The sequence below is a fragment of the Mesorhizobium qingshengii genome, from assembly GCF_027563465.1.
GTDB classification, from domain to species: Bacteria; Pseudomonadota; Alphaproteobacteria; order Rhizobiales; family Rhizobiaceae; genus Mesorhizobium; species Mesorhizobium qingshengii_A.
The window spans coordinates 56,819-111,915 of record NZ_JAPFQA010000016.1 but is presented as its reverse complement, the minus strand read 5'-3'; the positions used below and the strand labels follow the sequence as shown (position 1 = coordinate 111,915).

At 61.7% G+C, this 55,097-nt stretch carries 60 protein-coding genes (2 of these 60 running past the window's edge); 21 read left to right on the top strand and 39 right to left on the bottom strand.

Annotated features, from left to right (window positions below; genetic code table 11):
• On the top strand, positions 1-273 hold the 3' portion of the coding sequence (locus OOJ09_RS26150) for a hybrid sensor histidine kinase/response regulator (protein ID WP_269907957.1). The gene continues 1,068 nt to the left of window position 1, outside the view; the window shows 273 of its 1,341 coding nt (coding positions 1,069-1,341); its start codon lies off the left edge, out of view; its stop codon occupies positions 271-273.
• A 54-nt stretch (positions 274-327) separates the two neighbouring features.
• Here the strand turns inward: OOJ09_RS26150 and OOJ09_RS26145 are convergent, their stop codons facing one another.
• Entirely contained in the window at positions 328-1,011 is a 684-nt protein-coding gene (locus tag OOJ09_RS26145; RefSeq protein WP_269907956.1) for a response regulator, read from the bottom strand.
• 175 nt (positions 1,012-1,186) lie between these two features.
• Here OOJ09_RS26145 and OOJ09_RS26140 point away from each other — a divergent pair, with 175 nt between their 5' ends.
• The 3 genes from OOJ09_RS26140 (at position 1,187) to OOJ09_RS26130 (ending at position 3,705) form a co-directional block, all read left to right on the top strand.
• Complete coding sequence (locus OOJ09_RS26140; RefSeq protein ID WP_269907955.1) at positions 1,187-1,882, top strand: fumarylacetoacetate hydrolase family protein; 696 nt, start codon at positions 1,187-1,189, stop codon at positions 1,880-1,882.
• Between the two features lie 4 nt (positions 1,883-1,886).
• Complete coding sequence (gene maiA / locus OOJ09_RS26135) at positions 1,887-2,537, top strand: maleylacetoacetate isomerase (protein ID WP_269907954.1); 651 nt, start codon at positions 1,887-1,889, stop codon at positions 2,535-2,537.
• Positions 2,538-2,664: 127 nt separating this feature from the next.
• Positions 2,665-3,705, top strand: a complete 1,041-nt coding sequence (locus OOJ09_RS26130; protein ID WP_269907953.1) for a zinc-dependent alcohol dehydrogenase family protein — start codon at positions 2,665-2,667, stop codon at positions 3,703-3,705.
• 29 nt (positions 3,706-3,734) lie between these two features.
• Here the strand turns inward: OOJ09_RS26130 and OOJ09_RS26125 are convergent, their stop codons facing one another.
• Positions 3,735-4,598, bottom strand: a complete 864-nt coding sequence (locus OOJ09_RS26125; protein WP_269907952.1) for a DMT family transporter — start codon at positions 4,596-4,598, stop codon at positions 3,735-3,737.
• A gap of 106 nt (positions 4,599-4,704) precedes the next feature.
• On the opposite strand from OOJ09_RS26125, the gene OOJ09_RS26120 reads away from it, so the two are divergent.
• Positions 4,705-6,123, top strand: coding sequence for a PLP-dependent aminotransferase family protein (locus OOJ09_RS26120; RefSeq protein ID WP_269907951.1), 1,419 nt, complete (start codon positions 4,705-4,707; stop codon positions 6,121-6,123).
• A gap of 17 nt (positions 6,124-6,140) precedes the next feature.
• Here OOJ09_RS26120 and OOJ09_RS26115 read toward each other — a convergent pair whose 3' ends face one another.
• Complete coding sequence (locus tag OOJ09_RS26115; protein ID WP_269907950.1) at positions 6,141-7,034, bottom strand: LysR family transcriptional regulator; 894 nt, start codon at positions 7,032-7,034, stop codon at positions 6,141-6,143.
• 128 nt (positions 7,035-7,162) lie between these two features.
• On the opposite strand from OOJ09_RS26115, the gene OOJ09_RS26110 reads away from it, so the two are divergent.
• Positions 7,163-8,635, top strand: a complete 1,473-nt coding sequence (locus OOJ09_RS26110) for an MFS transporter (RefSeq protein WP_420107547.1) — start codon at positions 7,163-7,165, stop codon at positions 8,633-8,635.
• A 53-nt stretch (positions 8,636-8,688) separates the two neighbouring features.
• Here OOJ09_RS26110 and OOJ09_RS26105 read toward each other — a convergent pair whose 3' ends face one another.
• The 3 genes from OOJ09_RS26105 to OOJ09_RS26095 all read right to left on the bottom strand — a co-directional run bounded on the left by OOJ09_RS26105 (position 8,689) and on the right by OOJ09_RS26095 (position 11,212).
• Positions 8,689-9,186 (bottom strand): MaoC family dehydratase, encoded by a 498-nt coding sequence (locus tag OOJ09_RS26105; RefSeq protein WP_269907948.1) that lies wholly within the window; start codon positions 9,184-9,186, stop codon positions 8,689-8,691.
• Positions 9,187-9,378: 192 nt separating this feature from the next.
• Positions 9,379-9,807 (bottom strand): phasin family protein, encoded by a 429-nt coding sequence (locus OOJ09_RS26100; protein WP_269907947.1) that lies wholly within the window; start codon positions 9,805-9,807, stop codon positions 9,379-9,381.
• Between the two features lie 109 nt (positions 9,808-9,916).
• Entirely contained in the window at positions 9,917-11,212 is a 1,296-nt protein-coding gene (locus tag OOJ09_RS26095; RefSeq protein WP_269907946.1) for a DUF445 domain-containing protein, read from the bottom strand.
• A 276-nt stretch (positions 11,213-11,488) separates the two neighbouring features.
• Here OOJ09_RS26095 and rirA point away from each other — a divergent pair, with 276 nt between their 5' ends.
• Positions 11,489-11,953, top strand: a complete 465-nt coding sequence (gene rirA, locus OOJ09_RS26090) for an iron-responsive transcriptional regulator RirA (RefSeq protein WP_269907945.1) — start codon at positions 11,489-11,491, stop codon at positions 11,951-11,953.
• A gap of 141 nt (positions 11,954-12,094) precedes the next feature.
• On the opposite strand, the gene OOJ09_RS26085 is transcribed toward rirA, so the two are convergent.
• Genes OOJ09_RS26085 through hemP form a run of 5 tightly spaced genes read right to left on the bottom strand, consistent with a single transcriptional unit; the run spans position 12,095 to position 16,238 of the window.
• Positions 12,095-12,892 (bottom strand): heme ABC transporter ATP-binding protein, encoded by a 798-nt coding sequence (locus tag OOJ09_RS26085; protein WP_269907944.1) that lies wholly within the window; start codon positions 12,890-12,892, stop codon positions 12,095-12,097.
• A gap of 38 nt (positions 12,893-12,930) precedes the next feature.
• Positions 12,931-14,034 carry a FecCD family ABC transporter permease gene (locus OOJ09_RS26080; protein WP_269907943.1) on the bottom strand — a complete coding sequence of 368 codons (1,104 nt, stop codon included), beginning with the start codon at positions 14,032-14,034 and terminating at the stop codon, positions 12,931-12,933.
• Between the two features lie 11 nt (positions 14,035-14,045).
• Positions 14,046-14,936, bottom strand: a complete 891-nt coding sequence (locus OOJ09_RS26075; RefSeq protein ID WP_269907942.1) for a heme/hemin ABC transporter substrate-binding protein — start codon at positions 14,934-14,936, stop codon at positions 14,046-14,048.
• Positions 14,937-14,947: 11 nt separating this feature from the next.
• Positions 14,948-16,009: a hemin-degrading factor gene (locus tag OOJ09_RS26070; RefSeq protein ID WP_269907941.1), complete on the bottom strand. Its 1,062-nt coding sequence runs from the start codon at positions 16,007-16,009 to the stop codon at positions 14,948-14,950.
• Between the two features lie 22 nt (positions 16,010-16,031).
• Positions 16,032-16,238 carry a hemin uptake protein HemP gene (hemP, locus tag OOJ09_RS26065; protein ID WP_023757683.1) on the bottom strand — a complete coding sequence of 69 codons (207 nt, stop codon included), beginning with the start codon at positions 16,236-16,238 and terminating at the stop codon, positions 16,032-16,034.
• Positions 16,239-16,437: 199 nt separating this feature from the next.
• On the opposite strand from hemP, the gene OOJ09_RS26060 reads away from it, so the two are divergent.
• From OOJ09_RS26060 to OOJ09_RS26040, 5 genes are all read left to right on the top strand, one after another.
• Positions 16,438-18,657 (top strand): TonB-dependent hemoglobin/transferrin/lactoferrin family receptor, encoded by a 2,220-nt coding sequence (locus OOJ09_RS26060; RefSeq protein ID WP_269907940.1) that lies wholly within the window; start codon positions 16,438-16,440, stop codon positions 18,655-18,657.
• A 5-nt stretch (positions 18,658-18,662) separates the two neighbouring features.
• Positions 18,663-19,106 (top strand): hypothetical protein, encoded by a 444-nt coding sequence (locus OOJ09_RS26055; RefSeq protein ID WP_269907939.1) that lies wholly within the window; start codon positions 18,663-18,665, stop codon positions 19,104-19,106.
• 241 nt (positions 19,107-19,347) lie between these two features.
• The gene (locus tag OOJ09_RS26050; RefSeq protein WP_269907938.1) at positions 19,348-20,223 is read left to right on the top strand and encodes a TonB family protein; all 876 of its coding nucleotides are present in this window, start codon (positions 19,348-19,350) and stop codon (positions 20,221-20,223) included.
• 69 nt (positions 20,224-20,292) lie between these two features.
• The gene (locus OOJ09_RS26045) at positions 20,293-20,607 is read left to right on the top strand and encodes an antibiotic biosynthesis monooxygenase family protein (RefSeq protein WP_269907937.1); all 315 of its coding nucleotides are present in this window, start codon (positions 20,293-20,295) and stop codon (positions 20,605-20,607) included.
• Position 20,608: 1 nt separating this feature from the next.
• On the top strand, positions 20,609-20,776 hold the full coding sequence (locus OOJ09_RS26040) for a hypothetical protein (RefSeq protein ID WP_420107546.1): 168 nt from the start codon (positions 20,609-20,611) through the stop codon (positions 20,774-20,776).
• A 114-nt stretch (positions 20,777-20,890) separates the two neighbouring features.
• Here OOJ09_RS26040 and OOJ09_RS26035 read toward each other — a convergent pair whose 3' ends face one another.
• Complete coding sequence (locus OOJ09_RS26035; protein ID WP_269907936.1) at positions 20,891-21,589, bottom strand: hypothetical protein; 699 nt, start codon at positions 21,587-21,589, stop codon at positions 20,891-20,893.
• Positions 21,590-21,851: 262 nt separating this feature from the next.
• Between OOJ09_RS26035 and OOJ09_RS26030 the strand changes: the two genes are divergently transcribed.
• Positions 21,852-22,568, top strand: coding sequence for a Crp/Fnr family transcriptional regulator (locus tag OOJ09_RS26030; protein WP_269907935.1), 717 nt, complete (start codon positions 21,852-21,854; stop codon positions 22,566-22,568).
• 9 nt (positions 22,569-22,577) lie between these two features.
• On the opposite strand, the gene OOJ09_RS26025 is transcribed toward OOJ09_RS26030, so the two are convergent.
• Positions 22,578-23,444 (bottom strand): hypothetical protein, encoded by an 867-nt coding sequence (locus OOJ09_RS26025; protein ID WP_269907934.1) that lies wholly within the window; start codon positions 23,442-23,444, stop codon positions 22,578-22,580.
• 238 nt (positions 23,445-23,682) lie between these two features.
• Positions 23,683-27,294 carry a bifunctional proline dehydrogenase/L-glutamate gamma-semialdehyde dehydrogenase PutA gene (gene putA / locus OOJ09_RS26020; RefSeq protein WP_269907933.1) on the bottom strand — a complete coding sequence of 1,204 codons (3,612 nt, stop codon included), beginning with the start codon at positions 27,292-27,294 and terminating at the stop codon, positions 23,683-23,685.
• Between the two features lie 163 nt (positions 27,295-27,457).
• Here putA and OOJ09_RS26015 point away from each other — a divergent pair, with 163 nt between their 5' ends.
• Positions 27,458-27,910, top strand: coding sequence for an Lrp/AsnC family transcriptional regulator (locus tag OOJ09_RS26015; RefSeq protein ID WP_269907932.1), 453 nt, complete (start codon positions 27,458-27,460; stop codon positions 27,908-27,910).
• A 105-nt stretch (positions 27,911-28,015) separates the two neighbouring features.
• Here OOJ09_RS26015 and OOJ09_RS26010 read toward each other — a convergent pair whose 3' ends face one another.
• Positions 28,016-29,215: a cytochrome-c peroxidase gene (locus OOJ09_RS26010; RefSeq protein ID WP_269907931.1), complete on the bottom strand. Its 1,200-nt coding sequence runs from the start codon at positions 29,213-29,215 to the stop codon at positions 28,016-28,018.
• 7 nt (positions 29,216-29,222) lie between these two features.
• On the bottom strand, positions 29,223-29,672 hold the full coding sequence (locus OOJ09_RS26005; protein WP_269907930.1) for a FixH family protein: 450 nt from the start codon (positions 29,670-29,672) through the stop codon (positions 29,223-29,225).
• 151 nt (positions 29,673-29,823) lie between these two features.
• Here OOJ09_RS26005 and OOJ09_RS26000 point away from each other — a divergent pair, with 151 nt between their 5' ends.
• The gene (locus OOJ09_RS26000; protein ID WP_269907929.1) at positions 29,824-30,744 is read left to right on the top strand and encodes a sugar kinase; all 921 of its coding nucleotides are present in this window, start codon (positions 29,824-29,826) and stop codon (positions 30,742-30,744) included.
• Positions 30,745-30,746: 2 nt separating this feature from the next.
• Here the strand turns inward: OOJ09_RS26000 and OOJ09_RS25995 are convergent, their stop codons facing one another.
• The 4 genes from OOJ09_RS25995 to OOJ09_RS25980 form a co-directional block, all read right to left on the bottom strand.
• On the bottom strand, positions 30,747-31,769 hold the full coding sequence (locus OOJ09_RS25995) for an aldose epimerase family protein (protein ID WP_269907928.1): 1,023 nt from the start codon (positions 31,767-31,769) through the stop codon (positions 30,747-30,749).
• Between the two features lie 92 nt (positions 31,770-31,861).
• Positions 31,862-33,319, bottom strand: a complete 1,458-nt coding sequence (locus tag OOJ09_RS25990; RefSeq protein WP_269907927.1) for an NAD-dependent succinate-semialdehyde dehydrogenase — start codon at positions 33,317-33,319, stop codon at positions 31,862-31,864.
• Positions 33,320-33,647: 328 nt separating this feature from the next.
• Positions 33,648-34,598 (bottom strand): AEC family transporter, encoded by a 951-nt coding sequence (locus OOJ09_RS25985; RefSeq protein WP_269907926.1) that lies wholly within the window; start codon positions 34,596-34,598, stop codon positions 33,648-33,650.
• Positions 34,599-34,759: 161 nt separating this feature from the next.
• On the bottom strand, positions 34,760-34,981 hold the full coding sequence (locus OOJ09_RS25980) for a hypothetical protein (RefSeq protein ID WP_269907925.1): 222 nt from the start codon (positions 34,979-34,981) through the stop codon (positions 34,760-34,762).
• A gap of 138 nt (positions 34,982-35,119) precedes the next feature.
• Between OOJ09_RS25980 and OOJ09_RS25975 the strand changes: the two genes are divergently transcribed.
• Genes OOJ09_RS25975 through OOJ09_RS25960 form a run of 4 tightly spaced genes read left to right on the top strand, consistent with a single transcriptional unit; the run spans position 35,120 to position 36,686 of the window.
• Positions 35,120-35,293, top strand: a complete 174-nt coding sequence (locus OOJ09_RS25975; protein ID WP_333474484.1) for an XRE family transcriptional regulator — start codon at positions 35,120-35,122, stop codon at positions 35,291-35,293.
• Entirely contained in the window at positions 35,290-35,616 is a 327-nt protein-coding gene (locus tag OOJ09_RS25970) for a hypothetical protein (RefSeq protein ID WP_269907923.1), read from the top strand. Before OOJ09_RS25975 ends, OOJ09_RS25970 begins: the two co-directional genes overlap by 4 nt.
• The gene (locus OOJ09_RS25965) at positions 35,591-35,998 is read left to right on the top strand and encodes a hypothetical protein (protein ID WP_269907922.1); all 408 of its coding nucleotides are present in this window, start codon (positions 35,591-35,593) and stop codon (positions 35,996-35,998) included. The genes OOJ09_RS25970 and OOJ09_RS25965 overlap by 26 nt, the downstream gene beginning before the upstream one ends.
• A gap of 49 nt (positions 35,999-36,047) precedes the next feature.
• Entirely contained in the window at positions 36,048-36,686 is a 639-nt protein-coding gene (locus tag OOJ09_RS25960; RefSeq protein WP_269907921.1) for a type VI secretion system-associated protein TagO, read from the top strand.
• 899 nt (positions 36,687-37,585) lie between these two features.
• Here OOJ09_RS25960 and OOJ09_RS25955 read toward each other — a convergent pair.
• The 19 genes from OOJ09_RS25955 to OOJ09_RS25870 form a co-directional block, all read right to left on the bottom strand.
• Positions 37,586-38,011 carry a hypothetical protein gene (locus OOJ09_RS25955; protein WP_269907920.1) on the bottom strand — a complete coding sequence of 142 codons (426 nt, stop codon included), beginning with the start codon at positions 38,009-38,011 and terminating at the stop codon, positions 37,586-37,588.
• Positions 38,008-39,585: a hypothetical protein gene (locus OOJ09_RS25950; protein WP_269907919.1), complete on the bottom strand. Its 1,578-nt coding sequence runs from the start codon at positions 39,583-39,585 to the stop codon at positions 38,008-38,010. Before OOJ09_RS25950 ends, OOJ09_RS25955 begins: the two co-directional genes overlap by 4 nt.
• A 10-nt stretch (positions 39,586-39,595) precedes the next feature.
• On the bottom strand, positions 39,596-39,736 hold the full coding sequence (locus OOJ09_RS25945; RefSeq protein ID WP_269907918.1) for a hypothetical protein: 141 nt from the start codon (positions 39,734-39,736) through the stop codon (positions 39,596-39,598).
• The gene (locus tag OOJ09_RS25940) at positions 39,736-42,015 is read right to left on the bottom strand and encodes a hypothetical protein (RefSeq protein WP_269907917.1); all 2,280 of its coding nucleotides are present in this window, start codon (positions 42,013-42,015) and stop codon (positions 39,736-39,738) included. The genes OOJ09_RS25945 and OOJ09_RS25940 overlap by 1 nt, the downstream gene beginning before the upstream one ends.
• Positions 42,002-42,271: a hypothetical protein gene (locus OOJ09_RS25935; RefSeq protein WP_269907916.1), complete on the bottom strand. Its 270-nt coding sequence runs from the start codon at positions 42,269-42,271 to the stop codon at positions 42,002-42,004. Before OOJ09_RS25935 ends, OOJ09_RS25940 begins: the two co-directional genes overlap by 14 nt.
• Positions 42,272-42,419: 148 nt before the next feature.
• On the bottom strand, positions 42,420-43,016 hold the full coding sequence (locus tag OOJ09_RS25930) for a hypothetical protein (protein ID WP_269907915.1): 597 nt from the start codon (positions 43,014-43,016) through the stop codon (positions 42,420-42,422).
• A 23-nt stretch (positions 43,017-43,039) separates the two neighbouring features.
• On the bottom strand, positions 43,040-43,441 hold the full coding sequence (locus OOJ09_RS25925) for a hypothetical protein (RefSeq protein ID WP_269907914.1): 402 nt from the start codon (positions 43,439-43,441) through the stop codon (positions 43,040-43,042).
• 216 nt (positions 43,442-43,657) lie between these two features.
• Positions 43,658-43,999: a P27 family phage terminase small subunit gene (locus OOJ09_RS32005; RefSeq protein WP_333474483.1), complete on the bottom strand. Its 342-nt coding sequence runs from the start codon at positions 43,997-43,999 to the stop codon at positions 43,658-43,660.
• 617 nt (positions 44,000-44,616) lie between these two features.
• A complete protein-coding gene (locus OOJ09_RS25920; RefSeq protein WP_269907913.1) occupies positions 44,617-45,126 on the bottom strand; it encodes an HK97 family phage prohead protease in 510 nt (169 codons plus the stop codon).
• Complete coding sequence (locus tag OOJ09_RS25915) at positions 45,116-45,304, bottom strand: hypothetical protein (protein WP_269906641.1); 189 nt, start codon at positions 45,302-45,304, stop codon at positions 45,116-45,118. Before OOJ09_RS25915 ends, OOJ09_RS25920 begins: the two co-directional genes overlap by 11 nt.
• Positions 45,294-45,893, bottom strand: coding sequence for a hypothetical protein (locus OOJ09_RS25910; protein WP_269907912.1), 600 nt, complete (start codon positions 45,891-45,893; stop codon positions 45,294-45,296). Before OOJ09_RS25910 ends, OOJ09_RS25915 begins: the two co-directional genes overlap by 11 nt.
• 2 nt (positions 45,894-45,895) lie before the next feature.
• The gene (locus tag OOJ09_RS25905) at positions 45,896-46,423 is read right to left on the bottom strand and encodes a hypothetical protein (protein ID WP_269907911.1); all 528 of its coding nucleotides are present in this window, start codon (positions 46,421-46,423) and stop codon (positions 45,896-45,898) included.
• Positions 46,424-46,675: 252 nt separating this feature from the next.
• Complete coding sequence (locus tag OOJ09_RS25900; RefSeq protein ID WP_269907910.1) at positions 46,676-47,425, bottom strand: hypothetical protein; 750 nt, start codon at positions 47,423-47,425, stop codon at positions 46,676-46,678.
• Between the two features lie 221 nt (positions 47,426-47,646).
• Complete coding sequence (locus OOJ09_RS25895) at positions 47,647-47,841, bottom strand: hypothetical protein (protein WP_269907909.1); 195 nt, start codon at positions 47,839-47,841, stop codon at positions 47,647-47,649.
• A 158-nt stretch (positions 47,842-47,999) separates the two neighbouring features.
• Entirely contained in the window at positions 48,000-49,481 is a 1,482-nt protein-coding gene (locus OOJ09_RS25890) for an AAA family ATPase (protein ID WP_269907908.1), read from the bottom strand.
• Entirely contained in the window at positions 49,462-49,710 is a 249-nt protein-coding gene (locus OOJ09_RS25885) for a hypothetical protein (RefSeq protein WP_269907907.1), read from the bottom strand. Before OOJ09_RS25885 ends, OOJ09_RS25890 begins: the two co-directional genes overlap by 20 nt.
• A 107-nt stretch (positions 49,711-49,817) precedes the next feature.
• The gene (locus OOJ09_RS25880) at positions 49,818-50,099 is read right to left on the bottom strand and encodes a hypothetical protein (protein WP_269907906.1); all 282 of its coding nucleotides are present in this window, start codon (positions 50,097-50,099) and stop codon (positions 49,818-49,820) included.
• A complete protein-coding gene (locus OOJ09_RS25875; RefSeq protein WP_269907905.1) occupies positions 50,096-50,299 on the bottom strand; it encodes a helix-turn-helix transcriptional regulator in 204 nt (67 codons plus the stop codon). Before OOJ09_RS25875 ends, OOJ09_RS25880 begins: the two co-directional genes overlap by 4 nt.
• A gap of 216 nt (positions 50,300-50,515) precedes the next feature.
• Entirely contained in the window at positions 50,516-51,652 is a 1,137-nt protein-coding gene (locus OOJ09_RS25870; RefSeq protein WP_269907904.1) for a tyrosine-type recombinase/integrase, read from the bottom strand.
• A gap of 318 nt (positions 51,653-51,970) precedes the next feature.
• On the opposite strand from OOJ09_RS25870, the gene OOJ09_RS25865 reads away from it, so the two are divergent.
• Entirely contained in the window at positions 51,971-54,991 is a 3,021-nt protein-coding gene (locus OOJ09_RS25865; protein ID WP_269907903.1) for a caspase family protein, read from the top strand.
• Between the two features lie 97 nt (positions 54,992-55,088).
• Positions 55,089-55,097: the start of a histidine phosphatase family protein gene (locus OOJ09_RS25860; RefSeq protein ID WP_269907902.1), read on the top strand. It continues 540 nt past the right edge of the window; the window shows 9 of its 549 coding nt (coding positions 1-9); its start codon is at positions 55,089-55,091; its stop codon lies off the right edge, out of view.

Here is a 55,097-nt window from a genome sequence, read left to right as displayed (position 1 = left end):
ACCTCGACCGACGATGCGCTCGACCTGCTTGGCGACACCGACTGGGTGCCAGACATCGTCATTGCCGACCAGCATCTCGACGGCGGCGATCTCGGCACCGCCACCATCGCCGAGGTCCGCGACTATCTCGGCCGCGCCGTGCCGGCGCTGATCGTCACCGCCGACAGCTCCGAAGCCGTCGCCAAGGCAGCGCGTGCGGGTGGCATCGAACTGATGCGCAAGCCGGTGAAGCCGGCGCAACTGCGCGCGCTGCTGGCGCATCTGCTGGCTTAGACCCTCGATCCTTCCCCCGTTGGAGCTGCGCGCAGCGTCGGGTGAGGTGAAAGATCAAAATCCCCCCTGGTCTCGAAACAGCTCCGCATTGTCCAGCTTCGAAACCTCGATGACAGCCTGCGTGCGGCTATAGACATTGAGCTTGCGCAGGATTTCGGAGACATGCGCCTTGACCGTGGTTTCGCCGACCTGCAACTCGTAGGCGATCTGCTTGTTGAGCAGGCCCTGGCGCAGCATCTGCAGCACGCGTAGCTGCTGCGGCGTCAGCGTGGACAGGCGCTGCACCATGTCGGCGCGGTCGGTGCTGTCGGCGTCCGGTGTGCGACCTTCATAGGTTTCCGGCACATAGATCGCGCCTTCCATCACCGAGCGGATGGCGGCGGCCAGGTCGCTCTTGCGCGCCGATTTCGGAATGAAGCCGGCGGCGCCGTAGGACAGCGCCTCGGAAATGATCTTCGGTTCCTCGTAGCCCGAGACGATGACCACGGGCAGGCGCGGATAGCGGGTCCTGAGCTGCAGCAGGCCATCAAATCCGTGCACGTCGGGCATGCTGAGGTCGAGCAGCGCAAGATCGAACGGCTTGGCGCCGGCCAGGAGCTCGAGCGCCTCGGTGATCGAGCGCGCCTCCACCGTGTCGACTTCCGGATAGGCCATCTGCACCGCGCTGTGCAGCGCCTCGCGAAACAGCGGGTGGTCGTCGATGATCAGGAACCGGGCGCGATCGTGGACTGCGGTCATGGGGTTCATTTCAGTTCAGAGGCGATTAGAATAGTCTCGCCAGCATGGCCAGATTATTGCCAAATAGTATATCGCCATCTCTTGGAAAGAGCCGGGGCCGGCGTTTCCGATGACAATCGCCTTGCCCGGCCATCCAAATGGGTCGAATGTTCCGGCAACCAAGCAGAGACCTTACATGACAGAGTTCGTCCTTCCCCCGCCAGCAATCGCATCGGTGGCCATCGCGGGTTCGCCAGAGCGTTTCGCGGTGCGCCGCATCTTCTGCGTCGGCCGCAACTATGCGGCGCATGCCCGCGAGTTCGGCAATGACGAGCGCGATCCGCCCTTCTTCTTCACCAAGCCGGCCGACGCCGTGGTCGATTCCGGCGCGACGATCCCCTACCCGCCCTTGACCGGCAGTTTGCATCACGAGATCGAACTGGTTGCCGCGATCGGCAAGCCGGGCTTCCGCATCGCCCGCGAGCAGGCGCTGGATCATGTCTGGGGCTACGGCGTCGGCATCGACCTCACCCGCCGCGATCTGCAGGACGAAGCCAAGAAAATGGCGCGGCCCTGGGACTGGTCGAAAGCGTTCGACCGTTCCGCCCCTTGCGGCCCGCTGATATCAGCAGCAAAATCTGGACATCCGCAAAAGGGCCGCATCTGGCTCGCCGTCAACGGCCAGGTCAGGCAGGACGCCGACCTCACCGAATTGATCTGGCCGATATCAGATATCGTCTCGATCTGCAGCGAGGCGGTGGAGCTGGAGCCCGGCGACCTGATCTTCACTGGCACGCCGGCCGGCGTCGGTGCGGTTCGTGCCGGCGACACGATGACTGGCGGCGTCGACGGCATCGGCACGATCGAAATCACCATCGGCCAGCCGAAGTGAACGCATGAGCGATATCGTCCTTCACAACTACTATCGCTCCTCCACCTCCTATCGGGTGCGGATCGCGCTGGAGATGAAGGGGCTGGGCTACGACTATGTCCCGCACCATCTGCGCCATGGCGAGCATCTGGAGCCCGCCTATCTCGCGGTCAATCCGCAGGGGCTGGTGCCGGCGCTGATCTGGAGCGACGGCACGCTGCTGACGCAATCGCTGGCGATCATCGAATTCCTCGACGAGATCCGACCCGAACCACCGCTGCTGCCGAAGGATCCGCTTGGCCGGGCCCATGTCAGGATGCTGGCGCAGATGATCGCCTGCGACATCCATCCCGTGAACAATCTGCGCGTGCTGACCTCGCTGCGCACACTGTTCGGTGCCGGCGACCAGGACATCGCCAACTGGTTCCGCCACTGGGTCAACGAGGGCTTTCAGCCGCTTGAAAAGATTCTGACTTCCTCGCCCGAGACCGGAGAATTCTGCCACGGCGACACGCCGGGGTTGGCGGACATCTGCCTGGCCGCGCAAGTCACCAGCAATGCCCGCTTTGGCGTCGACATGAGCCCCTACCCGACGATCGCGCGCATCAACGCCGCTTGCATGGCTTTGCCCGCCTTCCAGAAAGCCGCTCCTCAGAACCAGATTGATGCCGAGTAGGCTTCATTGGTCCACGCAGCATCAGCATCCAGAGCAGCATGCCTGGCGGAATCGATTTCCGCTTGACCGGACAGGGAATCGGCTATCGTTTCTGGCAGCGCGGGCCGTGTGAAGGGTGGAGTGACCGATGAGAGCCGTCGTCTTCGAAAAGTTCGGCGAAGCGCCGACGATCCAGACCGTTCCCGATCCGAAACCGGCTGCCGATGGCGTCGTCATCAAGGTCGAGGCGACCGGCCTGTGCCGCAGCGACTGGCATGGCTGGATGGGCCATGACGCCGATATCACGCTGCCGCACGTGCCGGGCCATGAACTGGCCGGCATCGTGGTTGCCGCAGGCAAGCACGTGACCCGCTGGAAGGCCGGCGAGCGTGTCACCGTGCCGTTCGCCGTCGGCTGCGGCCGCTGCTTCGAATGCACCTCGGGCAACCATCAGGTCTGCGAACACCAGTCCCAGCCCGGCTTCAACGCCTGGGGCTCCTTCGCCGAATATGTCGCCATCGAGCATGCCGACACCAATCTCGTGCGCTTGCCCGACGAAATGGAATTCGCCACCGCCGCCAGCCTTGGCTGCCGCTTCGTCACCTCGTTCCGCGCCATCGTCGACCAGGGCCGGGTGACGCCGGGCGAATGGGTGGCGGTGCATGGCTGCGGCGGCGTCGGCCTGTCGGCGATCATGATTGCCAGCGCCATGGGCGCCAATGTCATCGCCATCGATCTCACCGACGAGAAGCTGGATTTCGCCAAGAAGATCGGTGCTGTGGCGACCATCAACGCGTCCACGACGCCGAATGTGGTCAAGGCGGTCAAGCAGATCACCAATGGCGGCGCGCATATGTCGATGGACGCTCTCGGCCACCCCACCACCTCGTTCAATTCGATTGCGAACCTGCGCCGGCGCGGCCGCCACGTGCAGGTCGGCCTGATGCTGGGCGAGCACGCCCGCCCGCAGGTGCCGATGGACAAGGTGATCGCCTTCGAACTCGAGATCCTCGGCAGCCATGGCATGCAGGCCTATCGCTATCAGGCGATGATGGACATGATCCGCCACGGCAAGCTCAAGCCCGAACTGCTGGTCGGCAAGAAGATGAGCCTCGACGAGGCGCCGGCGGCTCTGATGGCGATGGGCGGCTTCGAGGGCATCGGCATTGGCGTGGTGACGAAGTTCTAGGGGCGCGAGCCGCTCTACCGCGAAGCCACTTACCTCGCGAACTTCTTCGCGCCGAACACGCACAGCACCACGCCGAGCGTGACGACGACCATCAACCAACTGACCTGCTCGTGCAGCAGCGTCGCCGCAAGCGCCAAGCCAAAGAAGGGCTGCAGCAGCTGCAACTGGCCGACCGCGGCGATGCCGCCATGCGCCAGGCCGCGATACCAGAAGACGAAGCCGATCAGCATGCTGAACAGCGAGACGTAAGCCAGCCCGATCCAGGCGTGGGAGCCGACGGCGGCAAAGGACGGCGGCAGGGTCACGAAAGTCAGCACCAGCATGATCGGTAGCGACAGCGTCAGCGCCCAGCAGATCACTTGCCAGCCGCCGAGCTTGCGTGACAGCGCAGCGCCCTCGGCATAACCCAGGCCGCAAACGACGATGGCGGCGAGCATCAGGCCATCACCGACCGGCGAGGCCGTCACTCCCTGCATAAGCGCGAAGCCGGCGACAAGCGCGCTGCCGATGCAGGAAAACAGCCAAAACGCCGGCCGTGGACGCTCACCACCGCGCAGCACGCCGAAGATCGCGGTTGCCAGCGGCAGCAGGCCGACGAAGATGATCGAGTGGGCGGAGGTGACGTGCTTCAGCGCAAGCGCGGTCAGCAAGGGAAAGCCGACCACCACGCCCAGCGCCACGATCACCAGCGACAAGAGATCGCCGCGCTCCGGGCGCTTCTGCCGGAACAAGAGCAGCATTGCCAGGCCAAGCAGCCCGGCAATCGCGGCGCGAGCCGATGTCACGAATGTCGGATCGAAGTCCATCACGGCCACGCGCGTCGCCGGCAGCGAGCCTGAGAAGATCAGCACACCGATAAATCCGTTCAGCCAGCCGCTCGCGGTCTTGTCCATTCCAAGCTCCATTGCTTTCGCCCTCTATCGGGCAGATGCCCGTGGCGCGGCCAGAGACAATGCAGTACAATTCAACGAAACTGTGATGACATAACGAGCAGTACAGATGACTGACCTCGCCTTGGAAACTGACGTTGCGCGAGCCCTGGGCGCCCCCACTTTGGTCGAAAGCGTCATGGCAACCATCCGCCAGCGGATCGCCGCGCGCAGCTTGACGCCTGGAGCCCGACTGCCGTCGATCCGCGCCTTCGCGCAATCCATGCAAGTGTCCAAATCCACCGTGGTCGAGGCCTATGAGCGGCTTGCCGCCGAAGGCACGATCCGCTCCCGGCCGGGATCAGGCTTCTATGCCGCCGGCTCGCTGGCGCCGCTGTCGCTGGCCGAGATCGGTCCCCGGCTCGACCGTGCCGTCGATCCGCTCTGGATCTCGCGACAGTCACTGGACGCGGGCGACGATATGTTGAAACCCGGCTGCGGCTGGCTGCCGGCCTCGTGGATGCCGCAGGCGGGATTGCGCCGCGCACTGCGCACAATGGCGCGTGCCAACGACGCCGCGCTTGCCGACTACGGCACGCCGCTCGGGCTGCCGCCGCTGCGCCAACTGCTGGCACGGCGCATGGCGCAGCATGGCATCGAAGCCTCGCCTGAGCAGATCATGCTGACGGAATCGGGCACACAGGCCATCGACCTCCTGTGCCGGTTCCTGATCGAGCCCGGCGATACCGTGCTGGTCGACGACCCCTGCTATTTCAATTTCCACGCTCTGTTGCGCGCGCACCGGGCCAAGGTCGTCGGCGTTCCCTACACGCCATCGGGGCCGGATATCGACCTGTTCGCACAGGCGCTGGCAGAGCACCGGCCGCGCCTGTACATCACCAATTCCGCCATTCACAATCCGACCGGCGCGATCCTGTCGCCGGTCACCGCGCACCGGCTGCTGAAACTCGCCGACCAATCGGATCTGACTATCGTCGAGGACGATATCTTCGCCGATTTCGAGCATGCCCCCGCCCCCAGGCTGGCGGCGTTCGATGGTCTCAGCCGGGTCGTCCATATCGGCAGCTTCTCCAAGACGCTGTCGGCGTCGGTCCGCTGCGGCTTCATCGCCGCACCCCGCGACTGGATCGAGCGCCTGACCGATCTCAAGATCGCCACGACCTTCGGCGGCGGGCGGCTTGCCGCCGAACTGGTACTGACTCTCTTGAAGGACGGCAGCTATCGCAAGCACATGGATTTGCTGCGCGCGCGGCTCTCGCGCGCCATGGGCGAGACCAGCACCCGCCTGAAGGCGATCGGCATCACGCCCTGGATCGACCAGCCGGCCGGGCTGTTCCTCTGGTGCAGCCTGCCGGACGGTGTGGACGCGGCTGACGTGGCCCGCCGCGCTCTCGCCGACAACATCGTGCTGGCGCCCGGCAACGCGTTCAGCCTGTCCCGGACGGCCAGCCGCTTCCTGCGCTTCAACGTTGCCCAGTGCCAGGACGAGCGGATTTTCAAGGTGCTGGAGGCGGCAATGGCGCGTTGACTTCATACGGTCGTCAGTCAGCGAGAAGCCGCACAGACCTCCCGCACGCAGTCGCGCAGCCAGCGTTGCGCCGGATCGGCATCGAAGCGCGGATGCCAGAGCATGGAGATGGTGACCTCGACCGTGGCGACCGGCAGCGGAAAGCTGTGCATGCCGGCACGCGCGCCTTCGGTGTGCCGCTCGGGCACGCTGGCGATCAGGTCGGATGCGCGCGCCATGGCAAGCGTGGCCGAAAAGCCTGACACCATGCACACGATTGTCCGCTGGAGTCCAAGCCGTTCCAGGGCTTCATCGATCGGCCCTTTCTCGCGGCCACGCCGCGAAACACTGATGTGGCGGCCGGCCGCGTAGCGCTCCGGCGTCACGATGCCCTCGCTCAGGGGATGGCCAGATCGAACGGCGCCGATGAAGCGGTCGCGAAACAGCGCCTGAATGCGCATCTCGGGTCCGGTTTCACCGGCGACGCCGATTTCCAGATCGATCGCCGCCTCGCGCAGCGACGTGACATCCTTGTCGAACTTCGGCGCGAAACGCAGCCGCACGAGCGGCGCCTCGGCTTCGATGCGGGCGACAAGACGCGGCGCGAACTCCTCGACGAAGCTCTCATTGGTGCGCAACGTGAACGTCCTGTCGAGGCTTGAGAGATTGAGAAGCTTGGCTGGACGCAGGAGTGCTTCCGCATCTTGAACGACACGACCGGCCTGCTGCCGCAATTCCTGCGCGCGCGGCGTCGGAACAAGGCCGCGACCGGCACGGACCAGCAGCGGATCGCCTGTTGTCTCACGCAACCGTGCCAGCGTCCGGCTCATCGCCGAGGGGCTGAGGCGAAGGCGATTGGCGGCGCGCGCCACGCTGCCTTCCGTCAGCAGGACATCCAGGGCGACAAGCAGATTGAGATCAGGTGATGACATGACGGGATCGTAGCATGGATCCATCGTGATGTGGCGTTTCATGCATGAATAAGATGCAAAGGCTGCGCCTTCCGCCATATCCGCCAAGGAACTAGATCTCCGATAGCTCCGGTTCCGGGGCCGATGGAATGGAGATCGCCGTGGCAATCGTTGAGCAAACTCTGGACGGGCGCGTTTCGGCGCCGCAACAGACCCAATCCACCGGCTGGGCGCTGGCAAGCCTGTCGCTCGCCACGCTGCTGTCGTCGCTGGGAACCAGCATTGCCAGTGTCGGCCTTCCCTCGCTGATGCAGACGTTCGGGGCGTCGTTCCAGTCCGTGCAATGGGTTGTTCTCGCCTACCTGCTCGCCATCACCACATTGATCGTCAGCGCCGGACGGTTGGCCGATATGTTCGGGCGCCGGCCTCTGCTGCTTGGCGGCATCGCGCTGTTCACGTCGGCATCGGTGCTCTGCGGCCTGGCGCCGACGCTCTGGTTGCTGATCGCCGCGCGCGCCATGCAAGGGCTTGGCGCGGCGCTGATGATGGCGCTGACGCTGGCCTTTGTCGCTGAAACCGTGACCAAGGCCAGAACCGGCAGCGCCATGGGCCTGCTCGGTGCCATGTCGGCGATCGGCACGACGCTTGGCCCGTCGCTCGGCGGTCTTCTGATCGCCGGTCTCGGCTGGCGCGCGATTTTCCTCGTCAATGTCCCTTTGGGCGTGCTGACCTTCGTTCTCGCCTATCGCGCCTTGCCGGCCCGCGGCAAGACGGCACTGGCCGACCGGGGCAAGTTCGATGCGACAGGCACCGCCCTGCTGGCCCTGACGCTGGCCGCCTATGCGCTGGCCATGACGCTTGGCAGAGGCAATTTCGGCGCCCTCAACATCGGCCTGCTGGTCGCGGCCGGCATCGGCGTCATGCTGTTCGCCAGGGTGCAGACGAAAGTGAAAAACCCGTTGATCCAGCTTGCCAGCTTCCGCGACCTCCAACTGAGCGCCAGCCTGGCCATGAGCCTCATCGTCGCGACCGTGATGATGGCGACCCTGGTGGTTGCCCCCTTCTACCTGTCCCGCGGCCTCGGCCTGGATGCCGCGATGGTCGGCCTCGTGCTTTCGACCGGCCCTCTGGTTTCGACCCTCTCGGCGCTGGCGGCAGGTCGCCTTGCCGATCGCTTCGGAGCCCACAGGATGATGGTTATCGGCCTGCTCGGCCTCGCCATCGGCACGTTCCTGCTGTCGCTCGCCGTGACCAAGCTCGGCATTGCCAGCTATGTCGTTCCGATCATCGTCACCTGCTTCGGCTACGCCTTGTTCCAGACGTCCAACAACGCGGCCGTCATGAGCGGTGTCGGCGCCGGCGCGCGCGGCGTCGTCTCCGGCCTGCTCAATCTTTCGCGCAATCTCGGCCTCATCACCGGCGCGTCATTGATGGGCGCCATATTCGCCATCGCATCGGCCGGCGGGCAGCCAGGCACTGGACAGGATATCCTGAGTTCTGCGGCAGCCGCCCATGGGATGCAGGTAACCTTCCAGACGGCAACGGCGCTGGCACTGGTGGCGCTGTTCCTCGCGCTGCTCTCGGCCCGCGCCGTTGGTCGCGCGGAACCCACAGTTTCGTGACGTGCGACCTGTTTGGCGGCAGGCGATCAAAGCGGAATATCGTTGAACGCCGCTCAGGCCCCTGCCCGCTTGCGGCGCTCGTAGAGCATGACCAGCGTTTCAGCCGTCAGCGCTGGCTTTTCCTCGCCTTCGATCTCGACCGTGTTGGCCGCCTTCATCAGATATTGGCCGGGACCCCTGTCCTCCATGGAAAGCAGGGTGATGCGCAGCCTGATGCGCGCGCCGACCTTGACCGGCGCCAGGAACCGCACCTTGTCGAAGCCATAGTTGAAGGCGGCCTGCGTATTCTCCGGCACGATCCCCATGCCCAGCGCCAGCGCGCCGATGATCGACAGCGTCAGGTAGCCATGCGCGATCGTCGTGCGGAACGGGCTTTGCCGCCGCGCCCTCTCGGGATCGACATGTATCCATTGATGGTCGCCGGTGCATTCGGCGAACTGGTCGATGCGGTTCTGATCGACCGTTGTCCATTCCGACACGCCGAGTTCCTGCCCGGCCATCGTCCTCAACTGCTCATAGGTCGGCGGCGTCTTGGGCCGTATTTCAGTCATTCCTGATTTCCCGATCGCTTCCAACGCCTCCGGACCACGAACTGGCGGCCTCTGTCAATTCGCCCTGCGTGAATCCGTTCCGCCGAATCCGGCCGCAACCGTCGCATGCCTCCCGGTGCAACGGCAGGTCAAATCGGGAATCCTTGGCTTTCAAGACTGTCGCCAGCAACAACCAGTCTTGGACAGGAAACGCTACTTCTTCTCGTAGCCGGCGCGGATTTCCTCCATCGCCTCCTTGATGCGCGTGCGCAGGATATCGACCGATTCGGTGCCGGATTTCTTGACCAGTTCAGCCACTTCGCCGGCGTTCTTCAACGCGGCCTCGAAGGATTTGCGGGCGAATTCCGTCTGTTTGGCCATCAGTTCCTGCGGATTGCCCGGCACTTTGTAGTCCTGCGCCATGTCGACGACCTCACGCAGCGTGTCCTGCAGCATTTCGCGTTGCCTGGACAACAGCGAGGATGCGCCGGCGGCGCCGGCTCGCGCCGATTTCTCCAGCGCCTCGAGGTTCTTGCGGTGATGCGCGAGGATCGCCTCGACATCGACATTGGGCACCTTCAGGTCGCGGCCGAACCTGCCGAACATGTCCATGAAGGAATCGGATTCCGGTTGTTTTGCCATGATTGTCTTCTCCCCTGTCGCCGCCGATTGGGCTCCCCGACGAGAATAACACCGAAGCACCGCGTGTCCATTCGCGCCTGGCGGAATCGGCACAGGCCCGAAACGGGCGTCAGCCGGCGAGGAACAGCCGCTCGGCGACGTAAAGCACGACACCCGCAAGCCCGCCGATGATCATGCCGTTGAAGCGGATATATTGCAGGTCCCTGCCGATGTTCATCTCGATCAGCCGCGTCAGCTGGGCAAGGTCCCAGCGCTTGACCTGGTCGGCGATGAATTTCGACACGCTGCTCTTCTGGCTCTCCACGAACGACGAGAGAGCCACCACAAACCCCTGGTTCATGTCGGCCCGGATCTGCGCATCGCCTGCGAGATGCCGCCCCACCTCGACGAACATGCTGGCAAGATGCGCGCGGATCACCGAATTCGGCGCCTTGGCATCCTGCTCGATGAACTGGCTGAGGCTTGCCCACATGTCGCCGGCCAGCGCCCTGACTTCGGGCCTGGCGAGAAAATCGCGCTTCATCTTCTCGGCACGCCTGGCGTATTGCCTGGACGTGCGCAGCCGCTCGACGAAGCTTTGGGCGAAGCGATCGAATTCGGCACGCATCGGGTGGTCGGGATCGGCCCGCACCTCGTCGAGCAGCGAGCCGGCCGAGGCGACGATCTTCTTCAACAGATAGGCGTCGGCGCGAAACAGGTTGAACAGCGACGGCAGTTCCTCGCGGATCTTCTCGCGCATCGTCGCCAGCGCCTGTTCGTCGTTGAGGAACCGGCCGATCACCTTGATGAACTCATCGAACAGTTTCTGGTGGCGGCGGTCGTTGGTGAGTGCCGACAACAGCTCGGCGGCCAGCGGTGCCAGTGGCACTTTCTCGATCTGCTCCAACATGCGGTTTGTGACGAAACCACGCAGGCCGGATTGCTCTATCGCGGCAAGCGTCTGCGGCACCAGCCGCACGACGAAGCGCGACAGGCCGGCGGCGCGCTCGGCATCGGCCAGCCAGTCGGCGACGAGCGCCGAGAAATCGACCTCGGCAAGCTTTTCGCGCACCGGTTCCGGCGCCAGGAAATTGACCTCGATGAAGCGGCCGAGATTGTCGGCGATGCGGTTCTGGTTCTCGGGGATGATTGCGGTATGCGGGATGGGCAGTCCGAGCGGTCGCCTGAACAACGCCACCACCGCGTACCAGTCGGCGAGGCCACCGATGGTCGCCGCCTCGGCAAAGGCAGCGACGAACCCCAGCCACGGATAGATGCTCTCGAACGACTTGGCGAGCGCAAACACCACCACGCAAAGCGCCAGTGCGGCCGTGGCGACGAATTTTGTCCACCGCAGCGCGGAAAGCTTGGCATCCGCGTCGGCATCGAAACGCACGGGCGCCAGGGAAGAGGCGGATTGAGACATGGATGAGCCGCTCCTCGTCGATCTCGGGCCTATTTAGTGTTTCATCAGGCGAAATGCTCGTGGCGGCCGATTTCGCCCGGCGTCTTGCCCGTTGCGCACACAAAGTTGACGAGAATATTCATCTATTATGCCCAGCCAGTCTGGAATTGTTCCAAGGTATAGGCCATATTCCGCCCAAGCCAGCGTGGCGGATCCGAAAATTTTCGGATCAAGCCGCGCCAGCAGGGTTTTGAAATCTGGCGTTGTTGCATCGCACCAACGCCCTGTGAGGACAAGATGCGGCTTACCCGCCAGACCAACTATGCCATGCGCATCCTGATGTACTGTGCCGCCAACAATGATCGGCTGAGCCGCATTCCGGAGATCGCAGCCGCCTATTCGGTTTCGGAGCTGTTCCTGTTCAAGATCCTGCAGCCGCTGGTCGAGCACGGCCTGATCGAGACCGTACGCGGCAGGAATGGCGGCGTCAGGCTTGGCCGCGCCGCCGAAGCGATCAGCCTGTTCGATGTCGTGCGCGTGACCGAGGAAAGCTTCGCCATGGCCGAATGCTTCGAGAACGATGCCGCCGAATGTCCGCTGGTCGACAGTTGCGCGCTGAATTCGGCGCTGCGCGAGGCGCTGAACGCATTCTTCGCGGTGCTGTCGCGCCATACGATCGCCGATCTCGTTGCGGCACGGCCAAATGTGCGCAACCTGCTCGGCATCGACATGCTGGTGGAGCGCCGCGCCCCGGCCGCCTGACCACACAGACCAGGTCTGTTGAGATTCAGGTCAGGCCGAGCCGGGAATGGTTGGTTCCGAGAACCGGAACGAAGCGTACTTTGGTACGTGAGTACCGGAAGCGCAGGAAACAGCCGTTCGCAGGCCGGCCTCACCTGAATCTCAACAGACCGAAGTGGCAGATTGCGGCAATACGAACGGCACATTGCCGGCCGGCAGCACGCCGACCTTGAGCCGGCAGTCGAACACTTTCTCGATCAGATCATCGCTCAGCACCTCCCGCGGCGACCCGGTCGCGGCGAGCCTGCCGCGATGCATGACGAAGATCCGGTCGGCATACATGGCCGTCAGGTTGAGGTCGTGCAGGATGGCGACCACGCCGCCGCCCCTTCTGGCGAAGTCACGGGCGATGTTCATGATGATCAACTGGTGCTTGATGTCGAGGCTGGAAACCGGCTCGTCGAGGAACAGATAGCGCGGCCGGCCGTCGAGCAGCGGCGCCCAGACCTGGCACAGCACGCGCGCAAGCTGGACGCGCTGTTGCTCGCCACCCGAAAGCTCCTGGTAGAAACGCCCGGCAAAACCGTCGAGATCGACGCGAGCCAGCGCCCGCTCCGGCAACCGCGCATCCTCGCCGGGCAGGACACCCGAACGGCCACCGACAAGGCCGAGCTTGACAACCTCGCGCACCGTGAACGGGAACGACAGCGTCGTCGCCTGCGGCAACACGGCCCGCTGGACGGCGATCTCGACCGGCTTCAATGCCGAGAGATCGCGGCCGTTGAGGGCGACGCGCCCGGTGTAGGCGAGTTCACCGGACAACGCCTTGAGGAAGGTGGTCTTGCCGGACCCATTGGGGCCGACAATGGCGGCCACTTCGCCTGGCCGCGCATCGAAGTCGACACCGCTGACGATACGCTTGCCGGCGATCGCCACCGACACATCCCTTGTCTCGATCATCCCAGCCTCACAGGTTCCAGCCCCACAGGTCCCAAGTCTCACAAATCAACCACGCCGCGCTTGCGCAGCAGGATCCATAGGAAGAAGGGCGCGCCTGATATCGCGGTAACGATGCCGATCGGCAGTTCGGCCGGCGCCACGATGGTGCGGGCGACGGCGTCGGCCACAAGCAGCAGCGAGGCGCCAAGCAGCGCCGAAGCCGGCAGCAGATAGCGGTTGTCCGGACCGATAGCCAAGCGCAGCAGATGCGGCACCACGATGCCGACGAAGCCGATGCCGCCACTGACGGCGACCGAGGCACCGACCGCCGCCGAAACACCGATGATCGCGGTATATTTCAGCCGCTGCACCGGAATGCCGAGATGGCCGGCGGTCGCCTCGCCCAGCGCCAGCGCGTTGAGCCCCCGCGCCAGGAATGGCATCGCCACCAACGCAAGCATGATAACCGGCCCGACCGAAGCGATCTTCGCCCAAGTCGCGCCACCGAGCGATCCGAGTTGCCAGAAGGTCAGGTCGCGCAACTGGCGGTCGTCCGCCATGAAGATCAGGATGCCGGTCAGCGCCATGGCGAGCGCCGCCAGCGCGATGCCGGCAAGCAGCATGGTGGCAACCGAGGTGCGGCCCTGCCGCGTGGCAACCTGATAAAGCACCAATGTCGTGGCAAGGCCGCCGCAAAAAGCCGCCAGAGGCAGCGCGAGCGTGCCGAGCGGGGCCGTCAGCGGTGCCAGCATTGTCCCACCGAGCACGATCACGGCGACGGCGCCAAGGCTCGAACCCGCCGACACGCCGACCAGGCCAGGGTCGGCGAGCGGATTGCGGAAAAGCCCCTGCATGACGGCGCCGGAAACCGCAAGTGCTGCCCCGACCAGCATGCCGAGAATGACGCGCGGCAGGCGGATGTCGTAGACGATCAGGCTGTCGCGGGCGCTCAACGCGGCATCACCCGGCATCGCGCCAAACAGCCCGTCCCTGATAACGTTGAGGGCCGACGCGTCCGACGCTCCAGACGTCAGCGACAGCAATGCGGCGATGACGAGCCCCAGGCACAAAAGCAGGATGACGATGCGGGCGCGCGCCGAGCGGTCGCCTTCGGATGCACTCGTCATCGCCTTCGCCGGGCCGGCGATCGATTGATCGACCATGATCCGCCCGCTCAGTCCTTGACCTGCGCGCCATAGAGCGAGACGGCGAGGTCGTGGATGGCGTCGGCCGTGCGCGGCCCGAAGCCGAGCAGATAGGCGCCATCCATGCGGATCAGCTTGCGTGCGGCACCCGCCGGCGTCGAGGCGATCGACGGATTGGCGAACAGTTCGTCGTCCGGTACCGGGGGTCCGGCATTGTTCATCATCAGGATCACATCCGGACCGGCGGTGATGATCGCCTCGTCGGACATCTGCTTGTAGCCGGAAAAGCCCTCGACGGCATTGACGCCGCCCGCCAGCTTGACGATGCCGTCGGCGGCGGTCTCCCTGCCGGCGGCCAGGATCTTGCCGCCCTGCATCGACAACACGAACAGGATGCGCTTGCGCTCCTTGATCGAGGCCGTCTGCTGTTCGGCGGCGGTGAGCTTGGCATCAAGCGCCTTGGCCAGCACTTCAGCCTTGGCATCGACGCCGAGCGCCTTGCCGACGATGCGGACCTTCTCGATGATGCCTTCGTGGCTATAGTGCTCGGGCACTTCGATGAACGGGATGCTCGTCTTCTTCAGCACATCGACGGCTTCCCTGGGGCCGCTGCCGTGCAGCGCCAGGATGGCGGTCGGATTGACTGACAGGACACCCTCCGGCGACAACTGGCGCATGTAGCCGACGTCAGGCAGATCGAGCGCCGCTTTCGGATAGTTGCTGGTGGAATCGCGAGCCACCAGATGCTTCTCCTCGCCGAGCGCATAGACGATCTCCGTGATCGAGCCGCCAATCGCCGCGATCCTCGACGGATCGGCAAACACGACCGTGCCTTCGCTGGCATTGGATGGCAGCAGCGCGGCAAAAGCCAGGGAAAGGCCGATCGCCGGCCCGACCACGATCCTGGAAAAGCAACTCATTGTCGTTCTCCTCAGGCCGCGGTCGGACTTGGGATGCGCGGCAGGTTCTCCGCCAGGAACCGCCAGTCGTCGCGCTCGCTTTCGCCTTCGTGACGCTTGCCGAAGAACTGGATGATCATCTTGCCGTCGGCGGCATAGACTTCGAGCGAAGTGACATGACCGTCCTTGGTCGGCTTGCGCACCGCCCACACTTCGTGGATGTGGTCGGTTCGCAGATGCAGGTGGAAGGTCTCGTCCAGCACGTTGATCCATGGCCCCATCGGCTTGATGGATTTGACCGGTCCGGAATGGATCTGGATGCAGCCGCGATTGCCGACAAAGCACATGATTGGCATTTCGCCCCCGGCGGCATGATGGAACATGGCCCTGACGGCGTCATTGTCGAGCAGCCAGGCATAATCCTGGCCGACCATGCGCACTGCCTGGCGGCGGCTGAGCTTCAGCGTCTTCAGCATGCCGAAGAACTGGTGCACGTCGGTCAACCGGCTCCAGCGGTCGCGCAGATCGTTGAGATTGGCGGTCGTTTCGCCACCATGGATCTCGTCGTCGGAGGTTGGCCCTGAAATGTCGACCGTCGGCTCCTGGTTCGACGATTCGAGCGCCGCCACCAGCTTCTGATAGGCATAGAGGCTGGAAGCCGGTCGCAGATGCACCTTGTGCATCGCCTCGCCGGCCGCGTCGAAGAACTGCAGGCTGCGGCGTATCTTGTCGCCATCGCGCTTTTCCACGGCAAAACCATGCGCCCAGACTTTCGGGAAGATGCGCAGGTCGATGTTCTCGCCAAGCACCATGGCACTGTGGTTACCGGTGATGACCTTGTCGTAGACGCCGATCTTCTCGTGCACCGCGCTTTCGTTGCGGGTCAGCGCCATGACCTCGCCGACGGCCTCGAGGCCGGTCAGCAGATCGTTGACACGCGGCTCGATACGGACGACGCCGTCGCCGCAATGCGCGGCGACCAGTTCGGCTTCCGAAATGCCGAGTTGCGCGGCCAGGTCACGCTCGCGCGCCTTCGGATTCTCTGTCCGTGCCCGCCGGATTTCATGCGGGGCGGGTTTTACGCGCTGGTCCATGTCTCGTCCCTACTGCCATGCCTTACTTGTTGAGAATGAGCTTGCCTTGGCGGGTGATCTTCAGCCGGTAGAGCGCGCCGTGATGTTCGATGCCGATCTCGTGCTCGCCCTGGAACAGGGTGTTGCTGGAGAGCGTTCGCACCGCCAGCGGAACCCGATCGAAGCGGGCGGAGGCATCGTCGGAACGGCGGACGCGATAGCGAAAGTCATTGGGATTGTGCGTGTTCATCTGGGTCGATCCCTTTCCTGTGCCGGGCATCTGGCTAGGCGCTGCATAAATTCCGATTCATTTCTTGACTCGAATAATCATGTTTACTAGTCAGTGCAATACCGGAGCAAATGAGTCAACATTTAAGACGCCGGACACGATGAAAAATGCCAGCCAGCCCCGGGCCAGCCAGCATCGAACCTGGATTTGGAGTTGGGGCGTGGGGTTGGTGAACTGGGAATGGCGCGGCCGGTCGGCAGCGAACGAAATAGCGGCTTTGTTGGCAAGCGTGGCGGCGATCGCCTTGTCCGCGCCATCAGCCCACGCCCAACAGGCAACGCAGCCGGCGGGCAAGCAGACGGATCAATCGAAGAAGGCTGACCAGGAAAAAGCAGCGCCCGCGGGCGCCACCCTGCTCGACAAGATCCTGGTACTCAGCCGCACCGGCGAAACGGCGATCGAATCGTTGGCCTCGGCCAGCCATGTCGGCCAGGAACAGCTCGACCGCCGCATGGCGACGACGCCCAACGAGATGCTGCTGGGGGTGCCGGGTATCGCCGCGCAGGCCGACGCCAGGCGCGTCAGCACCAGCATCAACATCCGCGGCTTGCAGGATTTCGGCCGCGTCGCGATCATCGTCGACGGCGCGCGCCAGAACTTCCAGCGCTCCGACCACGGCACGCAGTCGACCTTCTATATCGACCCCGAACTCGTCAAATCCGTCGACGTGATCCGGGGTCCCGTCGCCAACACCTATGGTTCGGGCGCTATAGGCGGCGTCGTCTTCTTCGATACAAAGGACGCCGAGGACTTCCTCAAGCCGGAAGAAACATGGGGGGCTTCGGTCACCGGACGTTACGAAAGCAACGGCAAGGGCTGGACCACCAGCGCATCCGGCGCCTACCGCTTCAATGAGAACTGGGACGTCTTGGGCAACATCGTCTACCGCAACTATGACGACTACAAGGATGGCGGCGGCGACACCGTCAAGGGCACCGGTTTCGACGTGCTGAGCGGCCTGCTCAAGACCACCATCCGCCCGACCGACAACAGCGAATTGAAGCTCGGCTGGGTCGGTTCAAGCGACGGCTGGCGCGAGATCAGCAGTGGTGTTCCGATCAATGATGCAGACCTGAAGTCGAACACCTTCACAGCCCGCTACAACATCACGGATGAAGACAAGAGCTGGCTCGATCTCCACATCAACACCTCCTACAACAAGACCAATCTGGATCTGACCAGCCTCGTCCCGCTCAACCGGTTCGATCCGACCACCGGTGATTCCATAATCCTCCCGGCGGGTTCGACATCGACCTTCGACGTCGGTACGGCAGCGATCGATATCTGGAACACGTCGAGATTCGAAACTGGCGGCGTCGCGCACGAACTGACCTATGGCGGCGACTGGGTGAATGATGACGTCGAGACTGGCGGCACCGCGGGCGGCGATAGTTTCTACACCCCTTCGGGCAAGCGAAACGTGTCCGGCGCCTATGTCCAGGACAAGCTCACCTGGGACTGGCTCGAGATCATCGCCGGGCTGCGTTATGACAGCTATAGCCTCAAGGACAGCACCCACGAGACATCGGGTGACCGGCTGTCGCCACGGATCACCGTCGGCGTCTCGCCGTTCGAAAGCGCCAGCCTTGCGGGCCTTCAGTTCTACGGCACCTATGCGGAAGGCTATCGCTCGCCTTCGCTGACGGAAACGCTGATCAGCGGCAACCATCCGACCGGCGTCACTTTCCCGTTCCTGCCCAATCCCAACCTGAGGCCCGAGACCGGTAAGACAGTCGAATTCGGCGTCAACTACAAGCAGAACGACATCCTCGAAGCCGGTGACGCGCTCCGCATCAAGGCGGCTTATTTCAACAACGATGTGGACGACTACATCGAGGGTGCATCCTTCGGAGCTTCGTTCAGCGACCCGACAAGCGCCTGCCCGGTCGATTGGGATCAATTGATGAACAACCCCGGCTACATCCCGATCTGCTACCAATACCAGAACTTCGCCAAGGCCAAGATCAACGGCTTTGAACTGGAAGGGGTTTATGACGCCGGATGGGGCTATGCCGGCCTCTCGGCCTCGATCACCAACGGCCACACCATTTCCTACGACGGCATTCGAGCAGACCTCGCCACCATCCCATCCTCGCAGGTTACGGCGCAGCTCGGACTGCGCTTCCTCGAGGACAAGCTGACCGTCGGCGGCGAGGTGCAGTACAATGGCAAGCCGAAGGGCAATGCGGTGGCCAGGGACTACACGCTGGTCAATGCCTTCGCCAGCTATGAGGCGACCGACAATCTGAAGGTCGATTTCCGCGCCGATAATCTGTTCGATGTCAAATACGCCAACCCCTTGAACGGCAGCACGACGGTCGCGGTCTATGAACCGGGCATAACGCTGAAGCTAGCGGCGACCATGCGTTTTGGAGGCTGACGGCCATGACGGGCTTGACGACATCGCTTCGTCTCCTGACCTCGACGCTCGCGATGTCGCTGGCGATGGTTCCGGCGCGGGCACAAGAACCCGCGCCGGCCCCCGCGCTGGCCCTCGAACTCAATGGCGCGCAACCTTCCGAAAAGGGTTGCCGGCTGACCTTCCTGGTCAACAACAATCTTGGCGCCGACCTCTCCAAGGCCGCATTCGAGATCGCCCTGTTCAACGAAGCCGGCGTCGTCGACCGGCTGACCGTGCTTGACTTCAAGGAGCTGCCGGCGGGCAAGACCAAGGTGACGCGCTTCGATCTGGCCGGCACGGACTGCACCAAGGTCAGTCGCGTTCTGATCAACAGCGCGACGGAATGCGCCGGCACCGGCGTCGAACCGAACGCCTGCATGCGCAAGCTGAAGACGGGCACCAGGACCGGCATCGCTTTCGGCGTCTGAAGCAGTGGGATTGCACCCGGCACTCACGCGAAACACCGTGGCCTGGCCTCTGGCCGGCCCCCATGCGTTGTCGTTTGGACCAAGCGATCTTGATTTGACAATTCCGCACGGGTCGCTGCAGTTTCCGGCCCGCGACATGCAGGAAATCAGTCCCCTCCCCGACGCCGGCGGCGAGCTGGCGATAGCGCCGGCCAAGCCGCTTGCCCAGACGCGACCGCAAGCTGGCAACGGCAAGTGGGCGATGGCGATCGTCATCTCCGGCCTGCTCCATGCCGCGGTGGCGGCGGCTTTCCTGATCTCGCCGTCGGGGACATTCGATTTCCAGGAAGCCATGCAGTCGGAAGGCAGCGATCAGGCGGGCGCCAATGTGGTCGGCAGCGCGCTGGATCGGGACACGGCGGCAATGAATGTTACCCTGGTGCCCGCCCCGCAGCCCACCAGACCAGAGCCGGCAAGGGCGGCCAGGCCGGTGCCACCGACAGAACCTTCGCGGCCCATGGAGGAAGCTGTGAAGGGACTTCACGAGCCTTTGCCGGAACCTGTCAAGCAGTCAGCGGTCACGCCGCACATATTGGTGGCTGGCGCCCAACGTCCCGATAGCCAGAGCGTGGCTCCCAAGACTGAGGCGCCGACACAGCCAACTGCTCAGGCCGAAAGCACCGAGGCGCCTGCCCCGGTTCCAGAGCAGCCGCCTATCTCCAGCGCCAGGTCGGGTCCGGCGGTTGCCCCTGCAACTGCAAGTGAATCATATGAAAAGCGCGGCACGGCGGATGGCCACGAAATCAAGGCTGCAATTGCCAGCAAAGGCAGAAAACAAACCGATGCCGGCAACGCGGCGGCGTCCCGCTATAGCGGCGAGGTGGCCAGCAAGTTGGCCCGCGCCAACCGCCGCGTTTCGAAAGCGGCGCAAACGAAGGCCCGCAACAACGCCATGGTGGCGTTTGTGGTGCTGGCCAACGGAAACATCAGTGACCTGCAACTTGCCAAGAGCTCGGGCTCTCCGGAGCTCGACAAATTCGCCTTGGAGCTTGTGCGCCAGCAAGCGCCCTTTCCTCCCATTCCGTCGGCGACCGGGCTATCGAGCTGGCGATTCAAAGCGCCGATCGGTCCGTTTTGACAGCCTCCACCTCACCGTTTCAAGCCATCAATCAATCGTCAAAGTGCAAAACCCGCTGAAAGGAACCCGATGTACATCGCCATGAACCGCTTCAAGGTGCAGAACGGCTCGGAAGACGATTTCGAAGCCGTCTGGAAGAATCGTGATTCCAGCCTTTCGGAGATGAAGGGCTTCCAGGAATTCCATCTGCTGCGCGGCCCGGTCAACGAGACCGAAGGCTACACGCTGTTTGCTTCGCACACGGTGTGGGCGAGCCACGATGATTTCGTCGCCTGGACCAGGTCGGAGAATTTCCGCGCCGCCCACAGAAATGTCGGCACGACGAAGGTCCACTATCTCGGCCACCCGCAGTTCGAGGGCTTTTCCGTCGTCGAGGGCGCCTGAAATGACAACGCCTGCCGCCGATCCCGCGCGCGGCATGCCGAATACTCTGCGCGCGGGGTCAAACGCGCTTAGCCCATTGACCGTGCGGCCCTGGAACATGAAGGAAATCTACATCCGGGATCCGCACGGCAATCTGCTGAAATTCAGCTGCGCGCCCGAGGAGGTGTGAGACAACGCCAGTTCGGCGCGGGACGGGCCTCGAACTGCTGCTCACCCTATCCACAGGCGACAAAGGCCGACCAGAAGCGTCGCCGGCTGGCTGGCCGGCGACGCTTGCGCCAAATCAGTTGTCCTGGAACTGGTTCTGTTCGGTGAATACCACCGTACGGTCGGTCACGCCCTGGAAGACCACCTGGAAGGCGTTGGACGAGGTGGCCGTGTCGATAACCTGGCCCTGAACAAAGGAGCCGGCAATGATGTAGTACGTCGGCTTCGGCGTGAACTGGTACAGCAGGTTGGGCAGCGCCTGCACGGCGATGGTCGGCTTGGCATTCATCGCGATACCGACATTGACGCTGACAGACTGGCTCGCCTGAACGATTGCCGTCGGGATCGTGGCATCCGACTGCACGCTGATCAGGCCCGCCTTGCCGTTCGTTGGACCGGCCGGAAAGGCCGGCGCACCGTAGGGGAACGGTCCCAGATACGTAACGCCAATCGAATTCTGGGTGTTGATCATCACATCGGCGTTTGACGCCGTGGTGAAGCGTCGGGGGTTGGTGGTTGTTCCCTGATCCTGGATGTAGCCCGTGTTGACCTGGTAGTTGATTTCCCAGGAAAATACCGACTGGCTCGGATTGGTGATGCTGCCGGGCGCCGCCCCGCCGAGCATCCACGCCAAAGACACCGGATTGACCGAGGGCCCGACGATGTCCGGGATCGTCTGGAAAAGGGCAAACTGCTGGAATTTGCTGTTCTGGTTAAGGACGGTCAGCGAATAAGGCTGCCCGGCCTCCACCTTGGCATTGACCATGGTGCCCATCAAGAATCTCATTCTGGTAGCTCCTCGCTGTTGGGTTCGACCGCGGTGTCACCGGTGGCCGATGCAGCCAGTCCGGTCACTTTGGGTGCAATCCGTCGCAATCAGAGATTGCACAATCTGGCTTGCACAAGAGCAAGGTATTCTAGGTTATATTATTTAACTGTACCCTAGGTGACACCGAAATATTCTTTTTCAATACTAAAATCCCTATGTATATTTATGTTGTCTAAAGTTAAGTCTCGCGGACATAGGTCGGGCATACATGTCGTATAGCGCGAAGAATGCGGTTCGGATCTCAGGGCTTCTATCGGCCAATATCTTTGGGGACTTCGATCAGAGCCAGCTAACGGAAATCGCGCTAACTGCCCACGAATACCGTTATGAACCAGGTCAGGTGATTTTCCAGCCGGGCGACCCATGCAACCAGCTCTCGATCATTACATCCGGAAGCGTCAATGTTTCCTTCAACTCGGAAGACGGCAAGGAAGTGATCGTTGCCGAATTGCGGGTAGGCGATACGATCGGCGAAATGGAGTTGCTTTCGAATTCGAGGCGGCTGACCAACTGTATTGCCAGTCGCAAGACGCATCTCCTTGCACTCGACAAGCCGATCTTCGAAGGGCTGCTGACCAATCCGGCCTTTACAAAGGGGCTTCTCGAAACGATCTGCCGGCGGCTTCAGCAATCGCTGCTGTTCGCCGAGGGCCTGTCAATCCACTCCCTGGAGACGAGGCTCGCTCGCTTGCTGGTTTCCATGAGCGAGACGCATGGCCGACGTGTCGGCGATGGCGTTGTCATCGACCGCGCCATATCGCAAAGCCTGATCGGTCAGATGATCAACGCCAGCCGGCCGAGGATCAACGTTCAACTTCAATCCTGGAAACACGAAAAGCTTATCCGGCTCAGCGGCAACCGTATCACCATTCTCGATGAAGGGGCGATACGAACCATTTCGAGGTCGCCACTGGCCGACAGCTAGAGACCTCACTCAGTTGCACCCACCCTTCACGAAGGCGATCATCGCCTCTGTGGTCGCGGTCAAGGCCGGGCCAGTCATCGCCAGCGTCTTGCCCTGCACGATCTGTGCCGACACCACGCTGACGAGGCTGTTGTCAGGCGCGAACCATGCCCCCCCACTGGCCCCCGTTCCGAACTCAGTTGGCGCGGCTAGATAGGTGCCGCCAACCTGCGCCAGCTTGGTCGAGTCCTGCTTGTACATGTACTTCCCGTCACCAAAATTGCCGGGATACCCCATCATGCTGACGGCGGTGAAACCGCCATCCTGGCTGAGCACGAACTTTCCGGCATCTGAATTTGCCGTGGTGCGCAGCGCAGCATAATCGAGAGCGCTTTTCTCCGCGCTTGGTGGATTGGGGCTGATTGGAATCCAATCCGTCAGCACCGCGGCCTGGTCGACGATAAATCTCGTCCCGGCGCCGTCTTCATAAGCACGGTAAAACACGACGTTCACCGCATGCTTGTCACCGCGCCACATGCTGTGCGCCGCAGCCAGCAGAACGTTGTCTTCCGAGACGAACTGCGCGCTGGCCGTATAGTCGACTCCGTCGCGGGTGTAGAAGAGCTTGCCGCCATATTCATAAGGCGGCTGAGTCACGTCGACTCGTGCAGTGGCCGCAAGCCCCTCAGGCTTGGGTGCGGTCACATTGCCGCCGTCGTTTTCGGAAACGGCCCGGTCGCGCCGCTCCTTGGTCCAGTAGCCTTCACCCGCCTCATCGGCGGCTAACAGCGTCTTGTTGGGTTGCCAGCAAGCGAAATCGGCGGCCTCGGCGCCGCTGCAAGAAATCAGCCCGCCAAGCAACGCCAATGAGCCTAATACGATCGACCTTGAAGCCATCTTCGTCTCCTCGTCCTTGCCTCAACCGGATCGGCGCCACCACCGCGATCTGGCAGTGGGAACACCCGGTTGGTGTCGGACCATCCGACGTCGGCAAGACTACGTGGCACCAAGGCGGTCGGCAGTTCCGCAGGCTACAGCGGAAACGAATTTCTGGTCTTTGCCCGAATTCACCAAGTCGGCAACGCCTTACGTTCGCCGGCTTCTCTCCTTGCGGCGCGGAATACCCGCCGGCTCTCTATGCCGCGGCAAGCAGGCTGGCATTGCCGCCCGCGGCCGTGGTGTCGACGCAGACGGCGCGTTCATGCGCGTAGGCAGCCGGGTTGAGCACCTCGCTGACCAGCGGCACGATCGGTCCGCTGCGCTCGGCGATCACCTTGCGCACGATGCGTGCGGCCTCGGGCGTGCCCGAGAACGCAACGACATCGACACGCAGCGCGCGCGCCTCGACCGGATCGGGCCGGCCGTCGATGGCGGCCAGGGGCAGGCCTTTGCCGGTCAGTGCGGAGAGTGCCGCCGGTGCGCCTGGCGCCACGGCCAGCACTGCGTTGCCGGCGGCGAGCGCCTGGATGGTCTGCGCCAGCAGCGTGTCGGCATCGGGACCGAGACACAGCACCCGCCCGCGCGGTGACAGCGACAGCGTGTTGGCCTCGCCGGTCGGCCCGGGCAGGTCGACCTGGCCGAAATCGATGCCCGCGGCGGCACCGATGGCCGCCGCGCCCTTGCCCCGCAGATGCTTCCTCAGGATGGCGACCCGGTCGGGCCGCGTCGACCAGCCGCCAAGCATTGGATCGGGCAGATTGTCGGCGAGCTCCGTCGCCGTCACCTTGTGGCCCTCGGCAAGATGCGTGCCGGCCTCCGGCCCTTTTCGGAAGCGGCGGAGATAGTGCGGGCCACCGGCCTTCGGCCCGGTCCCCGACAAGCCTTCGCCGCCAAACGGCTGCGAACCGACGACGGCGCCGATCTGGTTGCGGTTGACATAGATGTTGCCGGCATGGATGCCGTCGACGAAATGCTGCACGCGGCCCTCGATGCGGGTGTGCAGGCCGAAGGTCAGGCCATAGCCCTTGCGGTTGATCGCGGCGATCACCGCGTCGATCTGGTCGGCATCGAACGTCGCGACATGCAGCACCGGCCCGAACACCTCGCGCTCCATCTCCTCGATGCCCTTGACCCGGAAAACATGCGGCGCGACGAAGCGGCCATCCCTGGGTGCCTCGAGCTTGGCGATCAGCCGGCCCTGCAGCCCCATTTTGGTGCAATAGTCGCGGATCGAGCTTTGCGCCTCGTCATCGATGACCGGGCCGACATCGGTCGAAATGTGCCAGGGATCGCCGATGCTGAGCGCTTCCATGGCGCCCTTCAGCATCTCCAGCATCTTCTTCTCGACGTCCTTCTGCACATAGAGCACGCGCAGCGCCGAGCAGCGCTGGCCGGCGCTCTGGAAGGCCGAGGCGAGGATGTCGCGCACCGCTTGCTCAGGCAGCGCGGTGGAATCGACGATCATCGCATTCAATCCGCCGGTCTCGGCGATCAGCATGGCATCCGGTGCGGCGGTCTCGGCCAGTTGCTTTTCGATCAGCTTCGCAACCTCGGTCGAACCGGTGAAGCAGACGCCGGCGATGCGCGGATCGGCGGTCAGCGGCCCACCGACCGAAGGGCCGTCGCCGGGCAGAAGCTGGATGACGTCTTCCGGCACGCCAGCCTCGCGCAGCAGTTCGACGGCCCGGAAGGCGATCAGCGGCGTCTGCTCGGCCGGCTTGGCGATGACCGAATTGCCGGTGACGAGCGCCGCGGCGATCTGACCGGTGAAGATGGCGAGCGGGAAATTCCACGGCGAAATGCAGATGATGGCGCCACGCGCTTGCGTGCCCATCTCGGCATTGGCCGCCTCGGCGGCGTAGTAGCGCAGGAAGTCCACCGCTTCGCGCACCTCGGCAACGCCGTCGGCCAGCGATTTTCCGGCCTCGCGGGTGGCGAGCGCGAAAAACTCGACGGCATTCGCCTCATAGAGATCGGCGGCGCGGTTGAGGATGGCGGCGCGCTCGACGACGGGACGCTTCGCCCATGCCGGCTGTGCTTCCACGGCGAAGCGCACGGCTGTTGCCACCTGCTTGGCGGCGGCCTCGCTGATCGTGCCGACCACTTCGTCGGGCTTTGCCGGATTGACGATCGGGCGCTGCTTGCCGTAGCCGGCGGCCCGCGTGATCGGCTTGGCATGCCAGCGGTCCGGCCCTGCGAATGCCGCCCTGGCCTTGTCGATCGCCGCCAGCGTCACCGTGTCAGTGATGTCAAAACCCTTCGAATTGCGACGGCCGGTGCCGAAGATCTGGGAAGGGCGGGCGATCGCCGGATTGGCGGCCGGACCCTGGCTCTCGACCGTCTCGAGCGGATCCCGGGCGATATCCTCCGGCTCGACGTCCTCGTCGGTCAGCTGATGCACGAAGGAGGAATTGGCGCCGTTCTCCAGCAGCCGGCGGACCAGATAGGCAAGCAGGTCCGAATGCGCGCCGACCGGGGCATAGATGCGGCAGCGTGAGCCTTCTGCCTGCCGCACCGTCTCGTGCAGCGCCTCGCCCATGCCATGCAGGCGCTGGAACTCGAAGGAGTCTCGATTCCCGGCCATCGACAGGATGGCGGCGACGGTGTGGGCGTTGTGGGTGGCGAATTGCGGATAGATGCGGTCGGTCATCGACAGCAGCTTCTTCGCGCAGGCGATGTAGGAGACGTCGGTGTTGGCCTTGCGGGTGAAGACGGGGTAGCCGGTGAGCCCAAGCGTCTGCGCGCGCTTGATCTCGGTATCCCAATAGGCGCCCTTGACCAGCCGCACCATGATGTTGCGGTCATACTTCTTGGCCAGCGCGTGGAGCCAGTCGATGGTAAAGGCCGCGCGCGGCCCATAGGCCTGGACGACAACACCAAAACCATTCCAGCCTGCCAGTTCCGGCTCTGCCAGCACCCGCTCGATGACATCGAGCGACAGATCGAGGCGGTCGGCCTCCTCGGCGTCGATGTTGAGGCCCATGCGCGAATGTCTGGCTGCGAGTGCCAGCGACAGCAGCCGCTCGGCCATGACCGGCAGCATCTCCTCCTTCTGCGCCACCTCGTAGCGCGGATGCAGCGCCGAAAGCTTGACCGAGATGCCGTGGTTCTGGCGGATATCCGGGCCGTTGGAACCGGCGTCGAGCGATGAAATGGCGTCGGCATAGGCCTTGTGATAGCGAAGCGCGTCGGCCTCGGTGCGGGCCGCCTCGCCCAGCATGTCGAAGGAATAGAGATAGCCCTTTTGCGTCATCGGGCGGCCGCGCTTGACGGCTTCCGCGATGGTGCGGCCGAGCACGAACTGTTCGCCCATCTCGCGCATGGCGGCCGCCACCGCCTTGCGGATGACGGGCTCGCCTAACCGCCGCACCATCGAGCGCAGCGTGCCTTCGATGCCGCCCTCGCCTTCATCCAGGACACGCCCGGTCAGCATCAGCGCCCAGGTCGAGGCGTTGACGAAGATCGAGCTCGAACCGCCGGAATGCGCCGACCAGTCGTGCGGCGCGATCTTGTCGGCGATGAGATCATCCATCGTCTCGGTGTCAGGCACGCGCAGCAGCGCCTCGGCCAGGCACATCAGCGCCACGCCTTCCTTGGTGGAGAGGCCGTAGGCCGAGAGGAACACTTCCATCAGCCGGGGATCCGACGAGCCGCGCACCGCACGCACTAGGTCCGCGGCACGGGCTGAGACCGCCTTGCGGTCCTTGGCCGAAAGCTCTGTGGCCTCGGCCAGCCGTTTCACGGCCTCGTCTTCGTCAGGCAAATAGTTGGCGCGGATCTGCTGGCGGATGGCATCGAGGGCTGGCATGGCGGTCCCGTGGATCGAGCAAAGGGGATCGGGCCGGCGGCCACCGGACCGAATGGCGCAAGCTAGCACAGGTGCTAAATTTCAGCCGGTCCAAAGAAATCGACATGGCAGGTTATTCTATCTATCATGACGTTTCAAAGTCGGAAAACGGACTGCAATTTCGATGACAGAAGACCAATTGGACCGCATCGACAGGAATATCCTGTCGGCATTGGCAAGCGATGGCCGGCTTTCGATGTCCGAACTGTCGGCAAGGGTCGGGCTGTCGAAGACACCGGTGCAGGCGCGGGTGAAGCGGCTGGAGAAGGACGGCTTCATCAGGGGCTACCAGGCAATCATCGACCGTGAGCGCATGGGCGAAGGCCATGTCGCCTTCGTCCAGGTGAAATTGTCCGATACCCGTTCCGCCGCGCTCGACGCTTTCAATCGATCGGTGCAGGCCGTGCCGGAGATCGAGCAATGCCACATGATGGCGTCGAGCTTCGACTATCTGCTGAAAGTCCGCACCCGGGACATCGCCGCCTATCGCCGCGTGCTGGGCGAGCGCATCTCGGCCCTGCCCCATGTCGCCCAGACATCGACCTTCGTGGCGATGGAGACGGTCAAGGACCGATGACCATGATCCCGAAAAGTGGAAGCCGGTTTTCGGAATAGATCATGGTCAAATAAAAAGAAAAATAGAGCCCCATCCCGATACTATCGGGATGGCTCAGGCTCTGGATCACTCGGACAACGTCTTCAGGAAGGCCACCAGCGCCCCGCGTTCGCGGTCTGAGAGCTCCAGCGGATGGACCTCTGACATGCCTTCGACACTCGGGGCAGCCTTGGCGTAATGCGCCACAACCTCGTCAAGCGACGAAAACTGCCCGGCATGCATGTAGGGCGGCCGCGTAGCCGCGCCGCGCAACGAGGGCGTCTTGTAAGCACGGATGAGTTCCGGTGCGGACTTGACCACGAAGCGCAACTCACCGCAGGCACTGACGTCGCCATCGCGATAGGCGCCAAAGCAGTTGAACGGATCGGCCTCGACTTGGCGCACCGCATCGATGCGTCCGCGATCCGGCGGCAGGCCCGCGACGGGGGGCACGCCGGTGTTGTGAAAGCCGTTGTCGGTGAAGCGTGGACCGTTGTGACAGGTCACGCAATTGGCCTTGCCGATGAACAGCTTCAGCCCAAGGACTTCGTCCTTGGAAAAGACGGCATCGCCTTTCGGTTCGGCGCCGGTGACGAGGTCCAGCGCAAAGCGGTCGAAGCGCGTTGGCGCCGGCTCGATCGAACGCTCGAAAGCGGCGATCGCCTTGCCGATATTGGCGTAGACGCCGTTGATCGCGTCGCGTTGCGCGCCGCTCATCGCGTTCCAGGCAACCTTCTCGGCATCGGTTCCAAGCGGGCTGGCGTTCAATGGCATGCCGGAAAGATCCGGCAGCGGTCCAAAGATGCGCTCATAGCGTTCGCCGAAGCGCGCCTTGATGTAATGCGCGTAGGCGGCGCGGTTTCCGGCCTGCTCCAGCGGGTTTTCGAGCGGCGTCAGCGCTTGCGCCCACAGGCTGTCGCGGCGGCCATCCCAGAAGAACCATGGATCGCGCGCCACGCCGGCCAGCGGCATGGTGCGCCGGTTGGTGTGGCCGACGCCCACCGCTTGCGGCAGGTCGTCCTGGAACTGGCGGTCGATCTTGTGGCAGGTCGAGCACGACACGGTGCCGTCGCGGCTCATCCCCAGGTCGAAGAACAGCGTCGAGCCAAGTGCCGCGGCCGCCGGCACGTCGGCGAAACGGTTGGTGGTGTCGGGTTTGAGCGGCGGCAGCCTCGACAACGCCAGCGAGGCGATGGTCTGCTTCTCGGCGTCGGAAAAATCCGGCTTGCCGCAGCCGGCAAGGATGACGGCCACCATCAGCGCCAGAACACATGAAAGGCGCTTCATTGGCCGCTCACAGCACCACGTTGAACAGCACCGTGTCGGAACCGGCGGTGGCCGAGATGGCGAAATGCAGCTGCCACCAGCCGCTCATCGTGAATTTCAGCCCCTCGATCCGATAGCGCCCGTCGCCAAGATAATCGGTCGCCTGCGGGCTGGTCGGCAGGCCGTGATTGTGCTGCGGCATGCCGCCGGAGATCGCGATCGCCGCGCCTTCCACCGGCGCTCCGGCCTTTGTCTTCAGGGTCAGCAGCCAGGATTCCAGTTCGCCCAGTCGCACAACGCCCCGCTCCGGCGCGAAGCTTGCGACGAACAGCCCGTTGTCGGTCGCCTTCGTCCGCGAGACATCCGGACCGGCAGTCCGCGACGATCGCGGCGCCGTCAGGTAGACCACGGCGAGAATGCCAGCCAGCAAAGCAGCCAGACCCAGACCTGCCAGAAGATAACGCCATAACGATGCCAAACCGGTTCCTCTTCTGCAGACAACGTTCTACCAGGCGGATCGCATCCCGCCAGTCTGTGGGAAAACGCTGTGGCGGAAAAAAGCCCGCTTGCCAACCATGGCGCTGCCGGTGGCAAAAAGCTACAGCACCGGAGTCACTGGAGGACTGTGCATGGCGGGAAACGGCGTTGCCTCGATCGGCGAATGCATGCTCGAACTGTCGGGTCAGACGGGCCCGAACTGGCGCATGGGCTTTGCCGGCGACACGTTCAACACGCTGTGGGCGCTGCATGCGTTGAGTGGCGATCGGCCGGCAACCTATGTCTCGGCCTTCGGCGACGATCCCTTCTCGCAAGGCCAGATCGCCTTCTTCGCCGAAAACGGCATCGGCATCGGCTCCAGCCCGATCATACAGGGGGCACGGCCCGGTCTCTACGCGATCACCCTGACCGGTGCCGAGCGGTCCTTCACCTACTGGCGCGGCGATGCCGCCGCCCGGCAGCTCGCCTCGGATCCGGCGGCCCTATCGAAAAACCTTGAAAATCAATCGCTTGTCTACTTTTCCGGAATCACCTTGGCAATTCTCGACGATGCCGCGCGCGCCGCATTGCTGGCGGCCGTGGCCAAGGCGCGGGCGGCGGGCTCGACTGTCGCCTTCGACCCAAACTACCGGCCACGGCTCTGGCCCAGGCGCGAGGATGCGCGAGCGGCGATCGTCGAAGCGCTTGCCGTCACCGACATCGCATTGCCGACCTTCCCCGACGAGCAGATGCTGTTTGATGATAAAGCGCCGCAGGCGACCGCTGACCGGATCGGGCGACTGGTCGGCGAAACCGTCGTCAAGAATGGCGAAGCCCCGGCGCTGATTGCCGCAAACGGGACGCTGCGCGAAGTCGCTGCAATCCATGTCGCCACTCCCGTCGATACGACGGGCGCCGGCGATTCCTTCAATGGCAGCTATCTTGCGGCTCGTCTTGCCGGCCATGACCCGTTGGAAGCCACACGCCGCGCCCATCGCGTCGCCGCCGCCGTGGTACAGGTGCGCGGCGCGCTGGCACCGTTCGAGATATTGAGAGCGGCGTTCGAAGGCTAAGGTCAAGGCAGACGGAAGCGGTACTCGGTCACGTGGTGATAGGCTTCGCCGGGCCACAGTGTCGCCTGCGGAAAATACGGCCGGTTCGGTGCATCCGGCCATACCTGCGGCTCCAGGCAGAAGCCGCAAAAGGCCTTGTAAGCCCGCCCTTCCAACCCCGCGCGCGGTGTCACGTATTGGCCGGTATAGAGCTGGATGCCGGGCTCCGTGGTCCAGACCTCCATCTCGACACCGGAGCTCGCCGCTTGCACCCACGCGGCCTGCCGAAGTGGTCCGCGCGTCGAGGCAAGGCAGAAATTCTGGTCGTAAGGCAGTTGCTCGCCCTCGGTCTCCATGCGCAGCGGTCGTGCCTGGCGGAAATCGAAAGGCGTGCCGTCAACCGGCTTGACCACGCCGGTCGGGATCATGTCGCCGTCGACCGGCAGATAGGCGCCGGCATTCAGCATCATCCTGTGGTCGAGAATGTCGCTGGCGCCGCCATCATCGAGGTTGAAATAGGAGTGCTGGGTGAGATTGCACAACGTCGGCTCCTCGCAGGTCGCCGTCAGCTCGACGCTCAGCGTGCCGGGGATCTTCAGCCGGTAGGTGCAGGTGACGTCGAGCGCACCGGGGAAGCCCATCGTGCCGTCGGGATCGTGCAGCGTCAGCGTGACGAAATCCCTGCCATGCAGCGAAACTGTCCACGGCCGGTGGGAATAGCCCTGCGAGCCGCCATGCAGCGTATGCTTGTCGAGGAAGTTTCGTTCGGTCTGGTAGCGATTTCCGGCGATGGTAAAGCGGCCGTCGCGGATGCGATTGGCGTAGCGGCCGACGACAGCTCCGAAGAAGGCCGTATCCGTCTCATACGCTTCCAGACGGTCATAGCCGAGCACAAGCGGTGCATCGTGCCCGGTCAGGCGCAGATCCTGGATGATCGCGCCAAGTCCGACGATGTTGGCGGTGAGACCGCCGCCCCTGATCGTGAAGCGACGCACCGACTCACCTGCCTGCGTCGTGCCGAAAACCTCGCCGTCCTTCATCGCCATGCCCGCAAACGCCAGTTGATCCAGAGGATTTCGGCTGGTTTTCACCTCCTGGGCAGGCAGGTCACAGGCCTGCCCACCTGGGGGATAGTCTATCAGAGGCCGAGACCGCCGATGCAGACATATTTGGTGTCGAGATAGTCCTCGATGCCCTGATGGCCGCCTTCCTTGCCGAGGCCGGATTCCTTGACGCCGCCGAACGGCGCTTCCGGCGTGGTGATGAGGCCTTCATTGACGCCGACCATGCCGTATTTCAGCCCTTCCATGACGCGGAAGGCGCGGCCGAGATCGCCAGTGTAGAAATAGCAGGCGAGGCCAAATTCGGTGTCGTTGGCAAGCGCGATCGCCTCAGCTTCGGTCTCGAATTTGAACACCGGCGCGACCGGGCCAAAGATCTCTTCCTTCATGAAGCGCATCTTGGGCGTCGCGTTGGCGATGACGGTCGGCTGGAAGAACGAACCGCCGAGCGCGTGGCGCTTGCCGCCGGCGACGACCTTGCCGCCCTTGGCGGTGGCGTCGGCGATCAGTTCCTCGACCTTCTCGACCGCCTTTACGTCGATAAGCGGTCCCTGCTGGACGCCATCCTCGAGGCCGGAACCGACCTTCAGCCCGTTGCTGGCCGCTGCAAGCCCTTCGACAAATTTGTCATAGACGCTGGCCTGAACCAGGAAGCGGTTGGTGCAGACGCAGGTCTGGCCTGAGTTGCGGTATTTGGCGGTGATCGCACCAGCGATGGCGCGCTCGATATCGGCGTCGTCGAAGACGATGAACGGCGCGTTGCCGCCGAGTTCCATCGAAACCTTCTTGACGGTGACGGAAGACTTCTGGATCAGGATCTTGCCGACCTCGGTCGACCCGGTGAAGGTGATCTTCTTGACCAGCGGGTTGGCGCAGATCTCGTCGCCGATCTCGCCGGCGGCACCGGTCAGGATGTTGATGACACCCTTGGGGAAACCGACTTCCTCGGCGAGCGCGCCCCAGGCGAGACCCGAGTAAGGCGTCTGCGAGGCCGGCTTGACCACGGCGGTGCAGCCGGCGGCGAGCGCCGGGCCGAGCTTGCGGGCCAGCATCGAGGACGGGAAGTTCCACGGCGTGATGGCGGCGATGACGCCGACCGGTTCCTTGGTCACCAGGATGCGGCGGTCCGCCCATGGCGAGGGCACGACGTCGCCATAGGTGCGGCGGCCTTCCTCGGCGAACCACAGGATGTAGGCCGCGGCCGAGCCGATCTCACCCTTCGATTCGAAGAGTGACTTGCCCTGCTCGATGGTGAGCAGTTCGGCCAGCACGTCCTGATTGTCCATCATCGCGTCATGCAGCTTGCGAAGCAGCTTCGAGCGCTCGAGCGCGGTCGTCTTGCGCCACGACTTGAAAGCGGCTTCGGCAGCCTCGATGGCGCGGCGGGTCTCGGCCTTGCCCGATTTCGGCACGGTGCCGATCTTGAGCCCGGTGGCCGGGTTGTTGACGTCGACCGTCTGGCCGCTGTCGGCCTGGACCCATTCGCCGTTGATGAGATTGGCCTGCCGCATGAAATGGCTGGTTTTCTGAAGCATGGTCTATCCTCCGTTCGGCGCTGACGGGCCGGTCTGTGAATTCTGCGCTGGGCGTGCGCCGTGCCATGGAAGCCGGCACGCCGGGGCCACTGCTCTTTACCTAGGGCAAGGCCCGCAAGCAATCGCAAGATGGCATATAGGGGTTGGGCCAGCGCGTGACGAGGGCAGGCTGACATGCTTCGCTCAAGGGTATGTTGAGATTCAGGTCAGGCCGCGCCGAGAATGGTTGGGGCCGAGAACCGGAACGGAGCGTACTTTGGGTACGTGAGTACCGGAAGCGCAGGCGCCCGCCGTTCGCAGGCCGGCATCACCTGAATATCGACATACGCTAGCCGAAGACGTGGACAACAACCGTCAGCCAGAAAGCGGTGGTCACGACAGCGCAGGCCGTGGCGATGGTCATCTGGTTCGACGCCAGCGCCTGCCCGGTGTTGAACTGGACGGCGATGAGATAGGAATTGACGCCCGACGGCAGTGCTGCCACCACGACGGCCACCTTGGCCGTCAACGGCGGCAGGCCGAGCAACCAGACAAGCGCGAGAACCAGCGCCGGCATCAGGAACAGCTTCAGCGCCGAAAGTGCCAATGCAGGCCGTACATTGCCGGAAACGCCGAAGCGGCGCAGGCTGAGCCCCATGGCGAACAGCGCCACCGGCCCGGCTGTATCGGCCAGCGCATTGACGAGCCGCATGACAAGGTCCGGCAGCGGCGCGCCGCCGAGGCGCCATGCGAGCCCCGCCAGAATGCCGATGATCAGCGGATTGATGAACAGCCGCCTCAGGAAACTCCGGATGATGCGCAGTGGGTGCACTGGTTCGCCACCGCTCCGGCCGAACATCTCGAACAGGACGATCGAGGCCATCATCATGATTGGCAGGTGCACGGAGACCAGCAGCGACAGCACTTCGAAGCCGCTCGGGCCGAATATGCCAAGAATGAAGGGAGCGCCGAGCAGGACGACATTGGAGTATGCCGACGACACGCCACCGACGACGCCAGCGCGTGCATCCCGTCCGAAGATCCTCGTGGTGACGAAATGGCCGGCGGCCCAGGTGATTGCCACTGCCGTGAAATACGCACCCCACAGGGGCCACGGTGCCACGCCGTGGAAATCGGACGTCACCATCGTCTGGAACAAGAGCAGCGGCATAGCCACGCTGACCGCGAAATCGGCTATCCCCTCGCCGCTGGCCGGCTTCAGATAGCCGGTAAACCCGGCGAGATAGCCGAGCGCCACAAGGCTGAAGACAAAGAGGACGGTTTCGGTGAGCGGAGACATTTAATTCCGATATCTAATTGTAAAATAACGATATTGTAATTTAGTACGTGTATCTTTCCTAAACCCCTTCCAACGATAAGACTCAACCACCTAGCACCAATGTAGCCGATATGAAAAAAGCCCGCGCGAAGCGGGCCTTTCGTTTCGATGGCGCTGAGCGGTCAGGCAAAGCCGCGCGCGAAGCTTGCTTCGAGGTAGCCGTCGTAAACCGCGAACTGCTGGTCGGGTGCGTCCTCCGCAAGTTGCCTGGCTAGGGCTACCGCGTCGTCATGGTCGATAGCCAGCCGCCAATCAACCGGGATGCCTCTTTCGTCTATCCGCGCAACTTGCGATCCAAGGTACTTTCCGCGGGTCTCGATCTCATTAACTGCGTTGGCGTTCATGCTGGTTCTCCTCGTTGCGCCGGTGTCCAATGTCGGACATAATGTCCAACATAAAACGCGATGTCAACAAGGAATCCAACGTTGGACATAAAGTCGATTTCACCGGGGCAGTGTAGAGCGGCACGCGCTCTGCTGGACATGGATCAGAATGTTTTGGCTGGCGCCGCCGCTGTGTCACGCGGCGTCATCATCGACTTCGAAAAAGGGCGCCGTGTGCCTGGCAAGAACAACCTCGCCGCCATCCGCGCAGCACTCGAAGCGGCCGGCGTCGATTTCATCAACCACAGTGGCGTCAGGCTTAGCGCACCGTGAGCAATGATTTGGAGGTACGCTTTTACGCTCGGCATGAGGATGGCGGATTCGAATCCCTGATCACGTACAGCGCAAAGCACTTCGACGGGGTCATTCCATCCTGCGGCGACACTGTCATTCTAGATGAGCATCAGTGGGGCAGACGTTATTTCATCGTGACGCGTCGGCATTTCCTCACCGAACTCTCCGCAGCTAAAGGCTGGGCGTTGATGGTTGAGCAACTGGATGAAGACCACGACCTGAAGGAAATCGCCTATCAATGGGATCACGAGACCAAGTTTTTCAACGAGGCCCGCGATGAACGGCGAGCCGCCCCAGATTGAAATCGCCTTTTGGCTAGATGGCGAGCTTCAGCTTTCCCGCACCTGCGAGATTGAGCGTTTCGGCTTTGTGCCTGACGTAGGGGACATAATCGCTGACGAAATTCACGATCCACTTAAAGTGCGTCGTCGCGTCTTTGTCCCCATGATAGGCGAGCGCGATATATGGTGGCTTGTTTGCGATCCGCTTCCGGACGACGCAGAGATCGAAAGCCTGTTGGTTTTCGATAAGGAGATGCGGGCCGATCTAAAGCAATTGGAAGAGGAGGCGCGGATAGAAGAACAACAAGAAACCGCGCTGGGGCTTCGAAAGCTAGCACTCCAGCGCTCCAAGCGCCCGTCTCACAAAAAGATGCTGAAGGAAGAGTTCGGCGAGAGCGATTGACTTCATTTACCGCCGCGCGCATCTGTCGACATGGGAACGGGAGGGGACGATGAAGTACAAGCTATCGCTAATATTTGTTTGTGCCGGTGTAGCGGGCTGCGTGTCTGGGGCGGTTGCTGCACCGCAGGCAGATCAGATCGCTAGCGCCGCCCTCTGCAGTGCGATCCCCGATTCTCTGGCGCGGCTGACCTGCTTCGATCGGGTGTTCCCAAAGGGATCCCCGACTGCCGCAGTGGATAAGCCAAACCCAACGCCTTCGCCTAACGCATGGGATATCAAGCGGGAAAAAAGCGCTATCGATGATAGCCCTACAGTCGTTGCCAGCCTGACTCCTACGGAAACGTCGGGATCGGGCATAGGCAACAGTGAGATGTGGCTCCTAGCCCGATGCTCAGAGAATATTACCTCGGTGGTGCTCGCCACCAATATGTTTATGACCGATAGTCCCAAGGTTACGATCCGTATCGGTGAGTCTCCGGCGAAAACCACCGTCTGGGTGAGGTCGACCAACTACAAATCAGCAGGTCTTTGGAATGGCTCGGAGGCTATCCCGTTCCTCAAGTCACTGAAGAACGGGGTCAAACTCGTGGTCCGGGTTGAAGAAAAAGATCGACTGGACGGTACGTTCAATCTTGGGAACGTTGAGGACGTTACGGCAGAGATCGCCGCCGCTTGCAAATGGAAGTGATGAATACGCGACATTGGGAGGGGATAAAATTGGAAGTTCTTGTTATAGCGGCTATTATCGGACTTATACCTGCAGCCATCGCTAGATCGAAAGGAAAATCATTCGGCTTATGGTGGATTTACGGAGCAGCGTTGTTTATCATTGCTCTGCCGCACTCGCTTTTGATGCGATCGGATCAAGAATCCCTAGAAAGCCGAGCTATCTCCAGCGGGATGAAAAAGTGCCCAAGCTGCGCTGAACTCATCAAAAGCGAGGCGAAGGTATGCCGCTACTGCCACAATCCTACGTGATGACTCGGACATGAGTAATACAGGAACGAAGTGGATGGTTGCCGCCGTTGCGGTGGTTGCTGTACTCGGTATCTGGCTCGGTGGCATTAGGATTATCGTGATCCAGCCCATCGGCGCAATACCACACGGGGTTACTGTCGTGGTCGCAGGGATCAACGCTAATCTGGTAGATAGTCCAGACGCTATGTGCCAGCGGATACAAGGCGGCGTTAGCCTCCTGTGTCGAGGCGTTATGGCGGGAGCGATCGCAAAGGAAGGGAAAATTCTTCTTCGCCTTCCCTATAGCGAAATCCTGTTTCGACTGTCCGGTGCGCCGTATTTAAGCCAGTAGGGCCAACTTACCCGCCATTCCGCGATCGCGCCATAGCGTACCCCGCCGGCCCGCGCATATTGCCATTGCGGCGGACCTAATGTCCGCTTGGCCGGCGCTTGCCCTAAGCCCCCCCGCCCAAACTGGCGCCGGCCAATTTATGACGTAGGCAAACAAAACCCGCCGCTCCATTCGCAGCAGCAGCGGGCCGCCCCTTGGGGTGACGGGGGCTGTGCAGGGGTTTCGCATGCCCCTGCCGCGCTATGCTAATGCGATTTCAGCTCCAAAGATATGACCCGTTACAACTTAGCCGCAGCCTCAAACAGCTCATCAACCTGTCCATCGGTCAGCCCTAGTTCCGCCGCCAAAGCTTGCAGGTAAGCATGGCCGCGCGAGATGTAGCTGGCCTTGCGCCACCAGATTCGAACAGGCTCATACGGGAAGGCATCGATAACAGCGTTGACGTTGCCAAGCAGTGCACCGTTGTCGACTTGATAAAGTGCAATCTCTGCCTGCGCAGGCGATACCCTATCAGGAATCCGAACCACGGGTCCCGGCAACCCGTAGGCTGCCAGGACGTCGGTTAGCTCATCTTCGCTAGCAATGAGCGTTGGCGTGGCGTCGTCTGGCAGCATGCTGATATAAGCCGCCGCAGCGCTCGACCAGTAGCGGTCTTCTACGCCACCAACGATCCAGAACCAATTTGTAGGATTATAATCGATCATACGTAAAGACCATAAGGTGTTACTCCGGGGTTTGTTCCTGTTCCGGCTGTTGAACCGGGAATAAATGATGCACCGCCGCCGCCTGTATTAATAACCCCGTCGTTAGCAGCCGCGTAACGCGATCCAGTTATTGCACCGGCAGTAACATCAAAAGTTGCGCCTTGCATTTCCAGAACGCCGCCGTTTGTCGCGCTTACTGTTGCGGTAAATGTCCGCGCCGCAGTAGTCAACATTTTCGCACTACTGCCAACAAGAACATGACCTAGTGAACCGACGAAAATTGCATAAGTTGAATTTCCGGCCAAATAAATATTATTGCCAGAACCAACGCATTCGATGTACGCGCTGTTATCGCAACCAATTAGACGAGCCGAAGCTGCGCCAAACGCCATATTGCCAGCAAGAAATACCTGTGCGCCATAACGTGCCCAAAGGCCAACAGCACTACCAGTAATATTTAAATTCAATATAGTCAGCGAGAGACTACCTGTCGCTAGAACACCATACGTCGATCCGCTGATTGTCGTTGTAGTGTAACTTGCGCCTTGTAATGTTATTCTGGCGTTGCCGTTGCCTTGTATTGAAAGAAAAGAACCTTCCGCAAATGTGCCGGCACCAATATCGATCGTAACGGCGTAGATGCTCATATCGAGCGAGAGCGCCACGTTGACGGCTTTTTGGACAGTGAGGAAGGCCGCGCCAGACGACAAACCGGTATTGCTATCCGACCCAGTAGTCCGAACATAATAGGTCCGGTTAGCAGTAAGAACTTCACGCGCAGTGGCCCACTCCGGAGCCGTTAGGGCCGTGTTCTGACGCAGCATCTGTAGTGCGGTGCCTTTGGCCAACCGCTGCCATGCGGAGGCGCCGCGGTATAGGATATCGCCAGCAGCGGGCGTGCCGGTGATTAGGTCGATAGCCTGAGTGATGGTCAGGTCTTCTGGGTCGCCCGTTGACGCCGTAGCGCGCCCTTTGATAGTGGCTGTCGCGACGTTGGCCAGCTTCGCGTTGGTGACTGCATCGTTGGCGATCGATACAACCGGAATCGCCGGATTGGTGTTGTCGACAGTAACTCCATCGCCCGCTACCAGGCTGGACACACCGCCAGTAGCCACAGCATTAGCGACAGCAAACGGGCCTTCCCAGGCCGTTCCATTCCAGCGATAGAACGCGAACGCCACGCCAATCTCGGCGTGCAGGAACAGATAGCCCTTGTCCGCCATAGCCAGGCTAAGCGCGTTGCGCTCTGCGATGGTGCCTGATGCGTCAGGATGGATGCCTGCGAGGCTAAGAGTCACGAGGACGCGCGACAGCGTGGTCTGGAGGCTGACGACATCAGCCGCCGCAGCGTTCTCCAACGCTATGGAATAAGCTGCGCCGCTGGCGGTGGTTCCAGGCCACGGATAGTCCAGCGTTATCTGTGTGTTTGAGTCTACAGAAGCGATCGGAACCGCCAGTCCGGCTGACGAGAACATGCCGCCCGCAACAAGGGCGACAGCCCACGCGGTACCACTGCCGGTAACCACAGCGCTGCCATTCGTGACGGTTACCGTCCCGGTGTTGTACGTGCTCATTTGGAATTTCCTATTTTTTAAGCGAGGCATCTGCCTTGCGCGCCATGAGCGCGTCGAGAGCGTCTTCGACGGCTTGAACTACCGCGGGGTCGACAATGTCTTTCAGATAGACGGGCGGCTTAACGGGTGCCGTTTCGCTGCGCGTAGCCATCAAATCATGCCCCGAACTTTGGCGGCTCGGATCGCCTTAACGGTGTTCATAGTGAAGTCCTTTTGAAACGCCTTAAGCGCAGCCTGGATCTCGTCTCCAGCGCCTTTCTGGGCGCCGCGTGCGTCGATCACAGGAGCGAAAGTGATGTTGTTGGTTTGGGAGGATCCACCCGCGGCATTGATACTCGGAACGCGCGGCATCACCTGAGACCCGCGAGGCAGATTGAGCAACTCAGGGCCGCGCTCGCCGACGATGGCAAGGCCGCCCGGATGGTTTGATGTGCCGTTGGCGTAACCGGGAATGCCGAGCATCTGGGCGAAACCGCCAGGCGTGCCGAATGATGATGAGCCGCCACTACCGGTAAGCAGCCCAAGCAGTGACCCGAAGATGCTTCCACCGCCGCCCGCATTATTCGCCTGCATAATCGAGTCGATAAGATCGTTTTCGATCTTGTCGATGATCTTGTCGAGGGCATGGGTAGCAATGTCAGCAAACGTCTTCCACGATAGTTGTCCGCTTTCCAGCGCCGACCGCAGATCATCAAACGCACCTTTCAACACGTCGCGTTGGAGTGCTTGCATTTCTTGCGCTTTTTTCAGCGCATCAGCTTGCCTCGCATACGCGGCTGAAACGTCATCGATTTCCTTGATCTGCGCAGGCGTAAGCTGAGCATTCTGCCAATCGACGTCACCCTTTTTGCGGGCTTCCTCACGCACCTGTTTGAGGGCAGTTTGCTCTAATTCGAGTGCCGTTTTGCGCTTGGTTTGCGCCTCATAGGTGAGCCCAAGCGCATTGAACTCTTCGTTTAGCGCTGCAGTGCGATCCTGAATCGACTTGATGTCATTCGCAAACTGGTCGTCGGCTGTTTTGGCGGGCGCGTGAAATTTGTGCTTCCGCGCTTCCTTAGCGGCCGCCTTGTCATATCCTGCGCCGAGGTCTTCCTTGTTGGCATGTGTCGGAACAACGTCGACGGTATCCGGCAGAATCCCGACAGGAAGCTTCTGCCTTCCGTTGGTAGGTGTGCCCTGGTTCGCGAAGTACTTGGATCCCAGAGCGTCCAGCGCCGCGGCGGTATCTGCGGCGGCCTTCAGGATGCCGGCGAAACCAGCAATAATGCCCGAAAAGTTAGGATTCGCCTGCTCGAGCGCTGCCAGCGAGTTCAAGATATCGTCGATCGGCTGCTTGCCTTCGCTTGCCTTGTCGAAAAGGTCCTGCAGATCCTTCTGCAAAGGCTTTGAATCGACGCTGGCGAGCTGTAGAGCGAAGGCGTTCACAGTGTCTGTGACATCCGACACAGACCGCGCCAGGTCAGGCATTTGGGCAGCGGTATCCGCCGCAGCCTGCGAGAAGCCTAGAATCTCCTGGCGCCTGGCGTCGAGGCCCGGATTCGCGTTGGCAATCTCATTGATCGAGTTGCGGAACGCCTTAATGTCGGGCGTGCCGTTGCGCAGTTCCTCCATCAATTTCTTGATTGGCTCGGCAAAGGCGGCAAACCGGCCGCCGCTATCAAACGAAACTAGGTTGGCGTCGACCTTTCCGAGGATGTCAAGAGCCTGCTTACTTAGCAGATCGGCCGCATCCTGTGCGCCCTGCTTGTTTAGTTGGTTGACGGTCAGCGCGGTGTCAGATGCGTACTTCTTACGCTTGCCTGCCACCTCGTCGTACGCGTCGCCAAGGCGCAGAATGTTCGCTTCGTGGGTCTTAAGTATCTCGTCAAGCGTCTTAACGCCGTTGACGCTCATCAACTCATAAGCGGCGAACGCCAAGCCCACAGCGCCGACCGCGGCAGCCACTTCTGGGAACTTTGTGACTAGGCCAGTGGCCATGTCGCCAACGCCCTTCAGCGCGGCGCCTATGCCGCCAGGCTGCGAGGCCACATAGGACAGGTGGCTAAGCTGCCCGGTCAATGCCTGAGCAGGCGAGACGCCAAGTGCGAGCTGTTCGCCAACAGAGCGGATGCTGTGCAACATTGCCTGCATCGATGTGCTGGTGGCGCCGGCTGCATGCCCGGTCTTTTCGAGGCCGCTGGCAGCATCCGCCAGGGCACCTTTCCACTCCTTAAGCGGTTTGGCGCCCGTGCTAGCGATCCCCATCATGTCATTAATGCGCTTTTGCACAGGCGTCATCGACTGATCGATGGCCTTGCCCATACCGTCGAATTGTTTTTGGATGCCGGAGGTGGTGGTGCCGATATCAGTGGTGAGCTGCTTAAGCTGACGCTTAACGGCGGTCAGGTCAGTGCTGATCGATATGAGCAGGTCGTCGTTAGATGCGGCCATTAGCGGCCTCCTGCGCCATTGAGTTGAGCAACCCGGCCCACGGCGTTTTGTTGGGCATGCCGCGAATGAGGCCCTTGGCTTCGGCCAGGAGTGCAGCAGCGATATAGCCGTCATTGAAATCGAGGCTGCGGAGAACGTCGACCACGCTTGCCGTTGCGGACGATGCGACGTGGTTTTCTAGAGCCTCTAGGAGCGCGGCTTCGCGTTTGCGGGCATGGCTGTGCGGGCGCGCCGGGGCGCGGTGGATGGGTTTCATGTTGTGGATTCCTGTGAAAAGGACCGTCGAGATGGGGCGGCTTGGCCGCTATTGCCGATGCGCTCCAGCGGTGTTCTAATTGACTAACGATATTCGCGAGGGATGGCGCATGAGCGGCGACGACAAGGACAAGGACTCTGACAAGTCTTCAGAAAAGCCCGACGATAGCTGGACAAATACCGGCCGGGACCGTGAAGAGCAAAAAGACATGACACGCGATAAAGAGGAGCGCCGCAACAGGGGCGGCTAAACAGCCGAACCATATTGCTCGCTTCAGATAAACAGCCTTGCGGTCGTTCGATTCATCATTGAACGCGATGGCCTTCGCGATAGTTTCAAATCGCATTTTTGCGAATAGAAGCGCCTCGTCCGTTCCTCCCTCTAGCAACGGCTTCCATTCGGAGATTGCATCCGGAATCCTGGCACCAACTAGGTAGCTACGTGTTTGAAGCGCGATTGCAGCGTAGATCGATGATAAGAAAAAGAGCGCTGCAAGCGTAGTGGCAGAAATGCCGGAGCACACATTTGGTGCCACCAGCGAAAATACATAAGCTGCCAATGCAGATCCAAGTGCAATCGTGGTGGTCAACAACCAACGTGCCTTGTCGTCGAGCACGGAATAGAGATCATGGCTCGCGGCTAATCTCTTTTCGTATTCTGTCATGATCATGGCAATGTTAACAGGATCGGTTTTACGCCAATCGACCTCGACAAGAGGCTTGCCTTCGCCCATCGCATTCACCATCCCAAATCCATGTCAGTCAGTTATTACCGTATTCCATCACTTGCCAAGGTATGTTTGTTGCTGGGTCGCTCACCCTTCAACAGCAACCCATGCCGTTTGAGATATTCGGCCTGCGTCTCGTCCTCCAAGAACGGCGACGCCAGGTCCGCACCGTATCGCCGCTCACCAGCGTAGGGCAGCGCATACTTCCACCAATTCGTGGGACGCGTGCCGGCTGGGTTCGTCTTAAGCCATGCCATAATGGCGCGCTCGCCTTCCGTTTGCCAACACAGTCGACGCTCATCGTCGGTCAGGAAGTATTCGAACTCCAACCAGCCATCGCGGCTTGGGTCTGGCTCAGGCGGTATTTCGCCGTCACAAGCCCAGATCACCCAGGCATCGGACACGGTTTGCTTACGCTTGGATTTACGTATCTTTCTCGGCATTAGTGCCCCCCGCTGGTGGCTTGTATGGGCGCGGTGTGTTCAGCACCATGCGAGCAATGGGTCGTAACCAGCCGCAATGCATTCCGCCTCCAGCCTGTCGCATTCCTCGTCTTCCGCGGCTGTTCGTTCCTTCACTTGCCAAAGCGCCCGTACGCGGCGTAACGCCTCGATAGGCATTCCGTCGCGGCGCTTATCGACCCTGCGGCGAACTGGCATTTATCGGCGACTCCCATAGTCCGCCGTTCGCGGCGCCCGCGGCGTCTCTGGAGCACTTTCGACGCCATCCAGTGCCAACTCTCTAACAAGTCTAGCAAAAGCGACGCGACAGTCTCGCTCGATTGCCACGGCTGGGTGCGCCTTTGGCGTACCGTATCGGTCCTTTACGGTCAGGCCTTCCTTATCGATGATTACTCGCGCCTGCTCGCCTCTATCATGCGCCTCGGCGGCCTTAACCAGTAGCTTGAAGTGCTGCGATTCCAGGTCGAAATCGGCAAGTATGCTCTTCACCCATTTTCGGGTTGCCGGAGCCAGATGGCCCGGAATCTTGTGGTTTTCCATCGGTTTCCTATTGTTTTAGGTATATTTTGGATACCATTGGCAATTGCAAAGCCTTGCGGCGCAAGATTTGCCAGGTTCACGGGACGATTCGGGGCGTCACGATTGTGCGCGATGGGGGGCGTGCGGTTTATGCTTCCGACGATGGGAGCGATGCAGACACCCCCACTGGGGGCTAGATCGGGTAGCCGTCGCTGCTTTGTTCGGACACCGCATCCGGCCCATAGTACGCGCAGCCGCAATTCAAATGTTGACCCATAGGGGGGTGATCATCGACCTGGCGGGCGCCCGCCCTAGGACCGGCTGCCAAGGCTAGCGATAACGCTAATGCAGATTTTCCCGCGCGTGCGTGCAAGCGCGCGAGGCAAAAACGTGATTTTGTGAGTGGCAGCAGATCGGTTACGCTACGTCAGCAACGAAGGGTGAACGAAATGAAGACATTACTCGCAATCGCTGCCGCATTGGGCCTGTCAGTGTCCGCCGCTTCGGCAGAGTGCGCCTTCCACTCCAAGGCCTCAGCGTCTGTCGACGCACAAATTAAGACAGCGAGCGTCGAGAAGGCCGATACCACAGCCGACACTCAGACGATCAAAGAAGTGCCGCCAAAGACCGAATAAACGTCAGCGGATCCCGCGTAGCCGGTGTGCCGCTTCGACTTTGCGACGAAGCGCGGCTGCAGCGTTGTTGGCAGCGCGGACGCTCGCATCCGTTGTCTCATAGGCGGGGAATGCTGTCAGCGTGATCTCGTAGAGATCAATCTCGGTGACAGTGCGGAGCGGCAGTCTGTCGCCGCCGTCTTGCCACTCCTCAGCCAGAAACTGCCCGGCAAACGAGCAGCCTTTTACATCCTGTCGACGAACCGTTCCGAGCGCCTCCTGGCCTGATGGCGTCGAGGTGTCGACGTCCAAGCTGAACCAGAGTCCGATGCGATCTTCTCTGAGCGTCAACGTGCCAGCACTCTGACGGCCGAGCACACGGCCGGTATCGTGGCCAATCAGGGCAACGGTGTCATTGCGCTTTAGCGTTTCGGTGAATGCACCGGGCGCAATCTTCTCCCGAAAGGAATTGCCGATCGTTGTGACGTCACCGAAACGCACGGCATAACCGGAGATGGTGTTGCTATCGGCCAATTTTAGCCTCCGCCGCCTTCAGTTTTGCCTCGCGCTTGCCAAGGCTAGACTTCGCCCTAAGCTCCGCGGCGATGTCCTTAGGATCTTTCGAGTCGTAGCGGACCTTGCCGTCCGGCATCGTGATCTTTCGCGACCGCAACGTCCTGGCGCGGGAGGTGTCAGTACGTTCAAGCGTCATAACCGGCGTCCTTCGCTGCACGGAACCAACGGTGCACATGGCCGTCTCGAGCATCGCCCAAAAAGTTCGGTTGAAGCGGTACGAGGCTAGTCCATGAAATCTCATTACGACTGAACTCATCGACCATCTCGTCATAGCCGGCTCGCGCAGCCTGAACCGCACGCAGAGCCTGGCCGAGCACAGCCACGCGACGCGCGTATTCCGGACGGCATGCCGTCGCGACCTTCAAACTGGTCTTACCGCGCTCAACGGAGATGCGTTCGCGCAGGACGTCGAGTGCGATATCAATGTCATTCACGGCGCGGTGGATTTCTGCAATGCGCTTCAGACTGTGCGATTTGCTGTCGTCTTCGTCGCCAAGCAAGGCGGCAACCGATGGGCGCAGCGCAACGGTCGTGTCTTCTTCGATGGCTCTTTCCAGTTTCCGCCTTTCGGATTGAAGCTCGCCGCGGGCTCTGGTCAGGTCGATCTGCTTTGTCATCAGATCAGTGTAGACGGTCGACGTTCCCTCGAGCGTCGGCATAGCGAACGGCGCCGACTGCGCGACGTCATTCGGCTTGGTCGGTTCTGTCTTTTTAAGAAGTCCCATTTTCATGCTCCAAAAAGATCGTTGATGGCATCGGCGAAAGCCGCTCCGTTCACCGCGGTCGATCGACGGTGGCCGGTGTGCTGCCAATTTGATGCCAGTGCGCCAGGCTCTACGAAGCGGTTGATTGTGCCGTCGGGTTGGTGGATAGCGACTTCGTTCCAGTTGCCGACGAACTCGAGTTTCACCCTACGCACGTCTTTCGAGCCGTCGGCGGCCAGGTCGGCGAGCGAGTCCAGGTAGTTGCCGGCTGAGTACTGAAGGCTCGCGGGAAGCGCACTGATCGGCGTGCCAGCGGGCGTCAGTTCCCTGATCTTCGCAACGGTGTCAGCTACGGCACGCAACGGCACGTCGACTGCGCATCCGATTAGAAGGTCCACAACATTGCTGATGTCGAGCATCGGTGACCTAGCTGGGGCGCCAGGCGGCAGGCGCCCGGCGTCAGTGAGCGAGCGCGCAACGGCGCGGACCCTGGGTTTGTCGAAGCCGACGCGTGCAGCAAGCACGTCCACGGCCTCCATTGTTGAAGGCATGATGAGTTTTCCTATTTCGAAATTGGTTAGTTCTTACGCAAAGGGGGTTGCAGCCTCCGACGAACCGAAGCTCAATCGAAGGCCGCTATTCCGGCGCTGCTCGGAATTGGTCCCGCCCGACCTACTGAGCCGAAGACGGGTTGCACATGCCGATGACGAGGCGGCAAGTGCAAACGGAAAGGGACGCCGAAGCGCCCCACTCGTTGCTGTTGCCCTAAAGTGTTTTCGTGGCCACGATTTGGCACTCAGCCACTAAGCTGCCAGGATTCGGCGGTTGTCATTCGCTACCGCCAGCTTTGCCCACCTGCCTGCAGCAAGCAGTTCTGTACCTCCGCGGCGATCGGCATATCCGCCCTTCGCGCCGAAAGCCTTTCCGACTTCGGCAACGTTGCCGCCTGACAGGATGACCTCAATGACGGTCCCGATTTCTGCCGGTGGATTGGCTGGATCGGCACATGCGGCGAGCCGTACATCACCTCGGCGCTTGCCCATCTTAAGCTGGCCGAGACCACCTATGGAGCCGAGGAAGCTTGCGCCTTCCGCGATTTCCGGAGGATGGAAGCTGAAACGGCAATGCGGGCTGAATTTGAAGTCTTGCCGCTGCGGTTTGATCGTGACTCCACGCGACACAGCATCCCAGTTACCAGTTCGAGCAGGCTCTGGATCGGGGTCGCCTAGCCGCGGTTGGACAGACGGCAGCGCGATGTATGCATCCAGGGAACGCGGATCCGGGTTCTTGCCACGCGGCCTTCCGTCCTTACGGCTCCGGTCGACGTTCAACCCGGCTTCAGTCGGCAGATTATCGTTCGCGGCTTGCGGTAAGCGCTCTCTGGCTACCAACCACAGAGCCGCGGCGCCCTTGTCGTCATGCTTCTTAAGCCAGTTCCAGGCGGGCCGGCCGCCGCGGTAGCGAATACGGACAGCGGCGTGCTTCTCCTCCGGATTTGCCTTCAGGAAGGCGTCAGTTTCGGCAAGGATTTCTTTTCGAGTGGTCTTGGTCATTGGGTGGTCATCCCATGTGAGAGCCGGCCAGGCCGGTAGTCCGTTTCCGCTCTGTGCGGGACGGTAGTTCTTAAGCAGCCTTGTCGATCGGCTTCTTATTATCGTTCGCCGGTCGCCGGTCTGGCCGGATCTTCCAGAATTCCGGCCAACTGAGCCTGCGAATTTGAACCGTTTCGCCGTTGGTCTCGACAGTCCGTGCCGCAGTCATTGGCTTCTCCCATTTAAGCTGAAGGACGGCGGTTCTTCACGTTGTCGACAAGATCGACATGCGTGCCGTGGACGTCGGTGACGAGAACGATCATCTTGGGACCGAACGAACTCGACAGGTCGATGCCGACGACTCGGACGCTCTTGCCGTTTGTTGGGTGGATGGCGTCGAGCGGGTTGGTGAGGGGTATCATTTCAATCTGTTCCATTCGGTAATCTCCTCGTTGAAAAAGTGCGGCACTACGTCGATTTGCGGCACCTTGGATTTTCTACACACAGCAGCGTGCGGCACTATCCCCACAAGGGGTATAGGTGCCGCGCCGCAGTATTTGCGTCACTTGCGGCACCTCTTTGCGGCACCGCGTTTTCAAAGTGCCGCAGTTGGTTTTATGTGCGGTTTTAGGTGCCTATAGGCGTCCATGATGTCGACGATTTCCAACTCGCCGGCATCTATCCATCCGGCAAGCATCGCCCTTATCTGCTCGCGGTCAGTTTTCGGATCGAGGCCAAAGATTTCAGCCACCAACTTACCAGCCCAATTCCCGGCCTGCGCCGATTCCTTGTAGTGACTCGCGTGTAGCCTAACCTTCAATCCAGCAAGCATGTCCTCGGGCACGTCTGCTACGGCTGCGCGGCGAGTTTCCGCCACACGCTCAGCTAACGCGCTCGATGAAGGCCAGCGCCACGACTCAACAACGCCGATCTCGTCGCCGGTCTTGTTAGAGATCGTGCCGTTTCCAAGCGGCACGGAAGCAAAGCGGCGCCACTGGCTCCGACCGGACGCGACTAGATTCACCTTGCTTTGGTCGATCCTGAAATATCCGTCCGGGCCTTCAATGCCGACCTTCTCGGCCTCCGACGCCGTCATGGGATTGATGACACGCATGCCGCGGGTCTTGTCCTTCAACGCCCCACCGCCGCGCGCGCTGTCGGCCGTGACTTCGTTCTGGCTTTTAACGACGTGGTGGATGACCTCGACGCAACAGTTCGCTTTATCAGCAACCTCGGTCCAGGCCTTGGCCACACGTTGCATCGCCGAATTGTCGTTTTCCGGAACTTCGTGCGTTGATACCAGCGGATCGATGATCACGACGTCGATTTCTCGCCGTTTGATTTCCGCCACCATTTCGTCGATTAGTGGCTGGCAGACGGCAAGGTTGCGTCCTTCCTGCCGCATTATTACGAACTCCTGCTCGCGACCGGAGTCGGTGTAGAGACGGCCGCCAATATGCTCAGCGGTAACGTTGAAGTGTTTTGCCGCAGCATGGAAACGGCGGTCGATCTCGTCTTGCGGATCTTCCGCGTTAACGTACCAAACACGCAACGTTTTTGTCAGCGGTCCTTCAGGGTCAAGAAGAGGCCGGCCGGTAACCATCGACAGGGCCTCGGAAACCGCATGCGCGGACTTTCCACCACCGCCTGCGCCTACCGTAGAGGTAAGGTACTTGCGGATATAATGGCGACCAAAGAGCCAATCGCGCTCAGGCAGGCTTGCGGGGTCGCGCAGTTCGAATGGCGTGGCGACAATCGACTTTCTGGTGGTCTTGGTGACTGGCGCTTTCGTATCGGCAATAGCTTTAGCTTCCGCCTCGGCTTCTGCCTCCGCAGCGTACCGCTCTCGACGCTCCAGCACCTTTTCAGAAATCTGCGGCTTCGCGGCGAAACGTTTGGCGGCAGCATCGATCTCGGGATCCACCAGCGGCAGGCGCTCAGTAAGTTCCTTCATCCGCTGTCCGGCCGGGGTGTCGGGCCAGGTTATGTCAGCAGCGCGATTATCGGTCGATGTTATCCGCGAGAGGTTTTTCCAAGAGAAGTCATAAGGGTCTATTTCAGTCTGCGGTACGTTCACTCGGATTCTCTCCCAATGCGACGCCTGCGGCACGCACGATTTGTTCGGCAATTTCTGTGGTGAAGGTTGCGGCCGGGTAGCCGAAGGCAGACGGCGCAAATACACGGCGCCGGCCGTCCGCCTTCTCTGTCAGCTTCAGATTGTAGAGTCGCACGCCGTCGACCAACTGAAGGTCGAAGCGTGCAAGGGTTCGTCCGCCCGCTTCCGGTCGGATTGCTAAGATTTGCACTGTGTGGTGTTCCCAGTTTTGGAAGTTTCTTAGTCACTAAAAGAGAGAACGCGCCCGCGGCACTTGCCGGCAGGGTTACAATTGACGCTAGGCCGCAGGGGCTGAAATCAGGCGGCGCGCTCCTCGCCGTCGAAGCAAAGGCAGGAAATAAGCTGGCCGCCGCATGACGGGCACGGCTCATGCTGGCACCACGCGGCGTGAAGGTCGCCGTCTGCCACGCCACAATCCGAGCAGGCGTGGGGCTTGCTGTGGCGGATACGTGGGAGTTCACGACCATCAGGAAGGCGAATGGACGCCATCCGCTGCTCACGGCGCCAGGCTTGCACGGCGCGGATGGCTGCCAGCTCTGCGTCGAGTTCTGCGAGGGACATTTCGGAATAGGGCTTCATGCTGCAGCCCTCGCTGCCATCCGGCCAGCGATCCAGTCGCCGATTTCGCTCTCAACGAATCCAATCCGCCTGTCGCCAAGTGGCACCGCCCGCGGGAAATCGTCTGCCTTGCGCAAGCGTTTGATGAAGGTGAGCGATAGCGAAGTGCGTTTCATCACCTCACGGACCCCAATTAGGCGGTTGTTGTCGTTTGCTGTCATTTTGAAATTCCCCGTTGCATCCGACACCATGAGGCGCGGAAATCCACACACGCCGAAAGCGTGCTTCAAAACTGAAATGGAAGGATTGGGGTTAGGGCCGCCGTTTGATTTGGCGGGACAAGCGAGTCGCGGCGACAAGCGCCGACTTGCCCCAACAATATGCCGAACAGTATTTCATGTCAAGATGCAATTGGCCCGTTATGGCCTATCTTGTGACTATTGCGCCTCACTTACACAATATCTAGACCAAGCTTCCATCATCTCGCGACGCCTTTCTAGAACGTCTGAGCGGGCATAAGCGCGTTGCACCTTGCTGCGCTTTTCGTGCGCCAATGCCGGCTCTGCCAGCTCGTCCGGATATCCATGCTCCTGAGCCCACGTCCTGAACGATGTGCGGAAACCATGCACTGTGTACTTGCCAACCTCCTTCGCTAGCAGCTTGGCCATCGCAACTTCGCCGATCGGTCGGTCGCGCCGTGCACCCTTGAATACAAGCCCCTCGCCAGCCTCGCCTAGAACGGCAATGGCAGCGTCGGTCAGCGGTATGCGATGTTCGCGCGGCTCTTTCATCCTCGTAGCGGGGATCGTCCACACGCTGGCCTCCATGTCGATCTCAGCCCAATCGGCGAAGCGGACCTCGCCAGTGCGATTCGCATTCAAGATCAGGAAGCGCAGCGCCCTGCCCGCCATACTGTCGGGGATGCTGGCAAAAAACTTCGGTAAGTCCGCATAGGGCATCGAGTCGTGATTGCCTGCCGCAGCCTGTGTACCCAGCGCCTTCTCGCGCGCCTTCGCATCCATACGAGCGGGATTAGGGCCAGTGCGCAGTTCCATGTCGGTGGCAAGTTCTAGCACAGCAGCGATGCGATCCAGCGTCTTCTTGGCTGTCTCGGCCTTCGCGTGCCAGATTGGCTTGATGACGCGAACGACGTCGGCCCTTCGTACCTCGTTGACGGGTAGCTTTCGAAGGCCCTTGGCATGCACCTCCAGTGACGACTTCCATCCAATCTCCGTCTTGCCGCCTCGCCATTGTGAGGCGTGGTCCTTTATATACTCATCCGCATAATCGCCGAACGTCGGAACGCGATTATCGACTTGCCGGAACGACGCCTCCCTAAATGGATCCCGTCCAGCATGCAGAATCTTGCGAACCTCATCGGCCTTGTCGCGCGCGTCGGCGAGGCTTACAGCCTCCAATGGACCGAGACCCATTTCCCGCCGCCGACCATGGCGCTGGTATATGAAAACCCAATACTGTTTTTCGCCCCGCGGCATCAACCATAGGCCGCCACCGTCGCCTAAACTCCCCTTCGCAGCCTTCACCATTCCGGCAGTCAGCTTATAGCGCGCCATTTGTCTTTCCTAATTCCTTTCCTAATTTCGGTAAGGCATAGGCCAAGACGGGCCAAAAGGCAACAGAATGGAAACTTAAAGGCTAATCAATGGCTTGTCGCGACGTTCCAATCTTGAGATTGCCCCTCTTGGCCCCTTGTAGTCTGGCGCATAGCCCCGGTGAGCGGAGACATTTTTCAGGGATAGGCGAGCCACGGTCGCGGCGCAATCGCGCCCGAATTTGATCATGCCCGAATTTGATCATGCCCGAATTTGATCATGGTAGGCTGGCAGCGTTATAGAGGGCCTGCGATCTTCAGGGCGGACACGAAACGACAAATGACTTTTGTCGAAACCTCAAAACAGCATCCTTTCCAGCAGACGTGGCTCACGGCTTTCGTCGCCGTGCTGTTTTGCCTTGCCGCGACGACACTTCAGGCCGCCGAGACGAAGAACCTCAAGGGCGTGGCGCTGATCATCGGTCAGTCGAAATACGAACACATCGCCGCCCTTCCCAACCCGGCCAACGACGCCCGCGACATGGCCAAGATGCTGACCGATCTCGGCTTCGACGCCCGCAGCGTCACCGATCGTGATGCCGCGAAGCTGAAGCGCGACCTGGAGCGTTTCACGGAGGATGCCGAAGGTGCCGACGTCGCCTTCATCTATTATTCCGGCCACGGCATCGAGGCCGGCGGCGAGAACTATCTGGTGCCGGTCGATGCCAACGTTTCATCGCTGAAAGACGCCGACCAGGCGCTGGTGCCGATTTCCATCGTCATGGACGCGTTGAAAATGACCGTGCCGGTGACGATCATGCTGCTCGATGCCTGCCGCACCAACCCGTTTCCGCCGGATGCCCAGGTACGGCGCGCACCAACCGCTTCGGCTTCGCCCGTTGGTGCTGGCGGACTGGAGCCGGTGCGCGGCGCCAAAGCCCTCGAAAACACGCCTGCGACGGACGAAAGCCTCGGCACCGTGGTCGGCTTTGCCGCCGAGCCGGGCCGCCCGGCGCTCGATGGCGCCGCCGGCGAGAACAGCCCGTACGCGGCGGCGCTGCTGCGCCATCTCGCGGCGATGAAAGGCACGGAATTCGGCTCGGTCATGCGCATGGTCACCGAGGAAGTCTATCTCGACACCAAGGCAAAGCAGCGTCCTTGGGTCAATGAGAGCCTGCGCCGGCTGCTCTATTTCGGCATCGCGCCACCCGAACCGACCGGCGACGACGGGCTGATCACCGGCGAAAGGCGGCAGCTGCTGTTGACCATCTCCGACCTGCCCGGCCCGAAACGGGCGCAAGTGGAGCTGGCCTCGCTGCAGGACGGCGTGCAGCTCGACGCACTCTATGGCGTGCTCAAGGCGCTGGGCACTGAAAAGATGCCGGAGGATCCGACCGATCTGCAAAAGCTGCTGGGTGCCCAGGCCGAGCGCCTGAAGAAGATGATGTCCGAGCGTGCCGCGCTGCGCACCGACGATCCGGAGATCAGGCGCCTGGTTGCCTCCGCCGACAAGGCCATCGGCCAGGGCGCGATCGCGACGGCGCGCAAGTTCCTCGATGAGGCCGTCGGCCGGGTCGAGAAGACCGGCAACGCGGTCGACGAGGCCGAGGCGTTGGTCAAGCAGAAGCGCCTTGCCGATGCCGCGATCTACGCCAGGCGGGCCGATGCCTCGGCGCTGGCCTTCGACCACAAGGCCGCCGCCAACGACTACGCCAAGGCGTTTTCGCTGGTCGAGAAGTGGGATGACAAGCTGCGCTGGAACTACAAGAACCAGGAAGCCGAGGCGCTGAACGCCTACGGCTATGCGACCGGCGACCTGGACGCACTGCAGCGTTCCATCGACGCCTACCGCATCATCCTGAACTTCATCCCCAATGGCGAACAGAACCGCGACTGGGCGATCACCCGCAACAACATGGCGGTGGTGCTGCAGACGATCGGCGAACGCGAGACCGAAACGGCGCACCTCGAGGAAGCGGCTCGGATCTTTCGCGATTCGCTTGTCGTCTTCGAGCGCGAGAAGGACGACCTCAACTGGGCCGCCGCGCAGAACAATCTGGCCAATGTGCTGTTGAAGCTCGGCGAACGGCAGAGCGACCCGAAGCGATTGAATGAGGCGGTGACGGCAATGCGCGCCACGCTGGAGAAGCGGCCACGCGACAAGGTACCACTCGACTGGGCGGCCTCGCAGATGAATCTTGGTATCGCGCTCTACGCGCTTTCCGAGCGTGAGCCCGCCGGCGAGCATCTGACACAAGCGGAAGCGGCCTACCGGCTGGCGCTCGAGGAATACACGCGCGAAAAGGCGCCGGTGGAGTGGGCGATGGTCGAGAACAATCTCGGCAACACGCTTGTATCGCTCGGCATTCAGCTCAACGACAAGGCGAAGATCAACGAGGCGGCCGACGCCTTCCGCGCCGCGCTTCAGGTGCGAACCAGGGAAACCTTCCCGGTGTCGTGGGCGACCAGCCGGCTCAACCTCGGCAATGCGCTAAGCGGTGTCGCCCGCTTCGACATGGGCACAAGCGCGCTCGAGGAGGCCGCGACGGCCTATGGCGACGCATTGACGGTGTTCACCCGGCAGCGTTTTCCAATGGACTGGGCGTCGGCCCAGAACAATCTCGGTTCGATCTACCAGACGCTGGGCCAGCGCACGCGCGACCCGGCCAGACTCGAGGAGTCGGCCGCCGCATTTCAGGCGGCGCGCCGGGTTTACACCAGAAGGGCATTCCCCCTCGACTGGGCAATGAGCCACTACAATCTCGGCAACACGCTGCAGCTTCTTGGCGGCCTGTCGGACAAGCCGGAACGCTACAGCGAAGCGGTCAACGCCTATCGCGATGCGTTGCGCGAATACAAGCGGGAGACGAACCCGCGGCAATGGGCGCTGAGCGAGGCGGGCCTCGGCTCGGCGCTGCACTGGCTGAGCATGAGCAATGCCGATCCCAAGACCCTGGCCGATTCCGTCGCGGCGCGTCGGGCGGCACTTGAAGTGCTGACCTTCGAGGCTGCACCCATCGACTGGGCCAACGCCCAGAACGGCATCGGCATGAGCCTGCTCAATCTTGGCAATCTCGAACGGACCGACAAATATCTTGGCGATGCCGAGGCCGCCTTCACGGCGGCGCTGAAGGTTTTCACCCGCGAAAGCCAGCCCATGCAGTGGGCCTTCGAACAGAACAATCTCGGCGACATCCACTGGAACCGCGCCAGCTATGGCGGCGGCAAGCCCGAATATCAAAGGGCGATCGAGTTCTTCGAGAACGCCAAGCAGGGTTTCACCGAAGCCGGCTACACGATCCCGATCCCACTCACCGACCAGAAGATCGATCTGGTGAAGAAGCAGATGGCCAAGAAGTAGGGCTCCACCCGACCGCGCCTTGTCTTTCGACTGGCTTTGCGGTCCCTATATGTCCTGTCACCGGAACCCATTGCCGGGAACCGGAAAAGGATAGCTGATGATTCGA

Excerpts from the sequence above, each read along its gene's own strand:
- OOJ09_RS26145 (WP_269907956.1), bottom strand. The coding sequence starts at position 1,011 with ATGACCGCAGTCCACGATCGCGCCCGGTTCCTGATCATCGACGACCAC.
- OOJ09_RS26140 (WP_269907955.1), top strand. The coding sequence starts at position 1,187 with ATGACAGAGTTCGTCCTTCCCCCGCCAGCAATCGCATCGGTGGCCATC.
- maiA (WP_269907954.1), top strand. The coding sequence starts at position 1,887 with ATGAGCGATATCGTCCTTCACAACTACTATCGCTCCTCCACCTCCTAT.
- OOJ09_RS26130 (WP_269907953.1), top strand. The coding sequence starts at position 2,665 with ATGAGAGCCGTCGTCTTCGAAAAGTTCGGCGAAGCGCCGACGATCCAG.
- OOJ09_RS26125 (WP_269907952.1), bottom strand. The coding sequence starts at position 4,598 with ATGGACAAGACCGCGAGCGGCTGGCTGAACGGATTTATCGGTGTGCTG.
- OOJ09_RS26120 (WP_269907951.1), top strand. The coding sequence starts at position 4,705 with ATGACTGACCTCGCCTTGGAAACTGACGTTGCGCGAGCCCTGGGCGCC.
- OOJ09_RS26115 (WP_269907950.1), bottom strand. The coding sequence starts at position 7,034 with ATGTCATCACCTGATCTCAATCTGCTTGTCGCCCTGGATGTCCTGCTG.
- OOJ09_RS26110 (WP_420107547.1), top strand. The coding sequence starts at position 7,163 with ATGGAGATCGCCGTGGCAATCGTTGAGCAAACTCTGGACGGGCGCGTT.
- OOJ09_RS26105 (WP_269907948.1), bottom strand. The coding sequence starts at position 9,186 with ATGACTGAAATACGGCCCAAGACGCCGCCGACCTATGAGCAGTTGAGG.
- OOJ09_RS26100 (WP_269907947.1), bottom strand. The coding sequence starts at position 9,807 with ATGGCAAAACAACCGGAATCCGATTCCTTCATGGACATGTTCGGCAGG.
- OOJ09_RS26095 (WP_269907946.1), bottom strand. The coding sequence starts at position 11,212 with ATGTCTCAATCCGCCTCTTCCCTGGCGCCCGTGCGTTTCGATGCCGAC.
- rirA (WP_269907945.1), top strand. The coding sequence starts at position 11,489 with ATGCGGCTTACCCGCCAGACCAACTATGCCATGCGCATCCTGATGTAC.
- OOJ09_RS26085 (WP_269907944.1), bottom strand. The coding sequence starts at position 12,892 with ATGATCGAGACAAGGGATGTGTCGGTGGCGATCGCCGGCAAGCGTATC.
- OOJ09_RS26080 (WP_269907943.1), bottom strand. The coding sequence starts at position 14,034 with ATGGTCGATCAATCGATCGCCGGCCCGGCGAAGGCGATGACGAGTGCA.
- OOJ09_RS26075 (WP_269907942.1), bottom strand. The coding sequence starts at position 14,936 with ATGAGTTGCTTTTCCAGGATCGTGGTCGGGCCGGCGATCGGCCTTTCC.
- OOJ09_RS26070 (WP_269907941.1), bottom strand. The coding sequence starts at position 16,009 with ATGGACCAGCGCGTAAAACCCGCCCCGCATGAAATCCGGCGGGCACGG.
- hemP (WP_023757683.1), bottom strand. The coding sequence starts at position 16,238 with ATGAACACGCACAATCCCAATGACTTTCGCTATCGCGTCCGCCGTTCC.
- OOJ09_RS26055 (WP_269907939.1), top strand. The coding sequence starts at position 18,663 with ATGACGGGCTTGACGACATCGCTTCGTCTCCTGACCTCGACGCTCGCG.
- OOJ09_RS26050 (WP_269907938.1), top strand. The coding sequence starts at position 19,348 with ATGGCGATCGTCATCTCCGGCCTGCTCCATGCCGCGGTGGCGGCGGCT.
- OOJ09_RS26045 (WP_269907937.1), top strand. The coding sequence starts at position 20,293 with ATGTACATCGCCATGAACCGCTTCAAGGTGCAGAACGGCTCGGAAGAC.
- OOJ09_RS26040 (WP_420107546.1), top strand. The coding sequence starts at position 20,609 with ATGACAACGCCTGCCGCCGATCCCGCGCGCGGCATGCCGAATACTCTG.
- OOJ09_RS26035 (WP_269907936.1), bottom strand. The coding sequence starts at position 21,589 with ATGGGCACCATGGTCAATGCCAAGGTGGAGGCCGGGCAGCCTTATTCG.
- OOJ09_RS26030 (WP_269907935.1), top strand. The coding sequence starts at position 21,852 with ATGTCGTATAGCGCGAAGAATGCGGTTCGGATCTCAGGGCTTCTATCG.
- OOJ09_RS26025 (WP_269907934.1), bottom strand. The coding sequence starts at position 23,444 with ATGGCTTCAAGGTCGATCGTATTAGGCTCATTGGCGTTGCTTGGCGGG.
- putA (WP_269907933.1), bottom strand. The coding sequence starts at position 27,294 with ATGCCAGCCCTCGATGCCATCCGCCAGCAGATCCGCGCCAACTATTTG.
- OOJ09_RS26015 (WP_269907932.1), top strand. The coding sequence starts at position 27,458 with ATGACAGAAGACCAATTGGACCGCATCGACAGGAATATCCTGTCGGCA.
- OOJ09_RS26010 (WP_269907931.1), bottom strand. The coding sequence starts at position 29,215 with ATGAAGCGCCTTTCATGTGTTCTGGCGCTGATGGTGGCCGTCATCCTT.
- OOJ09_RS26000 (WP_269907929.1), top strand. The coding sequence starts at position 29,824 with ATGGCGGGAAACGGCGTTGCCTCGATCGGCGAATGCATGCTCGAACTG.
- OOJ09_RS25995 (WP_269907928.1), bottom strand. The coding sequence starts at position 31,769 with ATGGCGATGAAGGACGGCGAGGTTTTCGGCACGACGCAGGCAGGTGAG.
- OOJ09_RS25990 (WP_269907927.1), bottom strand. The coding sequence starts at position 33,319 with ATGCTTCAGAAAACCAGCCATTTCATGCGGCAGGCCAATCTCATCAAC.
- OOJ09_RS25985 (WP_269907926.1), bottom strand. The coding sequence starts at position 34,598 with ATGTCTCCGCTCACCGAAACCGTCCTCTTTGTCTTCAGCCTTGTGGCG.
- OOJ09_RS25980 (WP_269907925.1), bottom strand. The coding sequence starts at position 34,981 with ATGAACGCCAACGCAGTTAATGAGATCGAGACCCGCGGAAAGTACCTT.
- OOJ09_RS25975 (WP_333474484.1), top strand. The coding sequence starts at position 35,120 with ATGGATCAGAATGTTTTGGCTGGCGCCGCCGCTGTGTCACGCGGCGTC.
- OOJ09_RS25965 (WP_269907922.1), top strand. The coding sequence starts at position 35,591 with ATGAACGGCGAGCCGCCCCAGATTGAAATCGCCTTTTGGCTAGATGGC.
- OOJ09_RS25960 (WP_269907921.1), top strand. The coding sequence starts at position 36,048 with ATGAAGTACAAGCTATCGCTAATATTTGTTTGTGCCGGTGTAGCGGGC.
- OOJ09_RS25955 (WP_269907920.1), bottom strand. The coding sequence starts at position 38,011 with ATGATCGATTATAATCCTACAAATTGGTTCTGGATCGTTGGTGGCGTA.
- OOJ09_RS25950 (WP_269907919.1), bottom strand. The coding sequence starts at position 39,585 with ATGAGCACGTACAACACCGGGACGGTAACCGTCACGAATGGCAGCGCT.
- OOJ09_RS25945 (WP_269907918.1), bottom strand. The coding sequence starts at position 39,736 with ATGGCTACGCGCAGCGAAACGGCACCCGTTAAGCCGCCCGTCTATCTG.
- OOJ09_RS25940 (WP_269907917.1), bottom strand. The coding sequence starts at position 42,015 with ATGGCCGCATCTAACGACGACCTGCTCATATCGATCAGCACTGACCTG.
- OOJ09_RS25935 (WP_269907916.1), bottom strand. The coding sequence starts at position 42,271 with ATGAAACCCATCCACCGCGCCCCGGCGCGCCCGCACAGCCATGCCCGC.
- OOJ09_RS25930 (WP_269907915.1), bottom strand. The coding sequence starts at position 43,016 with ATGGTGAATGCGATGGGCGAAGGCAAGCCTCTTGTCGAGGTCGATTGG.
- OOJ09_RS25925 (WP_269907914.1), bottom strand. The coding sequence starts at position 43,441 with ATGCCGAGAAAGATACGTAAATCCAAGCGTAAGCAAACCGTGTCCGAT.
- OOJ09_RS32005 (WP_333474483.1), bottom strand. The coding sequence starts at position 43,999 with ATGGAAAACCACAAGATTCCGGGCCATCTGGCTCCGGCAACCCGAAAA.
- OOJ09_RS25915 (WP_269906641.1), bottom strand. The coding sequence starts at position 45,304 with ATGACGCTTGAACGTACTGACACCTCCCGCGCCAGGACGTTGCGGTCG.
- OOJ09_RS25910 (WP_269907912.1), bottom strand. The coding sequence starts at position 45,893 with ATGGGACTTCTTAAAAAGACAGAACCGACCAAGCCGAATGACGTCGCG.
- OOJ09_RS25905 (WP_269907911.1), bottom strand. The coding sequence starts at position 46,423 with ATGCCTTCAACAATGGAGGCCGTGGACGTGCTTGCTGCACGCGTCGGC.
- OOJ09_RS25900 (WP_269907910.1), bottom strand. The coding sequence starts at position 47,425 with ATGACCAAGACCACTCGAAAAGAAATCCTTGCCGAAACTGACGCCTTC.
- OOJ09_RS25895 (WP_269907909.1), bottom strand. The coding sequence starts at position 47,841 with ATGGAACAGATTGAAATGATACCCCTCACCAACCCGCTCGACGCCATC.
- OOJ09_RS25880 (WP_269907906.1), bottom strand. The coding sequence starts at position 50,099 with ATGAAGCCCTATTCCGAAATGTCCCTCGCAGAACTCGACGCAGAGCTG.
- OOJ09_RS25875 (WP_269907905.1), bottom strand. The coding sequence starts at position 50,299 with ATGACAGCAAACGACAACAACCGCCTAATTGGGGTCCGTGAGGTGATG.
- OOJ09_RS25870 (WP_269907904.1), bottom strand. The coding sequence starts at position 51,652 with ATGGCGCGCTATAAGCTGACTGCCGGAATGGTGAAGGCTGCGAAGGGG.
- OOJ09_RS25865 (WP_269907903.1), top strand. The coding sequence starts at position 51,971 with ATGACTTTTGTCGAAACCTCAAAACAGCATCCTTTCCAGCAGACGTGG.